The sequence below is a fragment of the Haloferula sp. A504 genome, assembly GCF_044385805.1.
GTDB lineage: Bacteria > Verrucomicrobiota > Verrucomicrobiia > Verrucomicrobiales > Akkermansiaceae > Haloferula.
Window position 1 is genome coordinate 1 of record NZ_JBISBU010000011.1, and the last position, 55,563, is coordinate 55,563.

Annotated in this window: 55 protein-coding genes (1 of these 55 only partly in view); 35 read left to right on the top strand and 20 right to left on the bottom strand. The window is 65.2% G+C overall.

Going from position 1 to position 55,563, the window contains the following annotated elements; translation table 11 throughout:
* The first annotated feature begins 148 nt into the window (after positions 1-148).
* The 4 genes from ACG2LG_RS07550 (at position 149) to ACG2LG_RS07565 (ending at position 7,139) form a co-directional block, all read left to right on the top strand.
* Positions 149-1,630 carry a sulfatase gene (locus tag ACG2LG_RS07550; RefSeq protein WP_396257770.1) on the top strand — a complete coding sequence of 494 codons (1,482 nt, stop codon included), beginning with the start codon at positions 149-151 and terminating at the stop codon, positions 1,628-1,630.
* Between the two features lie 224 nt (positions 1,631-1,854).
* On the top strand, positions 1,855-2,538 hold the full coding sequence (locus ACG2LG_RS07555) for a hypothetical protein (RefSeq protein WP_396257772.1): 684 nt from the start codon (positions 1,855-1,857) through the stop codon (positions 2,536-2,538).
* Between the two features lie 124 nt (positions 2,539-2,662).
* A complete protein-coding gene (locus ACG2LG_RS07560; protein WP_396257774.1) occupies positions 2,663-6,406 on the top strand; it encodes a hypothetical protein in 3,744 nt (1,247 codons plus the stop codon).
* A gap of 13 nt (positions 6,407-6,419) precedes the next feature.
* Complete coding sequence (locus ACG2LG_RS07565; protein ID WP_396257776.1) at positions 6,420-7,139, top strand: hypothetical protein; 720 nt, start codon at positions 6,420-6,422, stop codon at positions 7,137-7,139.
* A 121-nt stretch (positions 7,140-7,260) separates the two neighbouring features.
* On the opposite strand, the gene ACG2LG_RS07570 is transcribed toward ACG2LG_RS07565, so the two are convergent.
* Positions 7,261-9,051, bottom strand: coding sequence for a DUF6288 domain-containing protein (locus ACG2LG_RS07570; protein ID WP_396257777.1), 1,791 nt, complete (start codon positions 9,049-9,051; stop codon positions 7,261-7,263).
* A 424-nt stretch (positions 9,052-9,475) separates the two neighbouring features.
* Between ACG2LG_RS07570 and ACG2LG_RS07575 the strand changes: the two genes are divergently transcribed.
* From ACG2LG_RS07575 to ACG2LG_RS07585, 3 genes are all read left to right on the top strand, one after another.
* Positions 9,476-12,133: a fused MFS/spermidine synthase gene (locus tag ACG2LG_RS07575; RefSeq protein ID WP_396257778.1), complete on the top strand. Its 2,658-nt coding sequence runs from the start codon at positions 9,476-9,478 to the stop codon at positions 12,131-12,133.
* Positions 12,134-12,272: 139 nt separating this feature from the next.
* Entirely contained in the window at positions 12,273-14,375 is a 2,103-nt protein-coding gene (locus ACG2LG_RS07580; RefSeq protein ID WP_396257780.1) for a choice-of-anchor D domain-containing protein, read from the top strand.
* A gap of 283 nt (positions 14,376-14,658) precedes the next feature.
* A complete protein-coding gene (locus tag ACG2LG_RS07585; RefSeq protein WP_396257781.1) occupies positions 14,659-16,455 on the top strand; it encodes an alpha-L-fucosidase in 1,797 nt (598 codons plus the stop codon).
* Positions 16,456-16,570: 115 nt separating this feature from the next.
* Here the strand turns inward: ACG2LG_RS07585 and ACG2LG_RS07590 are convergent, their stop codons facing one another.
* The 5 genes from ACG2LG_RS07590 to ACG2LG_RS07610 form a co-directional block, all read right to left on the bottom strand.
* Positions 16,571-17,440 carry a GDSL-type esterase/lipase family protein gene (locus tag ACG2LG_RS07590; protein ID WP_396257782.1) on the bottom strand — a complete coding sequence of 290 codons (870 nt, stop codon included), beginning with the start codon at positions 17,438-17,440 and terminating at the stop codon, positions 16,571-16,573.
* Between the two features lie 115 nt (positions 17,441-17,555).
* The gene (locus ACG2LG_RS07595) at positions 17,556-18,455 is read right to left on the bottom strand and encodes a dihydrodipicolinate synthase family protein (RefSeq protein ID WP_396257784.1); all 900 of its coding nucleotides are present in this window, start codon (positions 18,453-18,455) and stop codon (positions 17,556-17,558) included.
* 337 nt (positions 18,456-18,792) lie between these two features.
* Positions 18,793-20,583 carry a von Willebrand factor type A domain-containing protein gene (locus ACG2LG_RS07600; RefSeq protein ID WP_396257786.1) on the bottom strand — a complete coding sequence of 597 codons (1,791 nt, stop codon included), beginning with the start codon at positions 20,581-20,583 and terminating at the stop codon, positions 18,793-18,795.
* A gap of 271 nt (positions 20,584-20,854) precedes the next feature.
* Positions 20,855-21,742 carry a hypothetical protein gene (locus ACG2LG_RS07605; protein ID WP_396257788.1) on the bottom strand — a complete coding sequence of 296 codons (888 nt, stop codon included), beginning with the start codon at positions 21,740-21,742 and terminating at the stop codon, positions 20,855-20,857.
* Positions 21,743-21,744: 2 nt separating this feature from the next.
* Complete coding sequence (locus tag ACG2LG_RS07610; protein ID WP_396257790.1) at positions 21,745-22,455, bottom strand: RNA polymerase sigma factor; 711 nt, start codon at positions 22,453-22,455, stop codon at positions 21,745-21,747.
* Here ACG2LG_RS07610 and ACG2LG_RS07615 point away from each other — a divergent pair.
* Positions 22,454-23,149 carry a zf-TFIIB domain-containing protein gene (locus ACG2LG_RS07615; RefSeq protein WP_396257792.1) on the top strand — a complete coding sequence of 232 codons (696 nt, stop codon included), beginning with the start codon at positions 22,454-22,456 and terminating at the stop codon, positions 23,147-23,149. The two genes, ACG2LG_RS07610 and ACG2LG_RS07615, sit on opposite strands and share 2 nt — an antisense overlap.
* A gap of 15 nt (positions 23,150-23,164) precedes the next feature.
* Here ACG2LG_RS07615 and ACG2LG_RS07620 read toward each other — a convergent pair whose 3' ends face one another.
* Positions 23,165-23,725 carry a hypothetical protein gene (locus tag ACG2LG_RS07620; RefSeq protein ID WP_396257794.1) on the bottom strand — a complete coding sequence of 187 codons (561 nt, stop codon included), beginning with the start codon at positions 23,723-23,725 and terminating at the stop codon, positions 23,165-23,167.
* A complete protein-coding gene (locus ACG2LG_RS07625; protein WP_396257796.1) occupies positions 23,722-23,967 on the bottom strand; it encodes a hypothetical protein in 246 nt (81 codons plus the stop codon). The genes ACG2LG_RS07620 and ACG2LG_RS07625 overlap by 4 nt, the downstream gene beginning before the upstream one ends.
* A 66-nt stretch (positions 23,968-24,033) precedes the next feature.
* On the opposite strand from ACG2LG_RS07625, the gene ACG2LG_RS07630 reads away from it, so the two are divergent.
* On the top strand, positions 24,034-25,056 hold the full coding sequence (locus tag ACG2LG_RS07630; RefSeq protein ID WP_396257797.1) for a hypothetical protein: 1,023 nt from the start codon (positions 24,034-24,036) through the stop codon (positions 25,054-25,056).
* 14 nt (positions 25,057-25,070) lie between these two features.
* Here the strand turns inward: ACG2LG_RS07630 and ACG2LG_RS07635 are convergent, their stop codons facing one another.
* The gene (locus tag ACG2LG_RS07635; RefSeq protein ID WP_396257799.1) at positions 25,071-25,463 is read right to left on the bottom strand and encodes a hypothetical protein; all 393 of its coding nucleotides are present in this window, start codon (positions 25,461-25,463) and stop codon (positions 25,071-25,073) included.
* A gap of 101 nt (positions 25,464-25,564) precedes the next feature.
* Positions 25,565-25,942: a hypothetical protein gene (locus ACG2LG_RS07640; protein WP_396257801.1), complete on the bottom strand. Its 378-nt coding sequence runs from the start codon at positions 25,940-25,942 to the stop codon at positions 25,565-25,567.
* A gap of 107 nt (positions 25,943-26,049) precedes the next feature.
* On the opposite strand from ACG2LG_RS07640, the gene ACG2LG_RS07645 reads away from it, so the two are divergent.
* The 7 genes from ACG2LG_RS07645 to ACG2LG_RS07675 all read left to right on the top strand — a co-directional run bounded on the left by ACG2LG_RS07645 (position 26,050) and on the right by ACG2LG_RS07675 (position 30,977).
* Positions 26,050-27,123 carry an HD domain-containing protein gene (locus tag ACG2LG_RS07645; RefSeq protein ID WP_396257803.1) on the top strand — a complete coding sequence of 358 codons (1,074 nt, stop codon included), beginning with the start codon at positions 26,050-26,052 and terminating at the stop codon, positions 27,121-27,123.
* A 12-nt stretch (positions 27,124-27,135) separates the two neighbouring features.
* The gene (gene recO / locus ACG2LG_RS07650; RefSeq protein ID WP_396257804.1) at positions 27,136-27,708 is read left to right on the top strand and encodes a DNA repair protein RecO; all 573 of its coding nucleotides are present in this window, start codon (positions 27,136-27,138) and stop codon (positions 27,706-27,708) included.
* Positions 27,709-27,724: 16 nt separating this feature from the next.
* Positions 27,725-28,612, top strand: coding sequence for a tetratricopeptide repeat protein (locus ACG2LG_RS07655; RefSeq protein ID WP_396257805.1), 888 nt, complete (start codon positions 27,725-27,727; stop codon positions 28,610-28,612).
* Positions 28,613-28,757: 145 nt separating this feature from the next.
* Positions 28,758-29,429 (top strand): 50S ribosomal protein L25, encoded by a 672-nt coding sequence (locus ACG2LG_RS07660; RefSeq protein ID WP_396257806.1) that lies wholly within the window; start codon positions 28,758-28,760, stop codon positions 29,427-29,429.
* A 138-nt stretch (positions 29,430-29,567) separates the two neighbouring features.
* The gene (gene pth / locus ACG2LG_RS07665) at positions 29,568-30,197 is read left to right on the top strand and encodes an aminoacyl-tRNA hydrolase (RefSeq protein ID WP_396257808.1); all 630 of its coding nucleotides are present in this window, start codon (positions 29,568-29,570) and stop codon (positions 30,195-30,197) included.
* Positions 30,148-30,432: a 30S ribosomal protein S6 gene (gene rpsF, locus ACG2LG_RS07670; protein ID WP_396257810.1), complete on the top strand. Its 285-nt coding sequence runs from the start codon at positions 30,148-30,150 to the stop codon at positions 30,430-30,432. Before pth ends, rpsF begins: the two co-directional genes overlap by 50 nt.
* Positions 30,433-30,497: 65 nt before the next feature.
* On the top strand, positions 30,498-30,977 hold the full coding sequence (locus ACG2LG_RS07675) for a single-stranded DNA-binding protein (protein ID WP_396257811.1): 480 nt from the start codon (positions 30,498-30,500) through the stop codon (positions 30,975-30,977).
* A gap of 194 nt (positions 30,978-31,171) precedes the next feature.
* Here ACG2LG_RS07675 and ACG2LG_RS07680 read toward each other — a convergent pair whose 3' ends face one another.
* Complete coding sequence (locus ACG2LG_RS07680; RefSeq protein ID WP_396257813.1) at positions 31,172-31,543, bottom strand: sugar-binding domain-containing protein; 372 nt, start codon at positions 31,541-31,543, stop codon at positions 31,172-31,174.
* A gap of 152 nt (positions 31,544-31,695) precedes the next feature.
* Between ACG2LG_RS07680 and tadA the strand changes: the two genes are divergently transcribed.
* Both tadA and ACG2LG_RS07690 read left to right on the top strand, forming a co-directional pair.
* Positions 31,696-32,220 (top strand): tRNA adenosine(34) deaminase TadA, encoded by a 525-nt coding sequence (gene tadA / locus ACG2LG_RS07685; RefSeq protein ID WP_396257814.1) that lies wholly within the window; start codon positions 31,696-31,698, stop codon positions 32,218-32,220.
* On the top strand, positions 32,207-33,238 hold the full coding sequence (locus tag ACG2LG_RS07690; protein WP_396257816.1) for an aminopeptidase: 1,032 nt from the start codon (positions 32,207-32,209) through the stop codon (positions 33,236-33,238). The genes tadA and ACG2LG_RS07690 overlap by 14 nt, the downstream gene beginning before the upstream one ends.
* Positions 33,239-33,435: 197 nt before the next feature.
* Here ACG2LG_RS07690 and ACG2LG_RS07695 read toward each other — a convergent pair whose 3' ends face one another.
* Together ACG2LG_RS07695 and ACG2LG_RS07700 are read right to left on the bottom strand one after the other, a co-directional pair.
* Complete coding sequence (locus tag ACG2LG_RS07695) at positions 33,436-33,585, bottom strand: hypothetical protein (protein WP_396257817.1); 150 nt, start codon at positions 33,583-33,585, stop codon at positions 33,436-33,438.
* 29 nt (positions 33,586-33,614) lie between these two features.
* On the bottom strand, positions 33,615-33,743 hold the full coding sequence (locus ACG2LG_RS07700; RefSeq protein ID WP_396257818.1) for a hypothetical protein: 129 nt from the start codon (positions 33,741-33,743) through the stop codon (positions 33,615-33,617).
* A gap of 357 nt (positions 33,744-34,100) precedes the next feature.
* On the opposite strand from ACG2LG_RS07700, the gene mbhE reads away from it, so the two are divergent.
* The 7 genes from mbhE (at position 34,101) to ACG2LG_RS07735 (ending at position 40,588) form a co-directional block, all read left to right on the top strand.
* The gene (gene mbhE / locus ACG2LG_RS07705; RefSeq protein ID WP_396257820.1) at positions 34,101-36,800 is read left to right on the top strand and encodes a hydrogen gas-evolving membrane-bound hydrogenase subunit E; all 2,700 of its coding nucleotides are present in this window, start codon (positions 34,101-34,103) and stop codon (positions 36,798-36,800) included.
* Positions 36,801-36,824: 24 nt separating this feature from the next.
* Positions 36,825-37,118: a sodium:proton antiporter gene (locus ACG2LG_RS07710; RefSeq protein WP_396257822.1), complete on the top strand. Its 294-nt coding sequence runs from the start codon at positions 36,825-36,827 to the stop codon at positions 37,116-37,118.
* Complete coding sequence (locus ACG2LG_RS07715) at positions 37,115-38,635, top strand: complex I subunit 5 family protein (protein WP_396257823.1); 1,521 nt, start codon at positions 37,115-37,117, stop codon at positions 38,633-38,635. The genes ACG2LG_RS07710 and ACG2LG_RS07715 overlap by 4 nt, the downstream gene beginning before the upstream one ends.
* Positions 38,632-38,970, top strand: a complete 339-nt coding sequence (locus ACG2LG_RS07720) for a Na+/H+ antiporter subunit E (protein ID WP_396257825.1) — start codon at positions 38,632-38,634, stop codon at positions 38,968-38,970. The genes ACG2LG_RS07715 and ACG2LG_RS07720 overlap by 4 nt, the downstream gene beginning before the upstream one ends.
* Positions 38,963-39,205 (top strand): monovalent cation/H+ antiporter complex subunit F, encoded by a 243-nt coding sequence (locus ACG2LG_RS07725; protein WP_396257827.1) that lies wholly within the window; start codon positions 38,963-38,965, stop codon positions 39,203-39,205. The genes ACG2LG_RS07720 and ACG2LG_RS07725 overlap by 8 nt, the downstream gene beginning before the upstream one ends.
* Positions 39,202-39,477, top strand: a complete 276-nt coding sequence (gene mnhG, locus ACG2LG_RS07730; protein WP_396257829.1) for a monovalent cation/H(+) antiporter subunit G — start codon at positions 39,202-39,204, stop codon at positions 39,475-39,477. The genes ACG2LG_RS07725 and mnhG overlap by 4 nt, the downstream gene beginning before the upstream one ends.
* Positions 39,478-39,541: 64 nt before the next feature.
* On the top strand, positions 39,542-40,588 hold the full coding sequence (locus ACG2LG_RS07735; RefSeq protein WP_396257831.1) for a hypothetical protein: 1,047 nt from the start codon (positions 39,542-39,544) through the stop codon (positions 40,586-40,588).
* A gap of 50 nt (positions 40,589-40,638) precedes the next feature.
* Here the strand turns inward: ACG2LG_RS07735 and ACG2LG_RS07740 are convergent, their stop codons facing one another.
* Both ACG2LG_RS07740 and ACG2LG_RS07745 read right to left on the bottom strand, forming a co-directional pair.
* Positions 40,639-40,944 (bottom strand): P-II family nitrogen regulator, encoded by a 306-nt coding sequence (locus ACG2LG_RS07740; RefSeq protein ID WP_396257833.1) that lies wholly within the window; start codon positions 40,942-40,944, stop codon positions 40,639-40,641.
* Positions 40,945-40,947: 3 nt separating this feature from the next.
* The gene (locus tag ACG2LG_RS07745) at positions 40,948-41,919 is read right to left on the bottom strand and encodes a sodium-dependent bicarbonate transport family permease (RefSeq protein WP_396257835.1); all 972 of its coding nucleotides are present in this window, start codon (positions 41,917-41,919) and stop codon (positions 40,948-40,950) included.
* 95 nt (positions 41,920-42,014) lie between these two features.
* Between ACG2LG_RS07745 and ACG2LG_RS07750 the strand changes: the two genes are divergently transcribed.
* From ACG2LG_RS07750 to ACG2LG_RS07765, 4 genes are all read left to right on the top strand, one after another.
* Entirely contained in the window at positions 42,015-42,329 is a 315-nt protein-coding gene (locus ACG2LG_RS07750; protein ID WP_396257836.1) for a helix-turn-helix transcriptional regulator, read from the top strand.
* A 47-nt stretch (positions 42,330-42,376) separates the two neighbouring features.
* Positions 42,377-43,486 carry a DNA polymerase III subunit delta gene (holA, locus tag ACG2LG_RS07755; protein ID WP_396257839.1) on the top strand — a complete coding sequence of 370 codons (1,110 nt, stop codon included), beginning with the start codon at positions 42,377-42,379 and terminating at the stop codon, positions 43,484-43,486.
* 5 nt (positions 43,487-43,491) lie between these two features.
* Positions 43,492-43,992: a hypothetical protein gene (locus ACG2LG_RS07760; protein WP_396257840.1), complete on the top strand. Its 501-nt coding sequence runs from the start codon at positions 43,492-43,494 to the stop codon at positions 43,990-43,992.
* A 246-nt stretch (positions 43,993-44,238) separates the two neighbouring features.
* Positions 44,239-45,888, top strand: a complete 1,650-nt coding sequence (locus ACG2LG_RS07765) for a DEAD/DEAH box helicase (RefSeq protein WP_396257842.1) — start codon at positions 44,239-44,241, stop codon at positions 45,886-45,888.
* 90 nt (positions 45,889-45,978) lie between these two features.
* Here ACG2LG_RS07765 and ACG2LG_RS07770 read toward each other — a convergent pair whose 3' ends face one another.
* From ACG2LG_RS07770 to rmuC, 3 genes are all read right to left on the bottom strand, one after another.
* Positions 45,979-46,608, bottom strand: coding sequence for an NlpC/P60 family protein (locus ACG2LG_RS07770; protein WP_396257844.1), 630 nt, complete (start codon positions 46,606-46,608; stop codon positions 45,979-45,981).
* 178 nt (positions 46,609-46,786) lie between these two features.
* Entirely contained in the window at positions 46,787-47,431 is a 645-nt protein-coding gene (locus ACG2LG_RS07775) for an REP-associated tyrosine transposase (RefSeq protein ID WP_396257845.1), read from the bottom strand.
* A gap of 121 nt (positions 47,432-47,552) precedes the next feature.
* On the bottom strand, positions 47,553-49,019 hold the full coding sequence (rmuC, locus tag ACG2LG_RS07780) for a DNA recombination protein RmuC (protein ID WP_396257847.1): 1,467 nt from the start codon (positions 49,017-49,019) through the stop codon (positions 47,553-47,555).
* 110 nt (positions 49,020-49,129) lie between these two features.
* Here rmuC and ACG2LG_RS07785 point away from each other — a divergent pair, with 110 nt between their 5' ends.
* Positions 49,130-49,750, top strand: coding sequence for a superoxide dismutase (locus ACG2LG_RS07785; protein ID WP_396257848.1), 621 nt, complete (start codon positions 49,130-49,132; stop codon positions 49,748-49,750).
* A gap of 124 nt (positions 49,751-49,874) precedes the next feature.
* Here ACG2LG_RS07785 and ACG2LG_RS07790 read toward each other — a convergent pair whose 3' ends face one another.
* Entirely contained in the window at positions 49,875-50,693 is an 819-nt protein-coding gene (locus tag ACG2LG_RS07790; protein ID WP_396257850.1) for a hypothetical protein, read from the bottom strand.
* A gap of 125 nt (positions 50,694-50,818) precedes the next feature.
* Between ACG2LG_RS07790 and ACG2LG_RS07795 the strand changes: the two genes are divergently transcribed.
* The 5 genes from ACG2LG_RS07795 (at position 50,819) to ACG2LG_RS07815 (ending at position 54,856) form a co-directional block, all read left to right on the top strand.
* Positions 50,819-51,670 (top strand): ABC transporter ATP-binding protein, encoded by an 852-nt coding sequence (locus ACG2LG_RS07795; RefSeq protein WP_396257851.1) that lies wholly within the window; start codon positions 50,819-50,821, stop codon positions 51,668-51,670.
* On the top strand, positions 51,667-52,569 hold the full coding sequence (locus tag ACG2LG_RS07800) for an ABC transporter permease (protein WP_396257853.1): 903 nt from the start codon (positions 51,667-51,669) through the stop codon (positions 52,567-52,569). Before ACG2LG_RS07795 ends, ACG2LG_RS07800 begins: the two co-directional genes overlap by 4 nt.
* 30 nt (positions 52,570-52,599) lie before the next feature.
* Positions 52,600-53,535 carry a tetratricopeptide repeat protein gene (locus ACG2LG_RS07805; RefSeq protein ID WP_396257854.1) on the top strand — a complete coding sequence of 312 codons (936 nt, stop codon included), beginning with the start codon at positions 52,600-52,602 and terminating at the stop codon, positions 53,533-53,535.
* Between the two features lie 63 nt (positions 53,536-53,598).
* On the top strand, positions 53,599-54,366 hold the full coding sequence (locus ACG2LG_RS07810) for a metallophosphoesterase family protein (RefSeq protein ID WP_396257855.1): 768 nt from the start codon (positions 53,599-53,601) through the stop codon (positions 54,364-54,366).
* A 94-nt stretch (positions 54,367-54,460) separates the two neighbouring features.
* Positions 54,461-54,856 (top strand): (deoxy)nucleoside triphosphate pyrophosphohydrolase, encoded by a 396-nt coding sequence (locus tag ACG2LG_RS07815; RefSeq protein WP_396257856.1) that lies wholly within the window; start codon positions 54,461-54,463, stop codon positions 54,854-54,856.
* Between the two features lie 43 nt (positions 54,857-54,899).
* Here ACG2LG_RS07815 and ACG2LG_RS07820 read toward each other — a convergent pair whose 3' ends face one another.
* Positions 54,900-55,563, bottom strand: partial view of a PQQ-dependent sugar dehydrogenase gene (locus tag ACG2LG_RS07820; RefSeq protein WP_396257858.1) — the 3' portion only. Its footprint extends 611 nt past the window's final position; only the last 664 of its 1,275 coding nucleotides appear in the window; its start codon lies beyond the right edge, outside the window — the gene reads right to left on this strand; it ends in the stop codon at positions 54,900-54,902.

Genomic DNA, 55,563 nt, shown 5'->3' on the forward strand with positions numbered 1-55,563 from the left:
CAGGCCCGGTGTCCCGAATCGATGGGCATCCGGGCCTGGAAGGCCCGGCCACCTCCTGCTGACCGCTGCGTTCAATGAAACCCTTCCGAAAGCCCCGGCGTGACGCGCCGTAGAATCCGGAGTTAGCCTCCCGCAACCCGAACTCCTCATGTTGATCCGAATCCTCGCCCTGCTCTTCGCTCTTCAAGCCTGCCTCATGGCGGAAGAACCGAAGCGCCCGAACATCCTGTGGCTGTTTTCGGACGACCACGCCTTTCAGGCGGTGGGTGCCTACGGTGGGCGCTTCGGCGATCTCGACCTCACGCCGAACATCGACCGTATTGCCGATGGTGGCATGCGCTTCGACCGCTGCTACGTCGGGAATTCGATCTGCGCCCCGGCGCGGGCGACCCTGCTGACGGGCAAGCACAGCCACCTGAACGGCAAGTTCGACAACAAGGACACGTTCAACCACGACCAGCAGCAGTTTCAGAAGATCCTCCGGCAGAACGGCTACCAGACCGCCATGGTCGGGAAGATCCACCTCAGCGGCAAGATGCAGGGCTTCGACTACTGGGAGGTCCTGCCGGGCCAGGGCCGGTACTGGAATCCCGTCTTCATCACCGAGCAGGGTGAGACGACCTACAAGGGCGAGCACTCGACGGATGTGATCACCCGCAACGCCGTCGACTGGCTCGAGAACAAGCGCGACAAGGACAAGCCCTTCATGGCGATGGTCCACTACAAGGCGCCGCACCGCAACTGGCAGCCGACCAAGCGCTGGAAGGAGAAGTTCAAGGACAAGTTCTTCCCCGAGCCGGAGACGCTTTTCGACGATTACGAGGGCCGGGGATTCGCGGCGAAGAATCAGGAAATGAGCATCCTCAAGGACATGACCATGGGTGGCGACGTCAAGGCCGGCCAGCCCGAGCGCAAGGCCGAGCTGGCCGGGATCGACAAGGACGATCCGAAGGCGCTGACCCGTCTCAAGTATCAGTGGTACATGCGCGACTACCTCGCCTGCATCGCGGGAGTGGACGAGAACGTCGGCAAGCTCCTCGACTACCTCGAGGAGTCGGGCCTCGCGGAGAACACCATCGTGATGTATTCCTCCGACCAGGGATTCTACCTCGGTGAGCACGGTTGGTTCGACAAGCGCTTCATGTATGAGGAGTCCTACCGCGCGCCGCTCGTGGTGAAATGGCCGGGGGTGATCGAGCCGGGCTCGGTGAACGACGACCTCGTGCAGAACATCGACTTCGCCGAAACCTTCCTCGACCTCGCCGGGATCGAGGCACCGGACGACATGCAGGGTGAGAGCCTCGTGCCGCTGTTCAAGGGAGAGACCCCCACGGACTGGCGCAAGAGCCTGTATTACCACTACTACGAGTTCCCCGGCTTCTGGCACGCGGTGCGGCGTCACGAGGGCGTCTCGACCGCACGCTACAAGCTGATCCGCTTCTACGGAGCGGACGTGCCGGATGGCGAGGAGTGGGAGTTCTACGACCTCGAGAAGGATCCGCAGGAGATGCGCAGCGTCTACAAGGATCCGCAATACGAGTCCGAAATCGCCGAGCTGAAGCAGGAGTTGATCCGCCTCAAGGACTACTACGGCGTGCCCGACGACTTCGGGGGCAAGCCGCTGAAGTAGATGCCTTGGCTCACCTCGCCTCTCGTAGAACGGGAGGATTTTTTCCTCCGAGTTCAACCTGGGCGGTGGCGCCGGGCTTCACCTCCAGATGGGTGAACCGCCGGGAGGGCGGGCCGAGGCTCCACTCCGGCAGCCGGCAATGGATCGGCATTCCCGATTCAGGAAGTCCTTCCCTCCGAGCGCCAAATCTGGAAGATGCCCGACACCCCCTAATGGTCGGCACCATGAACATTGTCTCCTCCATCGCCCTTCTCGGAGCAGGATGCCTGCTTTTGTCCGGTTTGCTCGAGGCGAAGCCGCGAACCTGCCGCATCGTGTATCCCGAGCGGCCGCGGGGTGCTCCGAAGGTGGCCTGGCTTTTCGATGGCGAACACAGCCGGAGCATCAGCCTCCCGGACAAGACCCTGTCGCCGGTGATGCCGCTGCCGGAGGGCGAACTCGTTCTGGTCATGACGCCCGAGGAGGTCGGCGCTCCGGAAGCACTCCCGCCGCAGGCTCCCCGGCTCAGGATTCCCGGGGAAGTCGCGGATTTCTACATCCTCATCACACCGGATCCGGGAAATCCGGTCCTCCCGGTCCGAATGGACCTGGTCGATTCGCAGGAAGGGGGATTGAAGCCGGGTCAGACCCTGTGGTTCAACCGCACCCAGCACCAGATAGTGGCGAAGTTGGGCGATACCGCGCTCGTGGTGAAGTCCCAGGCGCGCGCGATCTCCACCAAGCCCGCGGCCGAGAGCGGCTACTACACGGCGGAATTCCAATACCGGGTGAATGGCGAAGGGCCCTTGGTCAGGATCACGGAGCAAAGCTGGTGGCATGATGCCGGGAGCCGGCACTTGGGCTTCATTGTCAGTGCCGGGGGCCGGTTGCCGAAGATCTTCTTCTATCGGGATTTTCGTTCTCCGTGAACCGGAGGCCCGATCGGGGCCGGGACTCCGGAACTTTCAGAGGTCTCTGATGGTTTTATGGAAGGACGGGCGGATTTTCGCTTTCGTTCTGGGCCGGCAGGCCTAAAGTTCGTGTATGCACTTTGTGAATCCAAAAGCTGCGGTGCGGCAGCCGGGTTTGTTCGCGGCATCCGGTCGAGTTCGCAAAAGCGGCTTCGCCCTGGTGGTCACCATCAGCCTGATGGTCCTGCTGGCGCTGCTTGCCGTCGGCCTGCTGTCGCTGTCCTCGATCAGCCTGCGGAACTCCGCCAATGCCGTGGCGATGTCCGAGGCCCGGGCCAACGCCAGGCTGGCCCTGGTGATCGCCATCGCGGAACTGCAGCGCCACACGGGGGCCGACACCCGGGTGACCGCCTCGGCGCAACTATTGGACGAAGAAAACCCGCCGGTTCTCGGGGTCTGGAGGAGTTGGGAAGGCACGGATCACGAGGACAACGGGCGCCCGATTCCTCCCGACTACGGGGCAAAGAACCAACCGGAGTCGAGCGGAGGTCGCTTCCTCAGCTGGCTGGTCTCGAGTGTCGACAGCGAAGGCAATCCTTCGATCAGCGACGCCCCCGGACTCGTCGAGGCAGCTGCGGGTGCGAAGACCGTTCCGCTTCTCGCGGACGGATCGTTGATGCCGGGTGATTCGCGTCAGGTTCATGTGCTTCCAACGGGGATTGTGGACGGTGGCAGCATCGCGTGGTGGATTTCGGGCGAGAACCAGAAGGCCCGGCTGGGGCAGCCCTATGAGCCGCGGGCCAATGGCGCTGCCGGCTTGGCAGAAAGGGCGCAATCGCACACGGTGGCAGACCCCGCGGTTTTCGGATTGGTGACGCTGGTCAATGACCCGGAGCCCCACGATCCGGGCGGGGCGGCGGCCAAACCGGCCCGCAAGGCCGTCACTCGTCAGTCCATGGCGTTGATCGAGGACGACAACCCGGTCGAGCCGGATCGCAGGTTTCATGACTTTTCGACCAACGCGGTCGGACTTCTGACCAACACGGCGACGGGCGGCTGGCGCAAGGACCTGTCGATCCTCAGCGAGCGCTGGGATGACATCAATGCCCGGTATCCGGGGAGACGTCTCCCGCTGTTCCGCTTCAGTCCGGAGGATGGCGACACTTCTTCCGTCCAGAAGCCCACCGTGTCGAATCACACACCCGCCCAGTCCCTGTTCTATCCATGGAGCAGCTACTCGCTCACCAGCCCCCAGAAGTGGCCCAACACGTGGCATGCCGCCTCCTCGTCATGGCAGTCCCTGGTGAATTTCGCGACCCTGTACAGGGACTTCACCTACAGCAACGGCGCGGTCGAGAGCCCCTTCATCTGGGCCCCCGTGATGAAATGGAGATGGAGGGGGAGTGAGAAGGATGCGACGGACCAGGAGTTCTACGATTACAACCACACACCCAGGATTCATCCCATCCTCGCCCGATTCCAATTCATCGTCTACGTGCGGGCCACCAATGATCCAAATCGGCCGGGGAGGTACAGGACCGACCTGATCTACTCGCCGGTGGTGACGCTTTGGAATCCCTACAACGTGCGCCTTACGATCGATAATCCGGGAGCCCCCTCCTCGGGAGTGGTCATCGGTGGCAAGCGCTCCTTCCCGGCGGCTTTCACGGCCCAGCCCCTCAACCGTTACAGCAATCCGTTCAACATCCCGCTGAGGGAATACCGCATGCTCAGCAACGGGAACTTCCAGTACATGGACACCAACGGGAACTTCGGCGGGGAGTATGACAACCACCTGCCGGAAAACCGCGACCTCTACAACCCAGATGGAAGTCGGGCCAACACGCTGGTGGATCTGCGAACGTGGGGCATCAACCTCCCGAACGGAGAACTGACCTTCGAGCCCGGGGAAGTGCGGATGTTCACCCCGGATGGCGATGCTGAAAGGCGGTTCGGAGGAACGGCGATAGGCACGAAGGATGGCTACCAGCCTGCCGCCCCGTCAGGTCTTCCGGTCACGATCCGCAACGGGAACCTGGGACCGAACGACTTCTTCTGGTATGTCCTGAAGAACGAGGTCTACACCCAGCCCTTCCGGTTCCGGAGTCCGGGGAGGGGGTTCAATGTCTCGTTCGGCATGAGCACCGGAAATTCCTACACGCAGGGCACCCTCTACAGCGGGGTGTCGGAGGAGATGATGAGCATGACCGCTCTGACCAATGCAAAACGGGCCAAGGTCTACTGGCCCGACCAAGACTTCGAGCCCCACGGGTACACCGTTGCGGAAATCGCGTCGGTTCCGGCAATGCCGCTCTATTCGATCACCATCGGACCGCGTTTCACGATCGGCACGGGGACAGGAACCCCGCAGAGCCGGCCGACCAAGGGTTTTGTCCAGAGCGACCCGCTCGCCGGCATGTCGTTGGTCGATCCCGGGGCCGACAGCCCGAACAGCCACCCGGCGAATGGCAACTTTGAAATCAGTTACGACACGCTGGCGTTTGGTTCCACGCTCACGCCCAACCTCAGCGACCGGGAAGGGTTCATTGTGACCGGCTACCAGAGCGGGGACGGTCTCTCGAGGATCATCACCCACGAACTGCCACTGCGTCCGATCGCCTCGCTCGTGGAGCTTCAGGCCTGGAACCCCAGGGGAAAGAATCCGATGCCTCCCTACCAGACGCATCTCATCGGCAACAGCGATGCCACCCCCATGATCCCCGGCGACGCCATCGTGCCGCCGGTCATGACACCGGACAATCCCGCCGAGAACCTGCAGCATGACGATGCCTACTGCGCGAATCACCTGCTGTTCGATGATTTCTTCTTTTCCTCCATCGCCCCCCGGCCTGTCGACTTCGGCAACAACATCGCCAGGGACATCGAGACGGTCTACAGGGATTTCCTCAACGGCGAGCAGCCTCTCACCAACCGGGCCTACAAGCCGATCAGCATCGATACGAACCTGTCGGATGGAGATGTCACCAGGCTCGTGGGTGACATTGTGAACAGTCCGCGGGGTGACGGCTGGATGAAGGTGGCGTCAAGGCTCGAGGTGGACGGCATGTTCAACGTGAACTCCACCTCCGTGGATGCCTGGCGGGGACTGCTCGGTCATGCCAGGAGCATGGATGAAATCGCCTATCATTCGGAGAACGGCATTGCTCCCCTGGACGGTGACGACGATCGACCACACCCGGTCACCCGGGCGGCGCTGGCCCCGGACATCGAGGCGGGCAGCGATGGTGCCGGGGAAAACTCGGAGGTGACCGGTTTCAGGCGGCTGACGGATGCGCAGATCACCGACCTCGCCGAGAAGATCGTCGAGCAGGTCCGCCTGCGGGGGCCGTTCCTTTCGCTGAGCGAGTTTGTCAACCGGCAGCTCGGCAGCGACGGCGACCTCGCACTCGCCGGCGCGGTGCAAAGTGCGATCAACAGCCTCGAGGACGACCCGATGAGCGTGCTCCGTGACCCGGGAAGTTTTCTTTCGGACGACACGATGGCCTCGAAGGCAGCGGCCGGAAGCCAGGTGGATGGTGCCCGCCTCGCGGGGGTCGATTATGAGTTTGAGGAGGCGGCCGAGGGCAGCAGCCTGTACGGGCTGCCCGGTTGGATCCGGCAGGCCGATGTCCTGAGGCCGATCGCTCCCGTGCTGAGCGCCCGTGACGACACCTTCACGGTTCGTGCGTATGGCGATGCGAGGGATGCGGATGGCAATGTCACCGCAAGAGCCTGGTGCGAAGCGACCGTTCGCAGGCAGCGGGACTTCGTGGACAGCGCCGACCCGGCCGACGCCACGGATGGACCTTCCAGCGAACTCAACAGGATCTTCGGCCGACGATACCAGGTCGTGTCATTCCGGTGGTTGAGTGGGGATGAGGTTTAGTCGATATCGCATCATGTTCAGGACGATTGTCATTCTTGTGTCGACCATTCTTGCGGTCTCGCCGGGTTTCGCCGACGACCTCAGGAAGTCGGAACGGACCTGCCGTCTGGTGTTTCCCGAGATGCCGAGTGGTTTTCCGCGATTCGTTCACCTGTTCGATGGGAAGGACAATCACAGGGTCTACTTGTCGGCGGTGAACTTCTCGGAGGTCGTCAAGCTCAGGCCGGGCGACATCACTCTCGTGATGGCTCCGGAACCCATCAGCGATCCGGAGAACATTCCGAGCGGGTATCCGAGGTTGTCGGTGGGCGAGGGAGTGAGGAACTTCTACCTTTTTCTGTCACCCGACAGGGACAACAAAAGCATGCCCCTTCGGATGAACCTGATCAATCTTGATGAGGGGAAGTTCAAGATCGGGAACACGCTTTGGTACAACTTTACCAACCATCTGGTCCAGGCGAGGCTGGGGAAGAGCAAGTTGTCGGTTGGCGCCAGGAAGTTCGCCATCTCGGAAGCCCCCCTGCCGAAGAGCGGCTACTACCGGGCGGAGTTCATCTTCCAGCCACAGTCCACCGGCAATTTCCGGAGGATCACCGAACAGCAGTGGTGGTTCGATGAGAATTGCCGGTATGTCGGATTCGTGGTCGATCGCGGGGGGAGGCTTCCGAAGATCTATTTCTTCAGGGATTTCAGGAGCAAGATCGAGGCCGAGGACGACGGCGGCGATGAGTGATATCGCCTGCTTGCGGGCGCTCGTGCAAAAAGACTCGTGACCTTGGACTTTGAGGTCTTTGACGATCTTCCGTTCGACTTGGTCCAGCCATCGAACCCGGATCGGGGAAGAGCCACTCCGTCTATTCCTCCGGCACCAGCTGCGCCTTGAGGTATTCCTGGTCCTCCTCGCTGAAGGCCATGAACTCGAGGTCGCGGGTGCCGCCGTGTTTCAGGGAGATCCGCACGATGCCCGACGCGGGATCGAAGCCCACCAACCGGCCATCGAAGGAGCGGCTGCGGTCGGCGTTGCGGAACGTCCGGAGTTCTCCAAGATTTGATTCCGGCAGACGGCTGGTGCTGTCGGCGGTCTCTGCAGCCGATCCGTCCACACCGTGCACCCGGAGTTTCGGGGACGAGTAGCTGTAGAGAAAGGCGACGGCGGCGGTGGTGTGGGCACGGATGTTGCCGCGGTAGTAGGAGCCATCCGCGTAATCGCGTGCCGGCAGGATCACGTAGGAGTCGCTGCCGTGGCAGCGGGCCATGTTGATCCAGGCCTTGTAGTAGTCGGCCACCGTTTCCCGGAGCTTGCGGTCATCCGAGGCGAAGGTGCCGGCCCAGCCCCAGGTCAGGCCCATCATCGCGCAGGCGTGGCCGTCGGGCATGTCCTTGTAGGCCGCCTCGATGTTCTCGAGGTGCAGCTTCTTCATCTTCTTCGACTCCGGGCGCTCCGGCGAGAGCTGGTGAACGAGGTAGCCGAGGCCGGACTTGTGCGAGGCCCCGTGGCGGGTGTTCGCCTTCCAGCTCTTCCAGTCGACCGGGCCGTTGTTCAGGGTGAACTCCCCGCCGTAGGCGATCTTGCCGGCATTCGTCGTGCCGTGATCGAGGAAGGTGAAACTCCGGTCCACGGCTTCCTGGTCGACCTCGAGGCCGCATTGCTTGCTCAACTCCCAGGTCATCAGGGCGAGGCAGGTCGGCCATTGCATCGGCCCGTAGCCACCCCCGCCGCGTTCGACGATCACCGAGTAGGGCGCATGGCCGAAGCCTCCCTCGTAGAGCGCCTGGTGCTTGTCGATGATGGCCTGGTCGATGCCCTTGATCTGCTCCGACTTCCAGTGGTGGATCGGAGTCTTCCACTGGGCGGCTTCGAGAAGTTCCATGGTCGATTCCAGTGTCTTGAGCACTTTGCGGTCGCCGGTGAGCAGGTAGTACTCCGCCAGCGTGATCCCCTGAAATCCGAGGTGCCACGACCAGGTGGTCTCCCCCTGCGGCTCGTTCCATTCCAGCGCCATCCGTTTGCCGGCCCTCGCGGCCTTGGGGTCATCCGAGCTGAGCAGGGCGAGCGTCGCGACGCAGCGCCCCTGTGAGCTGACCCCGCCGAAGTGCTCGATCAGGTATTCCTCCGCGCGCGCCTTGAGCACCCGGGTCTTTTCGCAGTCGACCGGGAAGCTGTCGGCGAAGCGGCCCAGCACCTCGAGCTGGACGTCGACCTCGAGGTTCTCCCCGGCTCGCTTGACCATCAGCTTCAGCACGCCGTCCTCGCCCTCGCTGTCCTCGATCGCCAGGCCGAGGTCCTGGATGGGACCTTCGATGCCGTGATTGCCGCCGCCGAAGGTGTGGGCCGGGAAGCGTTTGCCATTCGCCCCGTAGACCTCGTCGTCGATTTCGAGCACGCCCTTCGCCGGGGATTTGGCGAAGATGTATTTCACGACAAACGCGCGCTCCTTGAGAATCCCCCGGGCACCGGTGGGACCCATGTTGACGAGAAAGCCGGGGACTTCCGCGTCCGGCCCATCCTTGCACGGTTGTTCCCAGCGGCCCTGGTTGTCCGGATCCTTGATGCCGAGGGCGGCGCCGGTCAGGCCGACCAGGGCGGCGAGGCAGAGGACGATTCCATTTCCCAGCGGTTCCAGTTGGCGTCGGCAGGCTCTCATCCTCGGGGTTCCTGGGTTTCGTGGTGGTTTGGGGAGAATACCCCGAAAAGAATTACGAGTCACGGTTGCCAAGCTATCACTCGGGCATGGAATTGGAATGACCGGGTGGTCGGGCTTTTCCCGGCCTGCATTTCTCCCGTCCGTGAGAAATCCGGACTCGGACTCTCGCGACTCCATGGTCACTTCCTCGATCCGTTTCCGCAGATGCGCCTGCAGAACCTGACAATCGGACTTCTGGCATTGACCGCCACCGCTGCCGCGGCTCGACAAGGCGCGGGTTCGGCCGCGGACGAAGCGGCAAAGGATTTCTCGGAGGAGCCGGAATCTCCTGCTACGACTGCCGAAGAGTGAGGCAACGCTTGCGAACCATTGATTCTGGATTCATGGAGAACCGCGAAGACGCGAAAAGGGCATGAAGGGGAAGATGATCGAAGGCTCCGCGGCGGGACGCCACGAGACCCGAGTCGCCCTCGGTCTCGTGTTCGCGTCCGGCTTCGCCGCCCTGATCTATCAGGTGCTGTGGATGAAGCAGATCGGCCTGCTCTTCGGCAACACCTCCCACGCGGCGGGCACGACGCTGGCATCCTTCTTCGCCGGGCTCGCGCTTGGGAGCTGGTTCTTCGGTCGCCGGGTCGCCACCGCGCCCAACCCGATGCGGACCTACGCCTGGCTCGAGGCGGGCATCGCGGTCACGGCCCTGCTCTACTTCGCGGTCATGGCCCTCTACCGGTGGATCTACCCGCCGATCTTCCAAGGCGTCGGTCCCGGGGCCCTGCTCACCTTGATCAAGTTCGGCCTGTCGCTGCTGCTGGTCTTTCCGCCCGCCTTCTGCATGGGCGGCACCATCCCCGTGATCGGCCAGTTCATGGTCCGCGAGCGTCGCCACTTCGGGCGGATCTCCGCCCTGATGTATGGCCTCAACACGCTGGGTGCGGCGCTGGGTGCGGCGCTGGCCGGATTCTACCTGCCCCTGTGGCTCGGCTTCGGCCTGACCTGCGGCCTCGCGATTCTCCTTTCGGCCCTGGTCGCGCTGGTCGCCTTCCGTCTGTCGCGGAGCGCCCGCCCCGTCGCCTTTCAGGCCAATGCCGCCGCGGCGCCTGAGGAGATGCCCGCGCAGGAACCGGAGGTGCGCCTGTCCCGCCAGGAGCGCCGCCAGCTCGAGCGGGAGCACAAGCGCCGCAGAACACCGGCGCTCAAGCCTGCCGATGCGTCCGCAAATTCACCGCCCGCCGGCGGCCGCCGGGCCATCCTCTTCCTCGGATTCGTTTCCGGGTTCGGGGTGCTCGCCCTGGAAGTCCTCTGGACCCGACTGTTTTCCCAGGTGCTGGAAAACTCGGTCTACACCTTCGCCGCCATCCTCGTGATCGTGCTGATCTGCCTGGCGCTCGGCGCCTTGCTCAGCTCCCAGCTGGCCCGCTTGAAGGCGCCGCCCTTCCTGGTGCTCACCGGACTGATCCTCGCGGGCGCCGTGGCCGTGACCTTCACCCCCGCCATCTTCCTGGCCGTGACGGACGGCATGCAGGTCGTCGCCTCCACCGGCAGCTGGTTTTCCTACATCCTCCTGATCTTCCGGACGGGCTTCATCACCATCGGTCCGTCCGCCCTGCTGCTTGGGATGATCTTTCCCTACCTGATGAAGGTGGAGGAGCGTCACGTGAAATCCCCGGGGCTCTCGCTCGGGCAGCTGGCGGCGGCGAACACGGCCGGCGCCATCCTCGGGGCGCTGCTCTGCGGTTTCCTGCTGCTCGACGCCTTGAAGCTCTGGGGCAGCATGCAGGTCATCGCCCTGGTCTACATCGCCGCGGCCCTGCTGCTGCCGCTGAGGTGGGATCGCGCCAGCTTCGCCGCCAAGGCCGCCTGCCTCGGCGTGCTGCTCATCAACGGCCTCGCCCTCAAGCCGGACCGCCTGCCGGTGCTCAGCACCGACCCGCTCGGCGTCGAGGAACGCCTCGTCGAATCCTGGGAAGGCAGCGACTGCACCGTCGCGGTCACCGACAGCCGCTACGGACTCGCGATCAAGATCAACTCGCACTACAGCCTCGGTGCGACCGGCTCCTACATGCAGGAAAAGTTCCAGGCGGACCTCCCGCTGATGGTCTATCCGGAAACCGAGAGCCTGTTCTTCCTCGGCGTCGGCACCGGCACCACCGCGGGCAGCGCGCTCGACCCGCGGCATTCCAAGGTGCAACGCGTGGTCGCCTGTGAACTGGTCCCCGAGGTGATCACCGCGGCGAAGAAGTACATGACGGATGTGCAGGGCTTCGACACCACCGACGGCCTGTTCGAGGACCCGCGCGCCGAGGTGCTGATCGAGGACGGCCGCCACTACCTGATGGCCACCGATCAACGCTTCGACATCATCAATGCCGACCTCTTCGTGCCCTTCCGCTCGGGGGCCGGCAGCCTTTACACCCGCGAGCATTTTGAAAATGCCCGGAAGCGATTGAGCCCGGACGGGGTCTTTGTTCAATGGCTGCCGCTCTATCAGCTCACCGAAAACGAGTTCTCCATCATCGCCCGGACCATGGTCGAGGTCTTCGACCAGGTTTCGTTGTGGCGTCACAACTTCCAGCCTGGCGATGAGATCGTCGCGCTCATCGGGCACCAGCCCGGGTGCCCCCTGCCGGCGAGCGACCTCGACAGCAGCGCCGACAAACTGCTCGCGGTTTCCGGCAAGGACCACCGCGACCTCATGCGCCTCAGCCTGCCCCTCGATCCGCAGACCATCCTGCTTTTCTACGGCGGCAACCTGACCGCCGCCCGCTCGCTGTTCGAGGACCATCCGGTCAACACCGACAACCGCCCCGTGATCGAGTACATGGCCCCGCGCAGCTACCGCCGCGGCACGGTGGATGCGCCACCCTGGTTCACCGGCAAGCCCTTCGCCGACTTCGTTGACAAGCTGCAGCAGATCTGTCCTCCGGACCGCGATCCACTCCTGGTGAATCGCACCAAGGCCAACCATCGCCTGCCCTTGGCCGGCAGCGCCTTCCACCACGCCCGCATCGCCGAAGTCGAAGGGGATGACGAGTCCGCCCGCAAAGGCTGGGAGAAGTTCGTCTCGGAGTGGACGGACCGGTGAGAGGATCGCCGTCCGAGTGATTGTTTCTCTTGTGACCTTCGGCAGCGGCATCCAGAAGATCACCAAAGCAGGCGGATCGACCGGAAATTCTGTGCCTTTTCCTCAGGGATTTTGAGCGAGTGCGTCACGTTCCCGCGGGTTGCTTGACCTCGTGAGCCTGGGTAATAAATGTGTGATCGGTGTGAAAGCGGCTGACAACCGTCCCGATCCGGGCTCCGCGACTGCGGCGGGATTGCCTCTAGGTTCGGCCGCCCTGATGATCGGAGTCACGATGCTGTGCCTGGGCACCGGCGGGATGGGCAACGCAGCGCCGGGTGATCTCGATGTCAGCTTCGGCACCGGAGGCATGGTGACCACGGACTTTGGCGGTGACCCCTACAACCGCGGATTCGCCGTCGCCCTGCAGGCCGACGGCAAGATCGTGGTGGCGGGCATCTCCGGTTTGCCCACCGATGTTGCCGTGGTGCGCTACAATTCGGATGGCAGCCTGGACACGGGCTTTGGCGGCAGCGGGAAGGTCACGACGAACATCAGCGGTTACGACAATTGCTGCGGGGTGGTGGTGCAACCCGACGGCAAGATCGTCGTCGGAGGCGAGACGGGTTCCGCCGACTTTGCCCTGGTCCGATACGAGTCGGATGGCAGCCTGGACACCGGGTTTGGGAACGCCGGAAAAGTTGTGACGGATGTTACCGGCAGCTCCGAGTTTGCACGCGGCATGGCATTGCAGGCCGATGGCAAAATTCTCCTCGTGGGCAACGCCTACAACGCCAGCCAGCATGATTTCGTCGTGGTTCGATACTTGTCGGATGGCAGCCTGGACACGGGCTTTGGCAGCGGCGGCTCGGTTCTGACGGATATCGGCGCCAACGACTATGCCTATTGCGTCACGGTTCAGTCGGATGGCAAGATCCTCGTCGCCGGGTATTCCACGGGTGTGAGCGCTGAAGACGATTTTTCGATGGTGCGCTACCATGCCGACGGGGCCCTGGACACCACCTTCGACAGCGATGGCAAGGTGACCAAGGACATCGGCTATGACGACCGGGCGTATGGGGTCGCCGTGCAACCCGACGGCAAAATCGTCATCGTCGGCGAGTCCTATGTCAGCTCCATCTGGTATCGGGAGTATGCCATGGTTCGCTATGCGGCGAGCGGTGCCCTTGATACCGGGTTTGGCACGAGCGGCAAGGTCACGGTGGGTACTGGGTATCGACAATTGAATGATTCTGCCAGGGGGGTGGCGTTGCAACCGGACGGCAGGATCGTCTTGGCGGGTGAGTCCGTGGTGAGCAACTCGGACTTCTCGGTCGCGCGGTTCGAGCCGGATGGCGGTCTGGACAGTACTTTTGGTGGAGGCTTCGTCACCACCGATATCGGGGGCGGAAACGACTATGGCCAGTGTGCGGCCCTGCAGCCCGACGGGCAGATCGTAGTGGCGGGCTACATTTATGATGGAGGTGACCAGGATTTCGCCGTCGTCCGCTACATCGGCGGCGATCCGGAGATTGGCTTGGAGCAACCCTTGGGGACGGATCTTGTGAGTGGCGTGAGTTCAGTGGATTGCGGGGCGGGCAAGCTTGGCATGAGCTCCACACCGGTGACCTTCACGATTACCAATGCCGGGCTGGCCACGCTGACAATAGCCGGCGTGAGTGTGAGTGGTGGCGAGTCCGGCGACTTCACGGTAAGCACGGCGGGCATGGGTTCCGATGTAGCACCAGGCGGGACGACAAGCTTCACCGTGACGTTCAGCCCGAGTGCAATTGGCAACCGAACGACGACCTTGAACATCGGTAGCAACGACGCGGACGAGAATCCATTCACGCTCACACTTTCCGGAATGGGATTGACTGCTTTGGAGGCGTGGCGCCTCCAGCACTTCGGACAGACGGAGAACACCGGAGACGCCGCGGACACGGCCGATCCCGATCACGACGGTCTGCAGAACCTGCTGGAATGGGCGTGCCACTCGAGTCCGACTCAAGCGGGTGGCTCACCAGTGCAAGCGCACGTCGATTCGCCCCAGCTGAAGCTTCTCTACGATCGCTCCGTGGAGGCCGTCGATGCAGGCGCGGTGTTCACGGTGCAGTGGAGTGAGACGATGGCCGCCGGGGATTGGTACAGCGACGGCATCACGGAAAGCATCCTCTCGGATGACGGCACGGTTCAGGAGGTTGAAGCCACACGCCCGATGGGCTCGGGCAGGCTGTTCATGAGGCTTCAGGTTGCGGCACCCTGAATCACGAGTCGCCCACAAGCTCGCCCACCCCGGCACGGGCTTTGGAGGGTTCGGTGTCTACCTATCAGATGACACGCCTTCCCACCGATAGGATCGATGCCCTCCGAGGCAAGAAGCGAGACCCACTGCGGCAACCGGAAGATGTGATCCTTCTCCGGGTCCTGCGGATCCTTGACAAGGGCGTTGGAGGGAATGCCCCGCACATCCACGATGCCATTGGTGACGATCATTGGTCCCAAGGAGATAGAGTCGGTGCCGCAGGCGGGTATTCGTTGGGTGAACCATGAACGCATCCTTTGACCTGTGGCGCCCGGTCCTCCGGAGCGCCGTCATCGCCGCGGCCGTGCTGGTTTCCGGAAACCACGCGATGGCCGAGTCGCCCGATCCCTACGCCGACGAGACCCCCGCACAACGCGACGCCCGGATGGGCTGGTGGCGCGATGCGAAGTTCGGGATGTTCATCCACTGGGGAGTGTATGCCGTGCCGGCCGGGACCTACGAGGGGAAGCGAATCGGCGGCATCGGCGAGTGGATCATGCGCCGTGCGGAAATCCCGGTCGACACGTATCGCGGCTACGCGCGGGAGTTCAATCCGGTCCACTACGACCCCGCCGCCTGGGCCGACCTGGCGAGGCAGGCGGGCATGAAATACGTGGTCATCACCAGCAAGCACCACGACGGCTTCGCCCTCTACGACTCGAAGGTGACGGACTGGGATGTCGTCGACGCGACACCCTACGGCAGGGACCTGCTCAAGCCGCTGGTCGAGGCGGTCAAGGAGCGGGGCCTGAAAATGGGGTTCTACTACTCCCAGGCCCAGGACTGGACGCACCCGGGGGGCGGCAAGGCCGGGATGAAGGAAGGCGAGGGCTGGGACGAGAAGCACAAGGGCGACTTCGACCGGTATCTCGAGACGATCGCGTATCCCCAGACGAAGGAGATTCTGAGCCGATACGAGCTCGATGTCCTGTGGTGGGACACGCCGACATGGATGAACGAGAAGCGTGCGGCGAAGCTGATTCCGCTGCTGGAGTTGCGGCCCGGGATCATCCACAACAACCGGCTGGGCGGCGGCTTCAAGGGCGACACCGACACCCCGGAGCAACACATTCCCGCCACCGGCATTCCGGGACGAGACTGGGAGGTGTGCATGACGATGAACGACACCTGGGGCTACAAGTCCTACGATGACCACTGGAAGCCGACCGGGGACTTGATCCGCAAGCTCAGCGACATCGTCAGCAAGGGCGGCAACTTCCTGCTCAACATCGGGCCGAAGGCGGATGGGACGATCCCGGCGGAGTCGATCGAGCGGCTGCGCGAGGTCGGCCGCTGGATGGATGTGAACGGCGAGGCGATCTACGCGACCACGGCCAGTCCCTTTGCCAGGCTGGCCTGGGGCCGCTGCACGACGAAGGCGGATGCCGGTGGCGGTGCCCTTTACCTTCACGTGTTCGACTGGCCTGCGGATGGAAAGCTGAAGGTGCCCGGCCTGCGCAGCAAGGTGAGCTCGGCATCGTTGTTGGACGGAGGGGCGGAACTCGAGGTTCAAGCGGTCGACAATGGCGTGGAGATCACCGTGCCGGCGGAGGCTCCGGATGAAAACGTCAGCATCATCAAGCTGAACTATGCGGGGGGGCTGGAAGTGGTCAACGCGCTGCCGCGGCAGGAGAAGGATGGAAGCATCCGCCTTGGCGCCGTCGAGGCCGACATTCACAACCGTGGCTACTCGAAGCAGGCACGGGTGGAGCGGAAGGACGGCCCGCCGAACATCGGTTTCTGGGAAGACCCCGGGGCCTGGCTCCAATGGACATTCCGTGTCGACAAGCCCGGGAAATTCCGCGTGATGGCCGAGACCGCGACGACCGCCGGGGGCGTCCGGTTGCTCGTCGAATCAGGTGGCCGGAAGATCGAGGCGGGGATTTCCCGGACCCAGGGCTATGGCGACTACTCCACCAAGGAATTGGCGGTGGTCGAGCTGACCAGCGCCGGCGAACACAAGCTCGCCCTGAGGCCGGTAGGGAAGGGGTGGCACCCGGTCAACCTGAGGAAAGTGGTCCTCGTGCCGGTCGAGCCGTGATCCTGCGGGGCTGGACGGGCTCTTTGTTGCGGGCCGGAGCGGCGGGGCGGAGCGCGCGAACCCCGGGGAAAGGCGGAGAGACGCTTGTGCCGCGGCGGGCGGACCCGCCGGGGCTTCAGGAAGGATCGATCGGTCCCAGCTTCATCAGGCGCTCGATCTCCGGGGTGATGGCATCGGCCATGACCTCGTATCCCTCGGGCGTGAGGTGCGTGCCGTCGGTGTAGAGGCCCTCTTTCAGTGTGCCATCGGGATTCATGAAGTGCTCCTGCAGATCCATGAAGACCACCTGGTCCTCGGGATAGTGGTAGCCGGCCAGGATGCGGTTGGTTTCCCGACACTTCACCTGTTTCTCCGGGTTCTTGACCGGCAGGATGCTTAGCACGATCACCCGCGTCGCCGGCAACCGTTGCCGGAACGCCTGCGCGATGGCGCGCACGCCATCCGCAACCTCGTCCGGCGGGGTGTCCATGCCCAGGTCCCACTTCACCCTGCCGCCATCGCTTTGCTTGACGACGTAGTTGTTGGTGCCGCACAGCAGGACCGCGACGCGCGGGGCTTCGCCTTCCGGGAAGTCGAGGTTTCCGTGCGTGACCCGGTAAAGCATGACCGGCGTGATGTCGCCGGAGTTGCCCATGTTGATCGGCTTGTATTTTGCGAACCGCTCCTGCCAAACCGCCTCGCCGTTGGCGTCGAGCAGGGTCCAGCCCTTGGTGATCGAGTCGCCGAAGAACACGAGCTGAGTGCCCTCGGCCCGCGCGACCTCGGCGTTGACCCGTTCGAACTGGCCCCGCCAGTACTCGTCGTGGATCTTCCCGGGAGCCGTGGTGCTGGGAGAGGCCGGGATCGGGTCGAGGAAATCCGGCGCTGGTGGCGGGTTCCCCGCGACCTCTTGCAGCGGCTCTTTCTCCGAGTCGCAGCCAAGCAGGGCCAATGATCCCACCACCACGCAGGCAAGCTTCCGGATGCGGGTAAAGGGCGTTTTCATTTCACCGGAAGGATAACACAGGCTTCCCGTCGCCCCGTTGGGGCTCCTTTTGGTTTCCCCGGCAGCAGGCAAGCGATCACGGCGCCGGGCCAGGGTTGATCCGGGCACACCTTGATCACGTCGGCCGGTTTGCGGCGGCCTTGTGGATGATCTTGAGCGCCGCCTCGCGCTCCTCGCCGACCAGCGGCATGCGCGGTGCGCGTACGGTTTCAGTGCCGTAGCCCATCTCGGCGCAGGCCAGCTTCACGTACTGCACCAGCTTCGGCACCGAATCGAAGTGCAGCAGGTCCATGTACCAGCGGTAGATCTCGACGCCCCGCTCCCAGTCCTTGGCCTCGGCGGCATCCCACATCAGGCGGTTCTCCTTCGGGAAGGCATCGACCAGTCCGGAAATCCACCCGGCGCAGCCGAGCATGATGCTCTCGAGCGCGACGTCGTCGAGTCCGGAGAAGATGATGTAGCGGTCGCCGAGCTTGTTGAAGAGGTCGGTGATGCGGCGGGTGTCGCCGGCCGCCTCCTTGATGCAGACGATGTTTTCGACGTCCGCCAGGTCCTCGAACATCTCCGGAGTCAGGTCGACCCGGTAGACCGGCGGGTTGTTGTAGCACATGATCGGCAGGTCGGTGGCGCCGGCCACGGTGCGGAAATGGTTCACCGTCTCGCGGCGGTCGGAGTTGTAGACCATGCCGGGCATGACCATGAAGCCATCGACGCCGGCGGCGGCGGCGGCGCGGGCGGTCTCGCACGCGTTGGCGGTGGTGAACTCGGCGATGCCGTTGAGCAGCGGGACCTGGTCGCCGCAGACCTCCTTGGTTGCCTTGAGCACCTTCACCTTCTCGTCGAGCGAGAGCGAGCAGTTCTCGCCGATCGTGCCGAGCATGATGAGGCCGTGGACGCCTTCCTCGAGCATCGCCTCGACATGCTTCTGCGTGGACGGCAGGTCGAGGGTGAAGTCGTCGTGAAACTGCGTGGGGAGGGCCGGATAGACACCGTGCCAATCGACTTTGTGGGACATGAGGGCGGGAGTCTGCCGGGGGACCGGACTCCTTGTAAATCGCGACTTTTCCAAAGCGCCGGGATGGGAGGCAAAAAGCGCCCTGTGAGACTCGCGGGGTTTCCCGCGAGCCCGGCTTGCGTCGAGTGCTGAGGCACAGAGGTTTCAGAGGACACTGAGGAGGATTGCCAATGTCAGGCCTCCTCGAAGCACAATGACCCGTCCGGGCTCTGCGAACCCCCGTGATCTCTGCACCTCCGTGGCCGAAGAAAGGCCCAAACCACGGAGATCACGGAATCCACCGAAAACCGGAGTCTGCCCCGTGTCTTCCATGGATTCCGCGGTTCTCCACGTGGTATCACTGACCCACGTAAGCGCTGCGGGCCGAGAGCATCTCCAGCAACTGGACAAACTCCGCGCGCCGGCCATCGGGGTCGCTGCCGAGGGCTTCCTGCGCGATCGCCTCAGCATCCCAGTAGCCACGGGTGCCGAGTTCCCCGGAACCCCGCAGGGCCATCGCGGTCATGGCCACGGAGGTGGCGAAGCGGAAATCCGCATCGGCTTCCGCCAGCGACCGGGGCACCCCGATGTAGGGATGTTCCACGAGGGTGGAGCGATCCGAATCCGGTTGCTTGTAGCGCAGCTTGACCGTGAGCCACTCGGGATTGCCCGGGATTCCGGTCGGGACCGGCCCGGCGTAGCGGAGCGGGTCGACCCGTGCATCGCCGCCCGGTCCGGTGGTCTCGATTTCATAGAAGGCGGTGACCGTGTGACCCGAGCCGATCTCACCGGCATCCACGCGGTCGTTGTTGAAGTCCTCCTTGTGGAGCATCCGGTTGGCGTAGCCGAGGAGCCGGTAGCTCCGGACCCGGGCTGGATTGAACTCGACCTGGATCTTCACGTCCCGGGCGATGGTCACGAGCGTGCCCATCATCTTGTCGAGAAAGACCCGCCGGGCCTCGGCCAGCGAATCGATGTAGTGATGGGTGCCGTTGCCATGGTTGGTGATCGCCTCAAGCATCGAGTCGTTGAGGTTTCCGGTGCCGACGCTCATGACGGTCAGGTCCACCTTCGACTTCGCATGGGTGGCGACCAGGTCGACCAGTTCCTGCTGACTGGTGACTCCGACGTTGAAGTCACCGTCGGTGGCAAGGATCACCCGGTTGATCCCCCCGGGCTTGAACTGTTCGCGGGCAAGCTGATAGGCGAGCTTGATGCCGGCTCCGCCGTTCGTGGAGCCGCCGGCGTTCAGGTTGCGGAGCGCATTCGAAACGACCTGTCTTCCCTCGCTGTCGCAATGCGTCGGCGGGAGCGCCACACCCTGGGCACTGGCATAGACGACGATTGCCAGCGTGTCGGACTCGTCGAGTTCCTCGAGCAGCAGGTTCAGGGACTCGACCACCAGCGGAAGCTTGCGCGAGTCCTGCATCGAGCCGGAGACATCGAGCAGGAACACGAGGTTGGCCGGCGCCCGTTCCATGCGGTTGACCTCCCGACCCTTCAGGGCGACGCGCACCAGTTGGTGACCGGGGTTCCACGGGCAGGCGGCATTCCGCACGTGGACCGCGAAGGGATGCCCGTCGGCGGGCTGGGGATAGGCGTAGTCGAAGTAGTTCACGAGTTCCTCCAGCCTCACCGCATCGCGGCGGACCGGACTCCCGTCGAGAATCATGCGGCGGACGTTCGCATACGAGGCAGTGTCCACATCGACGCTGAAGGTCGATAGCGGTGCCTGCTCAGGCGTCTGCCACCGATTGTCCACCAGCAGGTCGTAGCGTTCGTGGTCCACCGCAGAACCGACGGCAGGGTAATGAAGTCCGGGGTCATCCGGCCGCGGAGTCACGAGAGGCTGACGGGCGGAGGCAGGGGCACCGACCTTGGCAGGCTTCGGCCTGACGGCGGCCCGGGGAACATACATCACGCCATCGGTGCCCGGACTTGAGGTCCTGGCGGGTGACACCTGGCCCGGCGAAGCCCCGGGGATGTGGATGGGGCGCGGTGTGCCTTCGATGAGTTCGGGAGGCAATTCCGTGATCAGCAAGTGCCCGGAAGTTTCGGCATCATCCGTGGTCGGGTTGCCGGACTCGTGGTCGCAGGCGACGGTGATCAGGGCGGCGACGCCCAGCAGTGTCAGTTTGGTCTTCATCATGGAATGTGGGTTCGTGGGTTCAGGTTTCATTCCTTGTTGGCGCGCCGGCCCTGCGAGGTGACATGAAAAAGGCCACGGCTCGAAAACCGCGACCTCTTTTGTTAGTATTTACTTGGTGGAGTTGTTTTACAGAAGGACGCGAAGGTAACGAAGGAGGTTTTGTTGGAGCTGGATCAAGATCTCCGCGCGGTCACCCGATGGTCGAAAGCCGGATCCAGGTCGTGCGCTTCACTTCGCGATCTTTGCGAGCTTCTGTAGAAATCTTCTTCGATCAGTTTCCGGCGACTCCGAAGACCTCCACCTCGATGTAGTGGTTCATGTCGTTGGAGGTGTTTCCATTGCTGTAGAGGCGCACGTAGCGGCCCTTCGTTCCCTTCGCGTTCACCAGCAGGCCGAAGCGTGACTCGACGTAGGGGTGGTCCTCGCCCTTCTCCATGCCGGCGGAACCGTCGTAGTCGTTGTTGTAGATCGTCGTGACCCCGCTCTTGAAGCTCGGATCATCGGACACCTGCACGATGACATCGTGATACGCCCGACGCTGCGAGTGGAAGTGCCACAGCCACACGGCCCGGATGTCGGCGCGCTGTTCGAGGTCGATCTGCACCCATTGCAGTCCATCGAGCAGCTCGACGTAGTATCCCTCGCCGGCGTCCTTGTCACCGTCGGTGATCAGCGACACGTCGCCGATGATCGGATAGTCGTCGCTGGAGGTGACCGGCTTGCCCTTCGAGAGCAGGGTCGTCCCCTCGGGGACCCGCAGGGTCGGCGGATCCTTCGGCACGCCGACCAGCTTCGGCACCTTCATCGGCTTGGGAGTTCCCTCGATGAGTTCCGGGGGGAAACTGGTGAGCAACTCGGTGCCCGCATCCAGGGCTCCCGGAGCAGCGGCGACGCCCTGGTTCCCACCATCGCGCTCCCATCCTTTCCAGAAGACGGCGGTCAGCAGGAGGGCCACGCCGGCGGCGATCGCGACCGGCCGGAAGCGGAGGAGGCTCAGGTTCTTGCCGGTCGGCGCATCGGCGTCCAGCGCCCGGTCGAGCCCCTGCAGGAAGGCCTCATCCGCGCGGGTCCCGAGGCGGGCATGTTCGCGCACGATGGCATCGATCCAGCGATCGTCGCCGGCGGGAGATTCGTCATGGTTGGAAAATTGCGTGTTCATGGTCAGGCGTGGTGGGGAAGTTTGCGGTCGAGGCAATCGCGCAGGGCCTCGCGGGCCCGCTGGAGGCGCTTGCGGAAGGTGGTGATTTCGATTTGGAGACCCGCGGCGGCCGCTTCGCAGGTCTCGTCGCGGTAGTAGAAACGTTGCACCGCTTCGGCCGTGGTGGAGGGGAGGCGACCGAGGCAGTCCTCGAGCGCATCGAACAGCTCAGGGTTGCCGCTTTGGCGGTTCTCGTCCCAGCCCGCGAAACGGTCCTCCCAGGCTTCGAGGGTTTCATCATCGACGTCGACCTCGCGCCGGTGCCGGCGCAGATGCTCCCGCCACTTGTTGCGGACGATGCCCCGCAGCCATGCCCCGAAATCCCGGGTCACGTCGAAGCGTTCCAAGTTTTTCCATGCCGACACGAAGGCGTCCTGGACCAGGTCCGCGGCGACCGTCTCGTTGCGGGAAAGCGCGCGGGCATAGGTGAGCATCGCCCGGTGATGTTCCCGGGCGAGGACCGAGAAGGCCTGCCTCTGGCTCGCAGGGCGGGCCTCGGGTCTCGTTTCAGAGGATGGGATGTTTGCTTGCACTGTCTGTTGTAGGCGCGAGCCCCCGTCGAGGTGACATCCATCTGAAAAAACTTTGAGGCACCCGGACGGAAGGGAACGTTCGGGGATCCTCCGAGCTTTCCACTTGTCGCGGCGGCGGCGGGATGGCGAGCTTGACGGCATGAAGTGCGGGCACTGTGGCGGCAGGCTGGAGGGGAACCTCACGGTGTGTCCGTTCTGCAGCGCCCGCCAGGATGTCGACCTGGCCCAGATCCATTTCCGCGACCTCGGCAACGACGGCTCGATGCCCTGCCCCGGCTGCGAATCGACGCTCGGCACGATCGAGTTCGACACCGACCCGGCGATCCGCATCGAGCGCTGCGAAAGTTGCCTGGGGCTGTTCTTCAATCCGGGGGAACTGGTCGCCCTGCTCCAGCAGAAGACCAACCCGCTGGTCTGGCTCGACCGCCAGCGTTTGGCGGAGATCGCCGAGAATTTCGGCTACAACCACGAGGTCGTGTATCTCCAGTGCCCGGTGTGCCGCGAGCGGATGAGCCACCTGAATTTCGGCGGCCAGAGCGGCGTGATCCTCGACCGCTGCGGCTCGCACGGCGTGTGGGTGCAGGGTGGCGAACTGCGGCGACTGCTCGAGTGGTGGCGCGCCGGCGGCAAGCACATCCACCAGGCCAACGAGCAGGAAAAGGCGGCGGAGCTCCGGTCGCTCCACCTTCCCCCCATGGGCTCGGACATGGGCCGCTCGCGCGCCGGCGGCATCGACTGGAGCAAGGTCGACACCACTCCTTCGAACGACTACCTCAGCGGCGGGGAGGCGGTGATCGATGTGATCAAGGGGATGCTCTCGAGCTTCTTCCGCTGATCGTTTCGCGGGCGATCAGGCTTCGGCCATCCGCCGGGCCTCCGCGAGCGCATCGGAAGCCCCCAGCTCGGCGCACCATTTCTCGATGTACAGCCAGTCGAGTTTCTCACCCTGTGTGCGGATCACCCCGACAGCATCATTGAAGTCCTTGTCCCGGTTCACACGCGCCACCCATCTCAGTTTTTGCACGACGACATCCTCCGCCGTCGGAACGAAGGCAGCGACTTCCGGCAGCAATCCAAGGCGACGACGACGGTCGAAACGCGACCGGTCAAACGCGTGGGAATTCAGAAGGAAGAGCTCGATCATGAATGCCGAGCCTTCTACGGAGATGAGCCAGCGCTTTGACGCCGTCACGGTTTCAAACAGCATCTGACCATCCGCTTTCAGGCCAGGGGGTAGCGCATCAAGCAACTCGAAAATCTGTTCCGATTTCGCCTCGACGATCACATCGGCGTCCTTGGTCGAGCGAGGGATGCTGTAGACATTGGTCGCAAAGGACCCCGTCACCATGTAGGGCACGTCCAACTGCTCAAGCGCCGCCAGAACCGCGAGGAGGGCCTCATTTCCCTTCATGGCTCCCTCTTCTCGTCAAGCCGGTCGGCGATTCCGAGCCTGCGGCGCAATTCCTCTTCGACTTCAGTATCGGTGAAACCTGGATTCAGGGCCCGGATCCCTGCCCGACTGACTTCGCAGGCGTCTTCAAACAGCTCCGCACCCGCCAGGAACCGCTCCTGGGGAGTCATCCGCTTCGCCCGCTCCAGCTTTTCCCGGTCAATCGCGGCGGCCAGCTCTGCGATATCGTCCATCGCGGACAAACTAGCGGCTCCACGGTGGTTTGAAAACTCGCAATCGCCCGTTGCGGCGCTCAGGCTGGGCGGGCCATGCCGATGATTTCCCGCCGGAAGGAGCGCTACCAGGGTTCGCCGGCCCTGGTGCAGTACCTGTTCCGCTTCGACCGCCTGCGCGACATCCCGTCCGTTTACGAGGACCTCACCCGCTTCGCCGGGTCGATGCCCTACGAGAACCCGAAGGGCGAAGAGACACTGTGGCTCACGGTCTACTACGACCCCGAGCACATGCGTGAGCTGCGGCCCAAGCTGACCAAGATCTACTCGGAGCTGAAGGCCGGCGGCATGGGGGACCACCACGACCACCTCTCGGTCGACCGCATCGACTTCGGCGAGTTCGGCAACTCGCGACCCTTCCGCGTCCGCATCACCAACGACTACAACGACAACTCCGACTACTTCTACGTCAAGCATGTCGATGCCTCCCGCATCTACGGCCTCGAGCTCGAGCACATCCTTTCGCCCAACCGCATCAACTACCTCATCCAGGGCAACACGCTGATCGAGGAGCACATCGCCGGCGTGCCGGGCGATGTCTTCCTGCGCGACTACCTGCCCGACCCCGAGCTGAACCGCGTCCGCATCGCCAAGGAGTTCACCAAGTTCAACGAGCGCTGCTTCATCCGCCTGCTGGGCGACATGCGCAGCGTGAACTACGTCGTCGACATCACCCCGGACTTCGAGGAGGTGCAGTACCGGGTGCGCCCGATCGACTTCGACCAGCAGAGCTACGAGGGCCGGGGAAAGACCTACCTCGCCTACCGCTTCGACTCGAACCGCCCGGTCACCCGCCTCGCCTTCAAGTCGCTCGACCGCAAGTCCATCGACCAGTACGTCGCCGAGGAGCATGCGCAGATGGCCCAGCGCGCCAAGGTCGAGGCCGCCCGGCTCAAGGCCCTGCTCGGCGTCCTCCGCCGCGACGAGATTGCTCCGGACAAACACGTCCGCCAACTCGCGCGCGACCTCGCGAAGTACCATCACACCGATATCTTCCGCGACTGCGAAACAATGGGCGAACTCACCGCCACCCACATCCTGCACATGCTGGAGATGTAGATGGCGTGGCAGACTCAAGCCCCGCTGGGCGGACTGGCTGACGAGGGCGGCCGGGTGACGACCGAAGCGATGCCCGCGATCACAAGCAATGCGGCGGTGGCTCCCGCTCCGAGATAGCTGGAATACCGGGCCTCCTGCCTGCCGCAGGCCACGACGCCCTGCGGGTGGTCGAGAAACTGAGTCTGACCGGCCTCGACCGCCGCATCGATCACCGCATCGACCTGACGGTAGCCAAGCCAGGTGCCGCACAGCCCGAGCAGGATCGGCAGGAAGGCCAGCAGCGCCAGAACACCGACAACCCGTCTTGACCGGGTGAGTGGTATCAGGATCGCCGCGGTCACCACGAGGATCACGAAGCAGAGGATGATCAGCAGTCCGCAGATGCCGGAGCGAAGGAAGATATCCATGGCGGTGAAACGGGCTTGGATCGCAAGTCATAGCCACTCTCACCACCCCTGACCAGCCCTCACGACCGGATATCCTGAAACCGTGACCCCGCAGCTCATGCTCAATCCTTGGGAAAGCGGGCAGCCCTAAGTCGGCGAACGATTAGCGCAACGAGGAGTGTCATTGCGAGCAATACCCAGTGAAGTGCATACCCAATCAAGCAGACGGCACTCATGTATCGATGCTCACCAGCGATCTGCATCGGGTTGAACTGGCCGGAAGTTTCGAGGAGAGATGCTGTGCCATTCAAACCCGTCACATACGCCGCTCCCGCACCAATCGCGACCTCAATGGCACCAATAATCTGCAGTAGAAGTGCACCCCGCAAATTTCGCCGCCGTAGGCTCCAAACCATCCCCGCCGCCCAGATTGCGCAACCCGGGTAGAGAAACACCATGTAGACGCTTTCCCATGGCTCGATGAAAATGGACGCCAGCATCAGACAGCTCGAGACCCCTCTACCGTGGAAAATCCAGCGATGCGTGTCGATGAAACTATCCTTTTCCCGCCTCGACGTCCCGGACCGGAATTCCCATCCTTACCACCATGGAATTCGTCACGGCCGCGGCCCTGAAACAGCAGGCCAACGAGCAGCCGCAGCGCTTCGCCGTGGATGCCGAGCTGCAGGGCCGCAGCGAGCGCCAGACCAAGACCGGCAAGCCCTATCTGGTGCTGACCTTCGCCGATGCCACCGGCAGCTTCGGACTGAACGCCTGGTCGGACGCGCCGCTTTTCGAGGCGGCCCGGGGGTTCGCCGACGGGACCGTGCTGCGGCTCGATGCGGAGTGGACGCAGAACCAGTTCGGCCTGAACGCCGCCAACCTCTCGTGGGAGAAGCTCGACAGCGATGCGCTCGAGGCCTTTCACGCCGGTGACGCCGAAACCGCCGAAAGGCAGCGCGAGGCGTGGAAGGCCATCACCGCCTTCTGCGGGAGCATCGCCGACCCGCGGCTGTCGGCCCTGGTGGACCGCTTCCTCGACGAGTTCGGCGATCGTTTCCGCCGCGCCGCCGCAGCGAAGAAGAACCACCACGCCCGCCGCGGCGGACTGGCCGAACACGTCGCCCAGATGATGCGGGCGGCCGATGCCATCTGCGGCGTCTATCCGGACCTCAACCGTGACCTGATGCTTGCCGGCGTGCTTTTCCACGACTGCGGCAAGCTGTGGGAGAACCAGTATCCCGAGCGCGGCTTCGCCCAGACCCATTCGGTCTATGGCGAGATGCTCGGTCACATCCCACTCGGCATCGAGTTGGTCAACAAGCTGTGGCACGAGGTCGCCGACTCGCCGGCGGCCACGGGCTGGCTGGCCCTCGATCCGCCGAGCGAAACGGTCCGCCTGCACCTGCTGCACCTCATCGCCGCCCACCACGGGGCGCTTGAGTTCGGCTCGCCCACCCTGCCGCGCACCCCCGAGGCCTTCGCGCTGCACTACATCGACAACCTCGACGCCAAGCTGGAGATGGTGAAGGACGCCTACGCCGAGTCGAACGAGATCGCCGAAGGCATCTTCGAGAAGCGCTTCCCGCTGCCCGCCAACCTGGTGGCACCGCTGCCCGCCTTCGAGGGCGACCCGCCGGCACCGCCCGCACCGCCCGCACCGACGGATACCCTGCTCTAGCAGTCCAAGCCGATGGAACGCTCCGACGGCATCCTCGTCCGGCTGACGAAGCTCACCGACACCAGTTTCATCGTGCACTGGTTCACCGAGGACGCCGGCCTGATCAAGACGGTCGCCAAGGGGGCGCGGCGCCCGAAGAGTCCGTTCGCCGGAAAGCTGGACCTGTTTTTCTCATCGGAAGTCCACTGGACCCGCGCCCGCCGCGGCGAGCTGCACACGTTGCGGGAGGCCGAGCCCCGCCATCTTCGCGAGGGCATCCGCCGCGATTACAAGTCGGCCCTGCTCGCCGGCTACTTCTGCCGCCTGCTCGAAACCGCCGTCGAGCGGGAGCACCCCGAGCCCGCGCTGCACGACCTGCTGCGCCGCGGGCTCGATCATGTCGACACGTCGGGCGCTTCGGCCAAGGCGCTGCGGCACTTCGAAAGCGAACTGGCCCGGCTGCTCGGTCTAGGCCGGGAAAAGAGGCAGGCGGCCCCGGCCCTGAGGGAAGCCCTCGGCGGCCTCCCCGGACTGCGGGATCAGGCCCTCGAGGCGCTCGCGGATTCGTCGAAAAAGCCCTTTGCCGATCGTCCGGATAAATCGTAACTGTATTTACAACGTCATGGACTCTCCCACCGCCACCATCATCCAGATCCTGCGCGAGCGTGTTGACGCACTTCTCGCCAAGGGGGACTACGAAGAAGCCGTCCACGCGGCCACGGCTGCGGTGGAAAAGGCCCAGCATGCCCTGAGTTCCGATCTCGACAGCGTCGATGGATTCGTCTCGACCCTTGAGGTCCGCGGCGAGCTGATGCGCAAGCTCGAGCGCCACGAAGAGGCCATCGACGATTTCAAGCAGGCGATCGACCTTCTGGAGAACCGGCCCGACCGACGCCTCCAACTCGCCCGCATCACGGCTTCCCAAGGAGCGGTGTATGATGCGCTCGGCAAGGAGAAGCGCGCCTTCGACTGCTGGGAGAAGGCGATGCAGCTGTTCGAGGACTGCGATCCTCCCGCCATGATCGACGTGGCCGTGATGGCCAACAACCTCGCCTACCTGAAGAAGGACGAGGGCGACGTCGATGCCGCCGAGACCTTCTACCTGCGCTCGCTCGAAATCCTGCACAACCAGTTCGGTCCCGATCACGAGGAGACCGCCACCCTTTCCGACAACCTCGGCGCCCTCTACCTGGCCGCCGGCTACTTCGAGCAGGCCCGCGAGATGCACATGATGGCGCTGGAGGCCCGGACCAAGCTCTTCGGCGACCATCATCCGGACACGGCCCAGTCGAACAACAACCTCGCCCTGGCCCTGATGGAAACGGGCGACCGGAAGATCGCGCGCGAGCACTTCGAGAAGGCCCTCGCCGGCTTCGAGGCCCTGGGCGAGGACTACCGGGAAGACCTGGAGGCGGTCGCCTCCAATTACTGCGAGCTGCTCCGCGAGGACGGCGACGACGCCGGGGCCGACCTCGTCGAGTCGCGCATCGGTGGCGTGGTCGGCGCCTGATTGGTCCGGATCGCTCCGCGTGGCAGCCCCGCCGCCCCGGCGCGCCCGAAACACCCCTCAACAATTTTTTGACAATCCCGGCCCGGGTGGCTATGACCCGCGGCCCCGCCGGTTCCGGCGGACCGTCCCAACCTTCATTTTTTTCATGGCCAAGAAGCACACCCTCAAAGCCGAGCTCCGCGCCCGCACCGGATCCGGTCTCCTCAAGCAGATGCGCCGCGAAGGCTGGCTGCCCTCCGTGCTCTACGGAAAAGATTCCGAGAACAAGAACCTCAAGGTCGACGCCAAGACCTTCCGCGAGCTTCTGGGCGACAGTGAGTCCGAGAACATCCTCATCAACCTCGCCATCGAGGGCGGGGCGTCGGACCTCGCCTTCCTGCAGGACATCCAGTATGACCCGCTCACCGGTGAGGCGCTTCATGCCGATTTCCTCGCGGTGAACGAGAAGACCGAGCTCAACGCCTCGGTGCCGGTGCACCTGATCGGCAACCCGGTCGGCGTCAAGGCCGGCGGCATTCTTGAACAGGGCCTCCACACCCTGGACGTCACCTGCCTGGCCACCAACCTTCCCGAAAGTCTCGAATTCGACATCTCGGCTCTGGACGAAGGCGACTCCCTGCACATCGGCGACGTCGAGTTTCCGGCAGGCGTGAAGCCGAACTACGACGCCGAGGTGGTCATCGCCCACATCGGCAGGCCTGCCTTGCTGGTCACCGAAGAGGAGGGCGGCGAAGACGGCGCGGTGCCGGTCATCGGCGAGACCCAGGCCGCCGAAGGCGAGGAAGCCGCGGCCGAAGAGCAACCCGCCGAGGCCTGATCGACCCCACGATTTTTCCCACCCCGGTCCGCCCCGCGCGGCCCGGGGCTTTTTGAGTTCAGAGCCTGGAGCCTGGAGCTTGGAGCTGGTTGGCACTTGGCACTTGGCACTTGGCACTTCGAGCCGGAGGCTCGCCCCGTGTCTGAATTCCGCCTCATCGTCGGCCTCGGTAACCCCGGCCGGCAGTACGAACGCACCCGCCACAACGTCGGCTTCATGGTGCTGGACCGTCTGGCGGGGCAGACGCCCTTCGAATCCCGCCCGAGGTGGCAGTCGCACACCGCCCGGCTCCCGGATGGCACCCTGCTGCTCAAGCCCCAGACCTTCATGAACCTCAGCGGCCGCAGCGTCCGCCAGGTGGTGTCCTTCCACAAATGGGAACCGTCCGAGCTGCTGGTGGTTTACGACGATGTCGCCCTGCCGCTCGGGCGGCTGCGCTTCCGGGAAAAAGGCAGCGCCGGCGGGCACAACGGCATCAAGTCGCTGATCGAGCACCTCGGCACCGACGGCTTTCCGCGGCTCAAGATCGGCATCGGCGATGCCGGGCCGGGAAGCATGACCGGCCATGTGCTCGGCACCTTTCGCGAGGAGGAGCAGGAGGCGGTGGAAAACACGCTTGCAAGCGCGGTGGCCGCCGTGCAGCTTGCGCTCTCCCAGGGCTTCGCGGCCGCCGCGAACCGCTACAATTCATCCACTCCAGTCACTGAAAACCAAGATCATGAGCAGGAACTACGAAGGCCTGATCGTCCTCAACACGAAGGGGATTGACGGCTCCATCGACGACCTCGTCAGCGCGGTCGGCAAGGAACTCGAAGCCGAAGGCGCCAAGCTCGAGGAAGTGAAGCAAATGGGCCGCCGCCAGTTCGCCTACCCGTCGAAGAAGCTCGAGGGCGGCCACTACGTGAACTACCACTTCTCCGCCGAGCCCGACGTGATCCAGAAGATCGAGACACGCCTGAAGCTCAACGAGTCGGTGCACCTCCAGCACTACCAGAGCCGGTAACTGTTCTCACGAACAGTTTTTGTGCTTGACCTGCCGGAGTCCGAGCCGCCAATCTGACGCTTGCCATGGCCAATCTGAACAAAGTGATGTTGATCGGGAACCTGACCCGTGATCCCGAACTCCGCTACACTCCCAAGGGAACCGCGGTCGCCGACCTCGGGCTTGCCGTGAACCGCCGCGTCTCCGACGGCAACGGCAACTGGAGCGACGAAACGACCTTCGTCGACGTGACCGTCTGGGGCAACACCGCGGAGAATTCCCAGAAATACCTCTCCAAGGGGCGCGGCGTCTTCATCGAGGGGCGTCTCCAGCTCGACACCTGGGAGGACAAGCAGTCCGGCCAGAAGCGCAGCAAACTCAAGGTCGTTGGCGAGAACGTCCAGTTCCTGCCCGACGGCCGTGCTGGCGGCGGCGGTGGCGGTGGCGGCGGTCGTTCCCAGTCTTCGGACAACGATTCGTCGCAACAGGAAGACAAGCCGCAGGGCGGGTCCGCGGCCGATGTCGGTGACTACGACGGCGACGACGGCGACGACATCCCGTTTTGAGCGCCTTGGGTAAGGCCTTCCGATCGAGGGTTGTGAAGCCCGAAGGTCCCTGAAAAGCCTCCGGCTCTCGACACCTCAGTCTGGGCCGCGTGCCCCTGGTGTAGTCCGCCTTTCTGAGGCACCATAATTGCCCTGTTGCTCGAGGCGGACCCTCAGGATGGCGGTGGTTTCCTCGCCGGAGACGTTGCGGAAGGTCAGCCTCGGGCGGAGTTGACCCCTTCGAAGGCGATCAGGGTCTCGCGGCCCTTCCACTCTTCGGGGATCGTGAAGGTCCGCCGGTAGGACCCGAACTGATTGCGATTGTTCTCGGGAAAGGTCAGGTGGTTTCCCGGCGGCGTGGCCGTGACGCGCGGCGGGTCCTTGTGGAAGGGGTAGGTGATGTTGGTGTAGTGGAGCGTGCCGTAGCCCTTGATCTGCCAGTTCGACGGGACCTCGATGTCGTCCCAGCCCGAGACGTCGAAGCCCGGCTTGAAGAACTCGACGGGGCGGGCGTCCGGGTGGGCGGCGTGGTGGAATTTCCAGGTGCCGTTGAGGACCTGGCACCAGGGCGAGTCAAGGATTGGCACCGGTGGGCCCGATCCCGGGCGGCGGCCATTGGCACTACATGACGCCGCGCCAGGAGTCCTTCCCGCCTCGGGAGCGATGGGGGCTGCCGCGGGGTGGGGGCGGGCAATTTGGAACTTGGCACTGCTCCGCTGGCCCTTCCACGCTGGGCGGCGTGGAGATCGACCTGCTCAGCGACGACTATTTCATGGGCCAGGCGCTGCGCGAGGCGCGCAAGGCCTACGCGGCGACCGAGGTGCCGGTCGGCTGCGTGGTGGTACACGGGCAGCAGGTCATCGGCCGGGCGTGGAACCAGGTCGAGACGCTCAAGGACGCCACCGCTCATGCCGAGATGCTGGCCCTGACGGCGGCGCAGGATGCCATCGGCGACTGGCGGCTGGAAGGGTGCACGCTCTACGTGACCAAGGAACCGTGTCCGATGTGCGCGGGGGCCATCGTCCACTGCCGGCCGGACCGGGTGGTCTTCGGCTGCGCGGATGAGAAAGCCGGCGCCGCCGGAGGGTGGATCAACCTGCTCCAATCCAATCCGCCGCTGAACCATCAGTGCGAGATCGCCCACGGCGTCCTCGGCGACGAATGCCTCGCGCTGCTCCAGAGCTTCTTCCGCGAGGCGAGGGAGAAGAAGAAGGCCCTGCGGGACGCGGCGGGACCGAACGGCCGTGCCGATGAGGGCAGGTAGTGGGAGCGCCGGCATCCTGCCGGCATCTTTCGGCATCCTGCCGAAAGTCTGTTTCTGCGGCTTCATCCTCGCGCTCGCCTCTTGCGGCACGCTCGAGTTCTACTCGCAGGCGACCGTCGGTCAGCTCGAGATGCTGACAAAACGCCAGCCGATCGGGAAGGTCGCCGCGGAGACCCCCGATCCCAGGCTGCGCGAACGACTCGCGCTCACCCGCCGCCTGCTCGATTTCGCCGAACAGGAGATGAAAATGCCCTCGGAAGGGGCCTACGAACTCTACGCCGAACTGGGGCGCGAGCACCTGGTGTGGGTCGTCCACGCCGCGCCCGAGCTGTCGATGGAGCCGAAGCGCTGGTGGTATCCGGTGGTCGGCTGCCAGGCCTACCGCGGTTATTTCCGCGAGGATCTCGCGCGGGCCGAGGCCGCGAGGCTCGGGGAGCAGGGCTACGAGACGTGGATCGGCGGGGTCGACGCCTTCTCGACCCTCGGCTGGTTTCGCGACCCGGTGCTCGACACCTTCGTCCACCGGGCCGAGGTCGACTACGCCGAGCTGATCTTCCACGAGCTGGTCCACATCAAGTACTACATCCCTGGTACGACCGCGGAGAACGAGGCGCTGGCCGAGGCGGTGGCCCGGGAGGGCGTGCGGCGCTGGTTTCGCCACACCGGCCGGCCCGGGCTGGCGCGCCGCTACGACGAGCGCCTCGCCAGGATCGCGCAGGCCCGCGAGGCGATCGTCGAGGCCTCCGGCCGGCTGCGCATGGTGTATGCGGCCGACCGGCCCGACGAGTGGAAGCGGGCGCGGAAGCGGGAGGAGCTCGCCCGCCTCAACCGCGACCTCCGGGCCCTGCGCGCCGAGTGGGGCCGCGGGCTCAAGTCGTGGATCGAGGAACCGGTCAACAACGCGCGCCTCAATTCCTTCACCACCTACGAGGCCGGGATCCCGCGCTTCACCCGCATGCTCGGGGACTGCGACGGCGACTTCGAGCGGTTTTGGGAAGTCGTTGGGGCGGGCTCGTGAGCGCTTCGATTTTTTTGAAACCGCAGAGAGCGCAGAGGAACGCAGAGAATGGGATTTCTATGAACCCGAAAACCACGATTGAAACCACGGCTTGGACTCCGCAACCGGGGATTCCAGGATGAAGAGGTCTCTTCTCCAAGCTCTGTGATCTCTGCGCTCTCTGCGGTTGAATTTTTCCGCCTCACCGGAAACCGGCGCTACTTCGCCCCGATGCAGTAGAGCATGGAAAGCGAACGCGCATAGATCCGTCCCTCGGCCGGGACCAGGGAAGCGCGGAACATTTCGTCCACTTCCGCGCCGAGCGTGTTGTGGCCGACGATCTCGAGTTGGTCGCCCGGCTTGAGCACCAGCGTTTCACCGGCGCAGGCGTTCTGGATCAGGATGTGGTCGCCGACAACCAGCGAGGCTGGCCCTCCAGGTCGAAGGCGTGGATTCCGCCGGGGCCGAAGAACGCGACCACGAGCTTGCCATCGGTCGCGCAGGTCGGCGTGGCGAAGCTGTTCATCCGGTGCGGATTCTCGGGCTTGCCGCACTCGATCGTGCGCTTCCACAGGATGGCACCGTCGTTGCGATCGATGGAGAGCCCGGAAGCCGTCGGTTGGAATCGAAAGCCCGATTTCCAGTCCGGTTCTTATTGAACGACATCGAATTCGTGCAAACCCTTTCGCCAGAGACCCGCCGCGTGCCTCATGAAGCGATTCGAGAAGATTCCCGCCGTTCCGTCCGACGAAGTGCCGTCCGCCTCCGCCCCCGTGCGGCGGGGTCGGCCGGCCATGCAGGGGCGGGCTGATGGCGCGGCCCCGCGGTCCTGCCCGTGTGCCACCGAGGCCGGATATCGCTGAAACGTCCGGCATTTTTGAAGATGAGCGAGGCTTTCCTTTCCGCCCTGCTGCCGGTGGTACCGCTGGCACTGGCCCTGCTGTGGCCGGGTCTCGTGCGCTCGCGGCCCCAATGGATCACCGGCCTGGCGGCGGCCCTGATGGCTGCCGGCTCGGTGGCGATGTTCGCCCGGGTGCCCGGGCTGGAACCCGCCCGGCAGTCGTGGGATTGGGTTCCGCAGCTGGGCGTGGAGTTCGCGTTCCGGCTCGACTCGTTCACCGCCTGGTTCGCGGCGCTGGTCCTCGGGCTCGGGGCCTGCGTGGTGCTGCATGCCGGCGGCTACCTGGCGAAAAGCCGTCACCTCCCCGGGGTGCTGGCGGCGCTGTGCGGCTTCACGCTGGCGATGCTCGGCGTGATCCTTTCCGACAACCTCTACCTGCTGTTCCTCTTCTGGGAGGCGACCTCGCTGCTCTCCTTCCTGCTGGTGGGCTTCCACCATGAAAAGGAGGAGGTGCGGGAAAAGGCGGCGCAGGCGCTGCTGGTCACCCTCGCCGGCGGCGCGTGCATGCTCGCCGGGATCGTGCTGACGCACCTGCATTTTGGCACGGCATCCATCGTGGAGCTGCTGACCATGGCCGGCGACGGCACGGCGGCGACGCTTTCGAGCGGCGCGCTGGTGCTGCTTCTCCTCGGGGCCTTCACCAAGTCGGCGCAGTGGCCGTTCCACTTCTGGCTGCCGAACGCGATGGTCGGTCCGGCCCCGGTGTCGGCGTTCCTGCACTCGGCCACGATGGTCAAGGCCGGCGTGTTCTTCATGGCGACGCTCGCGCCTTTGCTTTCCGGGCACCCGCTGTGGACGCCGCTGGTCACCACCGCGGGTCTGCTCACGGTTGCCACGGCGGTCCTGCGCGGCGCGCGCGAGCAGGACCTCAAGGCGCTGCTCGCCTGCACGACTTTGGCCGCGCTCGGATTCCTGACGGTGCTGGCGGGTCTCGGCACGCCGGCGGCGATGCTCGGGTTCGTGATCTTTCTCACCGCGCACGCGCTCTACAAGGCGCCGCTCTTTCTCGCCGCCGGCAACCTCGAGAAAACCTTCGGCACCCGCCAGCTCGGGGGGCTGGTCGGCGCCGTGAAGGCGGCGCCCTTCACCGGTCTGGCCTTCGCGGTCTCGGCGCTGTCGCTGATCGGTCTCGCCCCCCTGCCGGGATTCCTCGGGAAGGAATACCTGCTCAAGGCCACCTGGGCCTACTCGCCGCTGCTCGCGGTTTCGACGGCACTGGCCGCGGCCGGCGTGCTGGGCCTGGGACTCAAGCTGCTGCTGCCCCTGCTCGACTGGCGCCAGCGCCCCGAGCCGAAGAAGAGGCTCCCGCTTTCGATGACCCTGGCCGCCCTGATCCCGGCTCTCGGCACGCTCGGGCTGGTCATTTCGCTGCCGGCGACGACCCACGAGTTTCTCGGTGCGGCCGCCACCGCGCTCGGGGCACCGGCGGATGCGGCCTTCAAGTTCTGGCATGGCTGGACGCCGGCCTTCGGCCTGGGAATGGGGGCGCTGCTGCTTTCGGTGGCGGTGTGGCGGGTGCTGATCCGGCCGGATCTCGCCCCGCTCCCGGACAGCCTGCAGCCGATCTTCGAGCCGGCCTTCAACAACACGGTGCAGGCGATCCGCACGCTGGGCACCGGCGCGGGTCGATGGCTCGAAGCGGGCCGGCCCGGGGTGCAGATGGGAATCATGATTGCGGCCATCGGCCTGCTGGCCTTCATCGGCCTCGACGCGGCGGAGTGGTCCTTCCCCGAGTCGGATGCCTCGGCGGGCACCTCGGTGTGGCTGCTGCTGGCACCGGTGGCCGCGCTGGCCGCCTTTCTCGCCTGCACTGCCCGGACCACGCTCACGCTGCTGGTTTCGCTCGGCTTCGTGGGCCTGATCGTCGCCCTGCTGTTCCTCTGGTTCAGCGCCCCGGATCTCGCGCTCACCCAGCTGATGGCGGAAACGCTGCTGCTGTTCCTGCTGGCCGGCGTGCTCAAGAAGACCGGCGTCGAGGCCACCACCTCGTCGTTTTCCCTGGGCCGGGCGCTGGTGGCCCTCGCCGGCGGCCTGCTGGTCACCATGCTGGTGCTGAAAGCCATGGCGCTCGAGTGGGACCACCCGATCTCCGATTTCCACCTCACCCACAGCAAGTCCGCGGCCTACGGCGCCAACGTGGTCAACGTGATCCTGGTCGATTTCCGGGCCATCGACACCCTCGGCGAGATCCTGGTGCTGGCGATCGCCGCACTGGGAGCGACGGCGGCCCTCGGCGCGGCGCGGCGGCGGTCCATCCTGCCCTTCGACAGTGAAAGCCCGTGGCTCGGCACCGCGGCGCGGGGGCTCGCGGCCTTCTGCCTGCCGGTCTCGCTGTGGCTCTTCTGGCGCGGGCACAACGCTCCGGGTGGCGGCTTCATTTCCGCCCTCGTCGCGGCCACGGCGCTGGGCCTGCTGCTGCTCGTGCGCCATCCGCGCCTCGATGCCCGGCGGCTGCGCCATGCCTCGCTGCGGCTCATGGTCGGCGGACTCGGTGTGGCGCTCGGCTCGGCGCTTCTGCCGCTGTTTTCCGGCAAGGAATTCTTTACCGGCCTGTGGTGGCACTCCGGCGACTTCCATCTCGGCACGCCCCTGCTTTTCGACCTCGGCGTCTACCTCACCGTGCTCGGCTTCTGCCTCGGCTTCCTCCGCCATTTCCAGCCGAACCGGACATCTGCACTCTGAACTCTTCACCCTGAACTTCCGTCCATGCCCGTTCTCCTCGCCATCACCATCGGACTCCTGGCCACCGCCGGACTGTATCGTCTGCTCGGTCCGAGCCGCATCGACGCGCTGGTGGGCCTGATCCTGCTCGGCCAGGCGGCCAATCTCGTGCTCTTCGCCTCGGGCGGCCTGCGCCACAATGCGCCCGCCCTGATCGAGAAGGGCATGGCGGTGCCGACGGATCCGCTGCCGCAGGCGCTGGTCCTCACCGCCATCGTCATCGGCTTCGGCATCATCGCCTTCCTGCTCACCCTCGTCCTTCGCTCGTCCGACAAATGACTCCCGACCTCCAGCTCCTGCTGTGCCTGCTCGCGCCCTTCGTCGGCGCGGTGGTGTGCCTGGCGGTCGGCCCCCGCCCGCGGGTGACCGCCGGCATTGCGATCCTGGCCGTCGCGGTCAGCCTCGCGGCGGCCCTCGGGCTGGTTGCGGCAACGGCCGACGGCGAGGTTTTCGCCGTGCATGCCGGCGGCTGGAGCGCGCCCTTCGGTATCGTGCTGGTGGCCGACACCTTTTCGGCGCTGATGCTCGCCGTGTGCCAGCTGGTCACGCTTGCCGCACTTGTCACGGGTGCCGCCGTGCTGCCGGCGCACTGGCACCGCCGGCATTTCTTCCCGCTGGTGCTCACGCTCAGCACCGCGACCTGCGGCGCCTTCCTCACCGGCGACCTGTTCAACCTCTACGTCTGGTTTGAAGTACTGCTTCTCTCGTCGTTCGCGCTCATGGCCATCATGCGTGGCAGGGAGGCGCGGGCCGGCGCGTGGCGCTACGTTCTGCTCAACCTCGTCTCCTCGCTGCTTTTCCTCGCCGCGGCGGGACTCATCTACGGCAAGACCGGCACGCTCAACTTCGCCGACCTGCACCTGCGCTTCGCGGGCGCCGACGACGCCTTCCTGGTGAAAAGCTCGACGGCGCTCCTGTTCGGCTCGTTCGCGATCAAGTCGGCGCTGCTGCCCTTCGCCTTCTGGCTGCCCTCGTCCTATCCCCAGCTGCCGCCGGCGGTCTCCGCGCTCTTCGCCGGGCTGCTGACCAAGATCGGCCTCTACGCGATGTTCCGGGTCTTCGGGATGGTCTTCGGCACCGACACCTTTCCGCACCGCGACCTGCTGGAGCTGCTGGCGGTGCTGACCATGCTCGGCGGGGTGCTGGGGGCCGTCGCGCAGGGAGGGATGCGGCGCATCCTTTCGTTCCACATCATCAGCCAGGTCGGCTACATGGCGCTGGCGCTGGCGCTCTACACCCCGCTGGCGCTGGCGGCCGGGATCTTCTACCTGGTCCACCACATCGTGGTGAAGGCAAACCTGTTTCTCGTTGCCGGTCTGGTCGAGCGGCGGGCGGGCTCCTCCGAACTCGACCAGACCCGCGGGCTGCTGCGCGCGGCCCCGTGGCTGGCGCTTCTGTTCGCCATCCCCGCGCTCTCGCTGGCGGGCATTCCGCCGCTCTCCGGCTTCTTCGCCAAGTTCGCGCTGCTCCGCTCGTCGCTGGAAACGGGCGACACCCTGGCGACGACGGCGATCGTCGGCGTCGGCCTGCTGACCGTCTTTTCCATGCTCAAGATCTGGCGCGCCGCCTTCTGGGGCGAGGCACCGGAGGCCGGCCCCGCCAAGCCGGCGGCCCCGCCGGCCATCGCCAGCTCGCTGGCGCTCGGAGTGGTCACGGTGATCATCGGCTTCGCCGCCGGACCGCTCTTCGGCCTCGCCGAGACGGCGGCCGAAGGCCTGCGCGAGCCGACCGCCTACATCGACGCCGTGCTCGGCACGGGGAACGCGCCTGAACCCGCCAACACCGCTGCCAAATGAAGGCCCTGCTCTTGTTTCCCTTCTTCTACGTTTTCGAGATCGCGCTCGGAGCCCTGCGGATCGCCCGGGATGTCCTGGCACCCCGGCCCAGGCTCCAGCCGGTCCTGCTGCGCGTGCCCGTCGATCTGCCGAGCAACGTCCACCGGCTCGCACTCGCGGCGCTGGTCAGCATGACGCCCGGCACCCTGTCGGTCGACGAGGCCGACGAGGGCCGCACCCTGCTCGTCCACAGCCTCTACGGCGGGGCCGATCCCGAGGCCGAGATCCGCCACATCCAGGAAAAGTATGCCGCCCTGGTCGGCTCCATCCGCCTGCCCTTCAGCCGCCATGCTTGAGATCTCCACCTTCCTGCTGGCGCTGGCGATCGCGCTCACGCTCGGCCGGTTGATCACCTGCCGGGACGACGCCGATCGCGTGATCTGCGTCGACCTGCTCACCTTCCAGCTGCTTGGTCTGGCCGTGATGCTGGCCTTCCACGACCAGCGTCCGCTGGCGCTGCAGTTCGCCTTCGTGCTGTCGCTGCTCGGCTTCGTCTCCACGCTCATCCTCTCCCGCCTGATCCGGACATGATCTCCGAAATACTCCTCCTGCTCGGCAGCCTCTTCTTCCTGATCGCCTCGATCGGCCTGATCCGGCTGCCCGATCCCTTCGCGCGTCTCCACGCCGGCACCAAGGCGGCCTCGCTGGGGGTGCTGCTGCTGCTGGTCGCCGCGGCCCTGCGCTTCCACGATCCGGGATCGCTGATCCTGATCGGCGCGACCCTGCTGCTCGTCTTCATCACCGCCCCGCTCGGCGGCCACGCCATCGCGCGACGCCTCGCCGAGCGCGAATGGAAAAGCTGACAGGCGATTCCAATTGCATGAAACAGAATGCGTATGATCTTCTCGGGACAACCCTATCCCGAACATGAACTACGCCAAGCTTCGCAAGCATCTCATCGCCCTCGCCAGTCTTCCCAAGGGGGACTCTCCGGTCATCAGCGCCTACTTCGACTTGTCGGGTTCGCGCCACGAGACCCGCTCGCATTTCCGCTCGTGGGTCGAGCTGACCCGCCAGACCTTCCGGAATCCGGCGGTCCGGCAGGACTTCGACGACGCGGCGGAGGAAATCGAGGGCTGGCTCGGGGAGGCGAGGGGCCGCGGTGGCGCCGTTTTCTGCCGCTGGGGCGAGCATCCGCTTTTCCTGCCGATGACCTTCGAGGTGCCGCTGGAAACCCGGCTGCATGTCGATGACTTCGCGGTGATCTACCCGCTGGTCGAACTCAAGGACCGCTTCAACCGCTTCGTCGTGGTGCTCACGACCAAGGAAAGCGCCCGGATCATCGAAATGAACCTCGGTGCCCAGTCGGTCGAGTTGCTCACCCGCCGTCCGGCGCTGCGCGAGCGGATCGGTCGCGAGTGGACCCGCGAGCACTACAAGAACCACACCCGCGAGCGGGAGAAGCGCTTCGTGAAGGAGAAGATCGCCATCATCGAGAGCCTGATGGCCAAGCGCGGGCACAATGCGCTGATCCTGGCCGGCGACGCGCGCTACGTCTCGCGCATGTCGGAGGCGCTGCCACCGCATCTCAAGTCGAAGGTGATCGACGAGCTGAAGACCGGGGTCAGCGACGAGCGCCTCGGCGAGGTGCTCTCGCAGGCCGTCGGGTCCTTCCTCAGGGCGGAGGCGGAGGATGCGCACGATGCCGTCGACACCCTCGTCCAGGCGGTGCGTGCGGGTGGCTTGGCGACGGTCGGGACCGAATCGGTGGCTCTGGCCCTGCGCGAAGGCCGGGCCGACCGGCTGATCGTTTCCAACACGCTGCCCCAGGAGGATCAGGAGGAACTCGTGAGGCTCGCCAGCCGGCACAACCTGCCCATCGAGACCGTGCAGGACTGCGAACTGCTCGACCGCAACGGCGGGGCCGGCTGCCTGCTGCGCTACAAGGCGGAGCATTTGCCGGTCGAGGTGTAGGCCGGGCACGGGCGTCGCCCCGTGGGGTCTGACGCGTGGCATCCGGCCGGCTACCGCTTCACGAATTTCTCGCCGCGGAGGACGTTCACCTCGGTGGTCCAGGCGATGATCGAGTGGTTCTCGAAGTAGTCTCCGGAGACGGCTTCGAGGACCGCGTCGGCGACCTCCGGCGAGACGATGCTCTCGATCTTGATGTTCGGCCCCTCCCAGTCGGCGGCCCGGCTTCCCCGCGAGCCCTCGCCCTGGGCGTTGGTGAGGGTGTGTCCGGTGGCGCCCTTCTTGCGCAGGATGTCGATGATCTTGTCCTTGAAAAGGGACTCGGTGATGACGGTGACGAGGACCAGGGGCGTCTTCATGGATCACATCTTGGCGAGGTATTTCGCGAAAGCGAGGAAGAGCGGAATCCCGATGCTGAGATTGAAGGGGAAGGTCACTCCGAGGGCGAGCGTGAGGTAGATGCCCGGACTGGCCTGTGGCAGTGCGATCCGCACCGCGGCGGGCGCGGCGATGTAGGAGGCGCTGCCGACCATGGCCCCGAGCACGGCGGCTCCGCCCGGGGTCATGCCGGCGAAGTGACCGCCCAGCGTGCCGAGCAGGCCGTGCACCAGCGGCAGCACGATCCCGCAGACGATCAACCGCCAGCCGGCCTCGCGCAGATCGCCCAGGCGTTTTGCCGCCACCATCCCCAGCTCCAGCAGGAACAGGCACAGTGCGCCCTTGAACGGCGCGGCGAAGAAAGGCGCGACGCTCTCGAATTTCGCGGGACCACTGAGTGCGCCGATGACCGTGCCACCGATCAGCAGGAAGATGCTCTTGCCGGCGACGACCTCGTGGACCGCCTCCCTGAGGGTCGCGCCGCCCGCGTTTCCACCGCTGCTTCGCGGCCGGGCCAGCAGCAGGCCGACGATGATGCCGGGCACTTCGAGCACCGCGACCAGCGCGGGCAGGAATCCGTCGGCCTCGAGGTTGGCGATCTTCACCGCCTCAAGCGCGGCGAGGAAGGTCACCGCCGAGACCGATCCGTAGTGCGCCGCGGTGGCGCCGGCGTCGATCCGGTCGAGCCGACCGAAGGTCGAAAGGAGCATGAAGGCGGAAAAGGGCGTGACCACGCCGAGCAGCAGCGTCATCCCCAGCGGTCCGAGAAGGTTCGCGATGGGCGTCTGCGAAAGCGCGACGCCGCCCTTCAGGCCGATGGCGAAAAGCAGGTAGATCGACAGCGCCTGATAGATCGCCGCCGGGATCTCGAGGTCGCTCTTCACCCAACGGGCCACCATTCCCAGCAGGAAGGCGAGGACGACCGGTGAGATGAGGTTCTGAAGCAGCAGATCCACGACGAGGTTCCGGTTCGGTTGCGGGCAGGGAGGCCTGGAGAATTTCCTTGCCCCGAAGCGGTGATGGGCGAACTTGTTGTCGTGTTTTAGGCTTCATGCAATCACGAACCTCGAAAACTTCGGTCGAGTCGGCGCCGGAAAGCCATGCTTGGACCTTCCTCACCAACCACATGCACGTGCTGGTGGTGCTTTCCCGGGATCCGGAACTGCGGATCCGCGACATGGCCGCGCAGATCGGCATCACGCAGCGGGCGGTGCAGCGGATCCTTGCCGAGTTGATCGACGAGGGCGTGCTCAAGGTGACCAAGACCGGCCGCCGCAACCGCTACACGATCCAGCGCCGCACCCGCCTGCGCCATCCGCTGGAGAGCCGGCACACGGTGGGCGAGATGATCGACCTGCTCGACTGAGGCGCTTCGGTCTTGGCAGCGGACGGGGGCCGATTCAGATTCGACCCGTGGCCGACAAGGGGAACATCCACGCCGTGATCGGGACCGACGAGGGCCGGGTGAAGGAGGAGGCGCTGCGCCTCCACCGGGAGTTGACCGGGGGCAATGACGACGGTTTCACCCATGAGACCATCGACGGCACCGCCGACAATTCCGACGGTGCCTTCGCGATCTGCCAAAGCGTGGTCGAGGCGCTCAACACGCTGCCCTTCTTCGGCGGGGAAAAAGTGGTGTGGCTCAAATCGGCGACCTTTCTCATCGATGACGTGACCGGCCGCTCCGACCGCACGCTGAGCGGTGTCGAGGCGCTGAAGGACTGCCTCGACGCCGGACTCGGAAACGGCGTGACCTTTCTCCTGAGCGCCACCGGCATCGACAAGCGCCGGGCCTTCTGGAAGTGGCTGCAGAAGCACGCCGAGGTGAAGAGCTACGACAAGATCGACACCTCCCGCGAGGGCTGGGAGGAGGAGGTCGCGGCGCTGGTCGAGGGCCGGGCGAAGGACCTCGGGCTTTCCTTCGACGATGATGCGCTGGAACTCTTCGTCATGCTCGCCGGTGAGGCGACCCGCCAGATCAACAGCGAGCTGGAGAAGATCGACCTCTACCTCGGTGAGGACCGGAGGACGGTGACGATCGACGACGTCCGCGCGCTGGTGCCGATGAGCCGGGCGGGCGTGGTCTTCGAGATTGGCAAGGCCCTGCAGGGCGGCAATGCGGCGCGGGCGCTGGAGCTGATCGACCAGCAGCTCGAGCGCGGCGAGAGCGCGATCGGCGTGATGCGCGCCTCGATCATCCCGACGGTGCGGAATCTTTTCATGGCCAAGGTCGTCTCGGAGACCGGCGTGCCGACCAATCACTACAAGTCTTTCGCCGGAGCGATCGACCGCCTGCCGGAAGTCCAGCGCGCCTGGCTGCCGCAGAAGAAGTCCGGCGGCGTGAATGCCTACCCGCTGTTCCTTTCGATCGGCGCGGTCCGGAATTTCAAGCTCGGGACCCTGAGAAAGGTCATGGAGTCGGCGCTCAAGGCCGACCGCGAGCTGGTGACCACGGGCCTCGATCACCGCCTGGTGCTGCATCGGCTGGTGGCCGAAATCAGCACGGCGGCGGGCAAGAGGTAGGGTCCATGAAAGCGGACGACGCCCCCGCTTCGGTTACGCTCAAGCCCTGGTGGAAGTCGGTGGCGTTTTGGATGGGGGCGCTGGTGGCGGGGTTTTTGGGGTGGGTGTGGTGGGATTCGATGCACATGCGGTCCACTTTGATGGTTGTGTGTGGTTCGCGTGTGGATTCGATCTCAACAGACAGTGGATGTGTCGCGATTGAGTTGCATGACTTCAGAAAATCTCCCCCAGGCATGACGATGCGGCGGGTTTCCTATGAGAGGGGCACGATCTTGAGGGCTGATCCGAGGACTGGTGTGATCGAGCACGGCACGCCTGAGAGCTGGTACTGGTCTCGTTCAACAGGAGATATCATCAACACCATGGTGATGGTCTTTCCTCTCTGGTTTGTATTCGTGGCGTGGGGATTCTCATGGTTCGGGTGCTGGGAGCTGAGGCGTCGCCGGATCCGGAGAAAAATGGCCGGGCTCGCAGGCGCTGTTGCCGAGACGGACCGCGAGCTTTAGCTCGCCCCGGAGCCCGGGCAGAGATGCGAGCTGTCTCCTTCGCCAAGGCTACGGCGCACCAAGGAAGCTCGCGGTCCGTCGGTGGACGTTTTTGCCGGATGGGCGCAAGTCTCCATTGGTGGCCTGCCCCCGCCTTCCCGCGGCAGCAGGTCCCGCCCGACGCGGAAAATCGCTTCTTGTCAGACTGCGGGCGGAGCCCAAGGCTGCGCACCCGCCGCCGCGGACTGACGCGGCGCGCTCCGTCTCATGGACACGCCTCCCTTTTCCGAGCTCGGATTGCCCGAGCCGCTTCTCGCCGCGATCGAATCCCTCGGTTTCGAGCGCCCTTCGCCCATCCAGGCGCTGGCCATCCCGCCGGCGCTGCATGGCGAGGACCTGATCGGCCTTTCCCAGACAGGATCGGGAAAGACCGCCGCCTTCTCGCTGCCGCTGCTCGCCGGCATCGATCTCGAGGACCGCTTCCCGCAGGCGATCGTGCTCTGCCCCACCCGCGAGCTGGCCAACCAGGTCTGCGAGGACGTCCACCGCTACGCTTCCCACATGAAGGGCCTGCGGGCGGTGCCGGTATACGGCGGCGCGCCCATCGATCGACAGTTCCGCGCCCTGCGACAGGGGGCCCACGTCGTGGTCGGCACCCCGGGTCGCGTGCTCGACCACCTCAAGCGCCGGTCGCTCGACCCCTCCGGCATCCGGATGGTCGTGCTCGACGAGGCCGACCGCATGCTCGACATGGGCTTCCGCGAGGAAATGGAGGACCTCCTCGGCCAACTGCCGGAGGACCGTCAGACCTTGTTCTTCTCCGCCACGATGAACCGGGCGGTGTCGACCCTGATCGAGCGCTTCGGCCGCGAGCCCAGGACCATCCAGGTCGAGCAGAAGTCGAAGACCGTCAGCTCGATCGACCAATGCTGCTACGAAGTCCGCCAGCGCTCGAAGGTGGAAGTCCTGTCGCGGCTGCTCGACATGGACGAGGCCCGTCTTTCCATCGTCTTCTGCAACACCAAGCGCTCCGTCGACGAGGCCACCGAGGCCCTGCTCGCCCGCGGCTACGCCGTCGACCGGCTGCACGGCGACATCACCCAGCAGATGCGCGAACGCGTGCTCAAGCGTTTCCGCGAAGGCACCGTGGAGGTGCTCGTCGCGACCGATGTCGCGGCCCGCGGGCTGGACGTCGACGAGATCGACCTGGTCATCAACTACGACCTTCCGCAGGACCCCGAGGACTACGTTCACCGGGTCGGACGCACCGGCCGGGCCGGACGCAGCGGTCGGGCGGTGAGCTTCGTCTTCGGCCGCGAGCTGCACCGGCTGGAAATGATCGAGCGCTACACCAAGCAGAGCATCCGCCGCGAGCGGGTGCCGTCGCAGGAGCTCGTCGAGGGTCGGGTGGCCGACCGCCTGTTCGAGGAAATCAAGGAGCGCCTCGACGAGAAGCGCTTCGACTCCTACGAGGAGCAGTTCGACCGTTTGCTGGAGCAGGGCTACACGCCGACCGATGTCGTCGGCGCGCTGCTCACGATGCTGCGCGACGAGAGCGGACGCGAGTTCAGGGAGGTCCCGGAGGACAACGAGGAACCCGGGCAGCGGCGCCCGCGCCGCGAACGTCCGCCACGCGAACCCAGGGAGCGCCGGGAGCGCAGCGGCCCGCACGACAACGCCGACATGACCCCGCTGTTCCTTTCCCTCGGCAAGCAGTCGGGCGTGAAGGTCGGCGAGATCATCGGCATGCTCTACAACGAGTCGGGCGTCCCCCAGGGTGCGATCGGCCACGTGAAGATCCTCTTCAAGCACAGCCGCGTGGACGTGAAGAAGGAGTTCGCCGAGCAGGTCATTTCGGCGATGAAGGGCGTCAAGTTCCGCGGCAAGCCCTTCATCCTCGACCACGACCGCGGGTGAGGAGTGGCGCTTTCCAAGCGCCATGGCAGGGCCGGGCGGCCTCCCGGCCGCGTCGTGCGGCGGTCTTCAAGGGATCGCGTGAATGGACATTCACTGTCCGCCCACCAGCCCCGGCGGTGTCCCGTAGCCGACGAAGCGCGCCTTCGACCCCTTCCGCGGCAACCTGAAGTCGAACACGCCGAAACCACAACGGGCCTGACCCCGATAGCTGCGGCCATCGCTGGAGCCGACCATCACCGGGCCGCTGTTCTTTTCGCGACCGAGATACATCTGCACGTGGGTGATCTTGTTTTTCCTGCCATCCTTCGCCTGGTAGGTCCCGGCCCAGAACAGCAGGTCGCCCGGCTTCAGTTCCGCGAAGGCGTCATCGTCCAGCGAAGCAGTGCCTTGCGGCACTTCATGCATCTCTCCCTTCTTCTTGATCCATTCGTACTGCGCGGCCGAACTCCGGGCCGGCTCCAGCCCGATCTTCTTCAGGAGATAGAACATCGACCCCGAACAATCGAATCCACCCTCCCCGGGATCCGCACTGCGGGCGACATACTTCGACAACTTCAGGCGCTCGGTCTCCTCCAGGGCCACAAGCACCAGTCGCTGGCGCGCCGGATCCAGATCCCCAAACCCTTCGAGATCCGACGGCCCGATCACGCCCGGAGCCGGTCGCTCCTTCGCGAGGCAGGTGCTTCCAAGAATGGTGAGAACGGCAAGGAGGCGAATCATGGCGCGAACCCTAGCACATTCCTGGGAACCGCGCGACGCCGTCGCGCAGCGTTTCACCACCGAACCACTCCAACCCCATACCCAAAGCCACATCATCAACTCTGCATCCATCTCCTCAGCCCATTCATCCCGGGCGGACACACCGGTGCGCGACAGCGTCGCGCGGTCCTTTCCTCCCTCACCCACCAAACGCACTTCCAAACCGCCAATCCTCCGGCCTCTTGCAGAGCCCGGCCCTGACGGGGTTCATCCGGATGTAGCGTCGGGCACGGAGCAGATGATCTTCATCACGGATCAGGCGGTCGTGGTAATCATGATTCCACAATCGACCCTCTCGCCCAACTCGACGATTGATCAGGCGAGCCGTGTAGTTCTTCCATGACCGCACGATCTGATCCAGTCGTTCGGCTTCGTGGCAGAAAATCAGAACGTGCACGTGATTGGGCATCACACACCATGCATCGAGACGGTAGCGCTCTCCATCGAAGTGCTTCAGGTTCTCCTCCACGATCGCTGCATTCTCCGGATCCCTGAGCCAACAATCCCCATGCCCTCGATCCTCATACTCGGCGATCAGGCGATGCAATTGCTCCTGCCGGTCGGATTCCGTGACGGTGCCCAATTCTCCCAGCCATCGCTCGATGACCTTCTTTGGCACGGAATCGGCAAGCCGATAGGTAATCGCCTGAAGGCGATGGGTTGCATCGATGTGCGGCAGATATCCCCGCCTGCGCCAACCATCGGCGTTCTGCATGGCGAGAGAGTCTGATGCAGCCAGGTGCCGGATCCAACGCCGAAAGGAACGCGCGACGCTGTCGCGCATCGCAGCACCATCGAGGCCCGGAGATCGATGGCGGCATGGTGCATCACCCCCATGGCATCCATCCGCCGGAGCAATTCACACCGAACAGGCGTATCGATGCGCGACAGCGTCGCGCGGTCCTCTACCCCTCCAGCGCCGATCTCAGGTCATCCGCCGCCGAGCTGGCCTTTTCCTTGGCGGGGTCGGGGCTCTCTTCCTCCGCCACCATCGGCAACCGGGCCGCCTTTTCGATCCGTGGAGGGGTTTCCAGCGTCTGGCCCTCCGGCGCCGCCTGCAGTTCCTCGAACTTGCGCGCCGTGGTGAGCACCCGCGTCTCGTACGATCCGACCGCCGAGTTGAAATGCCCGACCGCCGAGTCGAGGGACTTGCCGAGCTTGGCAAAGTGACCGGCGAGGACGGCAAGGCGCTCGTGCAGCGTCCTTCCCAGCACCGAAATCTCGCGCGCGTTCTCGGCCAGTGCCTCCTGACGCCAGCCGTAGGCGACCGCCCGCAGCAGCGCGATCAGGGTGGTGGGCGTGGCCAGGATCACGCCGTGATCCACGCCGCGCTCGATCAGCCCGGGGTCGCTCTGCAGGGCCGCCGAGAAGAACGACTCGCTCGGCAGGAACAGCACCGTGAACTCCGGCGCGTGCTCGAACTGAGAGGTGTAGTTCTTCGAGGACAACTGCGTGATGTGCGTGCGCACCTGCCGCGCATGGCGATTGAGGGCCTCGTCGCGCGCCGCATCGTCGGGCGCCTCGACCGCATCGAGGTAGGCATCCATCGGCGTCTTCGAGTCGACCACGATCGTCTTGCCGCCGGGCAGGCGCACGATCAGGTCGGGACGCAGGCGCCTGCCCTCGTCGTCGGTGGTGCTCGTCTGGGTCTGGAAATCGCAGTGCTCCTGCATGCCGGCCATCTCGACCACACGGCGGAGCTGGATCTCGCCCCACTGGCCGCGGCCCGTCGGCTGGCGCAGTGCCTTGACCAGTTGCGCCGTCTCACGCTGCAGGCCGAGCTGGCTTTCGGCCATGGCCTTCACCTGCTCCTTCAGCTCGCCGTAGGCACCCACCCGGGCCTTCTCGATCTCACCGATCCGTCCCTCGAATTTCCCGAGCGTCTCGCTCACCGGCTTGACCAGTTGCTCGATGGCCACACGGCGCTTCTCCAGCTCGCCCTTGGCCTCGTCCTGCTGCGCCTGGAGCGACTGCCTCGCCATCTTGTAGAACTGGTCGGTCGAGGCCTTGAGCGCATCGGCCGACAGCGCCTTGAAGGTGTTGGAAAGGCGTTCCTCCGCCCGGTCGAGCAGGGCCTGCTTTTCCTTCGCCGCCTTGGCTTCCTCTTCGAGCCGGGTTTTGAGCTCGGTGACCTGGGTGCGGAAGGTCTCGACCTGCCGCTCCTCGTCGTCCACCGCGGCCTGCGTCTGGGCCAGCCGCGCCTCGAGGTCCGTCGTCCGCCGTTCGCTTGCGCCGAGTCGCTCCTCCAGCCGGCCGCGGCGGGCCGAGCCGACGAGGTAGGTGATCAGCCAGCCGAGGAAAAGACCGGCCAGCGCTCCGAGAACCCAGGGCCAGGGGCCTGCGGTGAAATCAGTGGTGGTGAGAAAGGCCATGTGGGGATTGTTTCTTGCAGTGCGGCGGACTCGCGCCATCGTCGGGACGAAGGCCGCCTAGCGGGACTACCCGCGTGGCCCCCCGAACGCAAACCAAACCAACCCCAACCATGGCACATACCCTACCCGATCTCGGATACGCAAACGACGCGCTCGAACCCCACATCGACGCGCGCACGATGGAAATCCACCACGACAAGCACCACAACGCCTACGTGACCAACCTCAACGCCGCGCTCGAAGGCACCGGCCTCGAGGACAAGCCGATCTGCGAACTCGTCGCCGACCTCTCGGTCGTGCCGGAAGACAAGCGCACCGCCGTCCGCAACAACGGCGGCGGTCACGCCAACCACAGCCTGTTCTGGCAGGTCATCGCTCCCGGCGGTGCCACGGCCCCGTCCGGCGATCTCGCCGCGGCGATCGATGCCGCCTTCGGCTCCTTCGACAGCTTCAAGGAAGCCTTCGCCAAGGCCGCCGCAACCCGATTTGGTTCCGGCTGGGCGTGGCTGGTGAAAAAGGAAGACGGCTCGCTGGCCGTCTGCTCGACCGCCAACCAGGACACGCCCTGCATGGGCGAGGCGGTCGCCGGCTGCTCCGGCAAGCCGCTCCTCGGCCTCGACGTCTGGGAGCACGCCTACTACCTCAACTACCAGAACCGCCGGCCCGACTACATCGCCGCCTTCTGGAACGTGGTGAACTGGGACGTCGTCGCCGAGCGTTTCGCCGGCTGATCCGCCCTCTCCGACTCAAAGCAAAACGGCCGCCCCGCAACCGGGACGGCCGTTTCGTTTTGGAGAATCGACATTCTCCTGCCCCGCCGGAGTCTCCGGCGAAGGGAGGTGTCGATCCTCAAGCTTATTTCAGCTTCACCCGGAGCTCCTCGTTGGTCTCGACCTTCATGCCCTTGACGCCCTTGAGCACCTCGGCCATTTCGGCGGGCGACTCCGGCTCCTCCTGCTGCAGCTTGGCAAAGGCTTCGGGGTCCTCGAGAAGCGCACCCATGTCCATTTCCATCATGGTCACGGTGTTGTCCTTGCGGTGGGTGGCATTGGTCTCCTCGATGCCACCGGGGAATTCGAGACGGATGCTCATCTTCATGCCGCCGAGCATCTGCTTGGCCTGGGCCAGTTCGGCCGGATCCACCGCCTCGGGCTTCGCGCCTTCCTCTTCATCGGCGGCATCCGCGGCATCCATGCCCTTGTTCTTCAGGGTCAGCACGCTGTCCTTGTAAACGAATTTCATCGGCTCCTCGGCTTCCTCCTCTTCCGCTTCACCGCCGGGGCCCATGTCATCGCCCATGCCGTCGAGGCCGCTGCCGAAGCCATACTTCACCGCATTGATGTCCTTGAAGGCGTAAACGGTCCGGGCACCCTTGCGTCCGGCCTCATCGATCTTCTCCACCTTGGAGACGGTCACGCCCTCGCCCATTTCCTTGGCGGTGGCCTCGGCCTTCTCCTTGTCGACCATGTCGGCCAGCGGGTCCGCGGCTTCCGCCCCTTCGCCACCGAGCGCCGACATCTGCTGGATCATCGCCAGCATCTGGGCACCCAGCACGGTCTCCTCGGTGATCGTGCCGCTTCCATCCTTGTTCAGGCTGATGGTCACGTGGTGCTCCATACAGCTCGTCGCCAGCAGCGCGAACGCCGCCGAAATCATCGTCATCAGTTTCTTCATGGCTGGCGATCCTAGGCATGCCGGCAGGTCCGCCGCCATTCCAAAAGAGTCGAGCTTGCCGAATGACGGGAAACGCGTTGTCAGCCCGGTGATCCCGGCGCTAACCTCGCCGCCGCGCGCCACCCATGGAACCCGCCGTCGAAATCGAGAACCTGACCAAGGTCTTCCCCGCCCACTTCGGCGGACGGCCGGTGCGCGCCGTCGACCGGGTGAGCATCCGCATCGAGCCCGGCGAGGTCTATGGCCTGATCGGCCCGAACGGCTCGGGCAAGTCGACCACCATGAAGGCGCTGCTCGGTCTCGTTGCCCCAACCTCGGGCACCTGCCGCATTTTCGGGGCCGACTCACTCGCCGTCGATTCGCGCGAACAGGTCGGTTTCCTCCCGGAGAACCCGTATTTCTACAAGCACCTCAGCGGGGCCGAAACGCTGCGTTTCTACGGCAAGCTCTGCGGCCTCCGGGGGAAAAGCCTGGAAGCCCGCGTCGATGAGCTGCTCGAACTCGTCGACCTCGTCGAGGCCCGCGACCGCCGCCTCGGCGGCTACTCGAAGGGCATGCTCCAACGCATCGGGCTCGCCCAGGCACTGGTCCAGGAACCGCGGCTGGTCATCCTCGACGAGCCCACCGCCGGGGTCGACCCGATCGGCTCCCGGCAGATCCGCGACCTGGTCTTGGCGTTGCGCGAGCGGGGCATCACGGTCTTCCTCTGCTCTCACCTGCTCGAGCAGGTCCAGGAGGTCTGCGACCGCGTCGGCATCATCTTCCGCGGGCGGATGATCCGCGAGGGCCGGCTCGAGGAAATGCTCTCCATCGAGGACCAGACCGAGCTCGTCCTGCGCGATGCCCGGCCGGAACTGGTCGAGGAAATCCGCCGTCTGATCGAAGCCGCCGACGGCGCCGAGTTGGTCCGCGCCGGCCGGCCCCGCACCACCCTCGAGCGCCTCTTCCTCCGCGAAACCGTCGACCGGAACGAATGACCGCCCGCCACCGCCCGCTCAACCCCCGCCGCATCACCGTGCTGGCGTACCACACCTTCACCCAGTTGGTGCGGATGAAGGTGTTCTATTTCCTCGGCGCCTTCGCCGTCATCCTCATCGCCGCGAATTTCCTGCGCCTGCCCACCCACGCCGCTCCCGAGGCCGTCGGCGTGCAGCTGCTCTACTCGATCAAGAGCTCCTGCGCGGGAGCGATGACGCTGTTCAGCATCGTGATGGCCATCGTCGCCACCGGCCTGCTGCTGCCCAAGGACGTCGAGGACCGCACCCTCTACACCATCCTCGCCAAGCCGGTGCCGCGGCTCGACTACCTGCTCGGCAAGTTCTTCGGCGTCGCCGCGCTGATCTTCGTCTCGCTGCTGGTGATGGACCTGCTCATGACCGGGGCGCTCCAACTGCGGATGGGCGGCGTGCTCGAGCAGCAGCGGGCCGCCGGGGAAGCCTTCGGCCATCCTCCGGAAATGATCGAGGCCCAGCTCGCCGAAACCCGCGCCCTCGGCCCGACCTGGGCCCTCCAGGGTGCCGTGTTTGTCATCTTCCTCCAATCCGTCGTCATCATCAGCGTCGCCCTGCTGCTCTCGACCTTCTCGACCAGCACCCTGTTCACCGCCATCGTCGGCTTCCTCGTCGTCTTCATCGGCTTCTTCCAGGCCGATGCCCGCGAGGCCTACTTCCACGGCACCGGAGTGCTCGGAAAGATCGGCTCGGCGATCATGACCACCGCCCTGCCCGACCTGCAGCTCTACAAGCTCATCGACGCCGTCATCGAGGGCAGGCCGCTCGAGGCCTTCGACCTGCTCAAGGTCACCGGCGTCACCCTGTTCTACTTCGTCGTCTACACCTTCGTCTCGTGGCTGGTCATCGCCCGGAAGGAGTTTTAGGCGCCTGTTTCAGCCTTTCAGCGTTTACCCATGCACCGCCGATACCAGCTTGCCGCCATCGCGACCCTCGTGGTCGCGGGGATCGTGCGGGCACCCATCGAGCAGGCCCTCACCGAAGACCTCCGCGAGAAGCAACTGCTGCAGCGACCCCTCGATCTGGACGTGCGCAAGAAGGTCGGCCAGGGATTCTGGGCCGTCTCGCTGGGCGGGCTGCGGACGCTCGTCGCGACGATCCTGAACCTCCGGGCCTTCGGTTATTTCGAAAACCAGCAGTGGATTCAGGTCGCCGACAGCTACGAGACGATCGTCCAGCTCGCGCCGCACACGGCCTACTACTGGGAAACGGGTTCGTGGCACATGGCCTACAACGCCGCCTCCTACTACGACCGGAACGACATCGGCCTGCCGCCACTCCGGGCCCGGGCCGAGTGGGAGAACTGGATCCGGAAGGGCGGCGCCTTTCTCGAGGAGGGAGTGAAACAGAACCCCGACAACTCGCTGCTCTGGAGCCGGCTCGGATGGCTCTACGTCGATCCCAACAAGATCCGCGACTACGACAAGGCGGCCGAGGCCTTCGGCAAGGCGGTCGAGACCGGCAATGCCCTCCCTTACGTCCGGCGTTTTCAGGCCATGGCCATGGCGCGTTCGGAGAAATACGCCGACGATGCCCTGCCGCTGGTCCGCCGCATCATGGAGGAGGACGGCGGCGCGCCCCCGACCCTGCTCGCGCTGCGCTTCACCCTCGAGCACCGGGAAAATCCGGGCATCGATTCGGACTCCCTCGCGCTGGAGCTCTTCGGCTCCCACGAAAATGCCTATCAGATTTTGGGCAACCACTACCTCGACATCCGGGGCGAGTATCCGATGAACGGGGTAGGGACCTATCTACGTAAGCTTGAACGTCTTCTGGAGATCCCCCAAGAAGAGAGCGTCTTCCGGGCCCGTGAAGCCCTCGAACAACGCTGAACTCCCCGACCCACCCCGATGCAAGCCAGCGGCCCGCCTCCCCACCCGACCATCGGTACGCCCGTGCAGCCGGCCGCCGATCCGGGCGCACAGGGTTCCGGCGACCCGCGGCGCATTGCCCTTTTCGGCGACATCCACGCGAATCTCGAGGCCCTCGAGGCCGTGCTCGCCGACTCCGCCGAGCAGGGCTGCAACGACTACATCTGCATGGGCGACATCGTCGGCTACAATGCCAACCCCGCCGACTGCCTCGAAAAGGTCCGCGAAATGGGGTGCCCGGTGATCAAGGGCAACCACGACGAGGACACCGCCGGCAATCATTCGCTGGAATCGATGAACCCCGTCGCCGCCACGGCGCTCGAGTGGACCCGCGGGCAGCTCGACGACGAGCAGCGCACCTGGCTGCGGCGCCTGCGGATGGTCCGCCAGATCGAGGACTTCACCGTCGTCCACAGCACCCTCGACCAGCCGTCGAACTGGAACTACGTGACCAATCGCTTCGACGCGATGTCGAACTTCTCCTACCAGTTCACCCAGGTCTGCTTTCACGGGCACACCCACGTGCCGCGGGTCTACATCAAGGACGGCAAGGTCCGCGAGGTCCCGGCCGAATCGATCGTGATCGAGCCGGGCTCCAAGTACTTCATCAACGTCGGTTCGGTCGGCCAGCCGCGCGACGGCGACTGGCGGGCCTGCTACGCGATCTACGACCTCGCCCACAAGCTCGTCGTCTTCCGCCGGATCGAGTACGACATCGAGACGACGCAGCGAAAGATCCGCGAGGCCGACCTGCCGCCGATGCTCGCCGAACGCCTCGCCGACGGCAGGTAGGGGCGGGCGTCCCGGCCCGACCATTCCCTTTCCCCCGGCGCGCAGCGCCGCATCCCGTTTGGCACTTGGAACTTCTCCCTTGGAACTTCGGCCCATGATCGACGTCGTCGCCGGCCTCATCGAGGACGGCACGGGCCGCCTGCTCGCCTGCCGGCGGCCGGAGGGGAAGCACCTCGGTGGCAAGTGGGAGTTTCCCGGGGGAAAGGTCGAGGCCGGCGAAACCCCGGACCACGCCCTCGTCCGCGAGCTCCGCGAGGAACTGGAGATCACCGTCGAGGTCGGCGAGGCGCTCACACCCGTCGTCCACGACTACGGCCGCGGCCCGATCCGGCTCATCCCGCTGCGGTGCACCATCGCGGAGGGCCGTCCCCAACCGCACGAACACAGCGAGATCCGCTGGTGCCCCACCGAAGAGCTGCATCAACTCGACCTCGCCGCCGCCGACCTCCCCATCCTCGCCGAATGGACCGCCCGCGCCCGCCGTCCGTAGGCGGAATCCCGAGGATCCGGCGACGGCGTTCTCGCTGGCCCGGTCACTCCCCCGGCACGATCTTCCAGATCCGACCATCCTTGCCGCGCGGGGTGTTGGAGTCGTTGGAGAGGACGTAGATCTCGCCGTCGCGGTCCTTGGCGAAGCCGGTGATCCAGGCGTCCTTTTCCCCGGGTGCACCACCACCCGGCAAGAGCTTGCTGGCCCATTCGCCCTCGTCGCTGGTCTCGGCGACGAAAAGTCCGTATTTCGGCCCCGCCCAGCTCATCGCCCAGTCGGCGTAAAGGTAGCGCCCTTGCAGGCCCTTGATGGCGGAGCCGCGGTAGACGTGGCCACCGGTGATGCTGATCCCCATCGCGGGAAATTCGCCGAAGCCCACGTTGTGGGGGTAGGCGATCACCGGATGGACGGTGTCGCCCGGGGAGGTCGCGCGCGAGGCATCGAGCGTGATCGATTCCCCCGGGCTCTGCTGGTCGAAGGGGGCGAAGCCCTCGAAACGGGGCCAGCCGTAGTTGGCGCCGGAGCGGATGACGTTGACCTCCTCGAACCGGTTCTGCCCGACATCGGCGAAGATCATGCGGTCCCCGTCGACCGTGAGGCCCCACGGATTGCGCACGCCCCAGGCGAAAATCTCGTCCTTCCCGGGTTTCCCGACCAGCGGGTTGTCAGCGGGGATGGCGTAGCCTTCGTCGGCATCGACATCGATG

Excerpts from the sequence above, each read along its gene's own strand:
- ACG2LG_RS07725 (WP_396257827.1), top strand. The coding sequence starts at position 38,963 with ATGCTTGAGATCTCCACCTTCCTGCTGGCGCTGGCGATCGCGCTCACG.
- ACG2LG_RS07575 (WP_396257778.1), top strand. The coding sequence starts at position 9,476 with ATGATCGAAGGCTCCGCGGCGGGACGCCACGAGACCCGAGTCGCCCTC.
- ACG2LG_RS07765 (WP_396257842.1), top strand. The coding sequence starts at position 44,239 with ATGGACACGCCTCCCTTTTCCGAGCTCGGATTGCCCGAGCCGCTTCTC.
- ACG2LG_RS07635 (WP_396257799.1), bottom strand. The coding sequence starts at position 25,463 with ATGGATATCTTCCTTCGCTCCGGCATCTGCGGACTGCTGATCATCCTC.
- rmuC (WP_396257847.1), bottom strand. The coding sequence starts at position 49,019 with ATGGCCTTTCTCACCACCACTGATTTCACCGCAGGCCCCTGGCCCTGG.
- ACG2LG_RS07760 (WP_396257840.1), top strand. The coding sequence starts at position 43,492 with ATGAAAGCGGACGACGCCCCCGCTTCGGTTACGCTCAAGCCCTGGTGG.
- ACG2LG_RS07600 (WP_396257786.1), bottom strand. The coding sequence starts at position 20,583 with ATGATGAAGACCAAACTGACACTGCTGGGCGTCGCCGCCCTGATCACC.
- ACG2LG_RS07595 (WP_396257784.1), bottom strand. The coding sequence starts at position 18,455 with ATGTCCCACAAAGTCGATTGGCACGGTGTCTATCCGGCCCTCCCCACG.
- ACG2LG_RS07565 (WP_396257776.1), top strand. The coding sequence starts at position 6,420 with ATGTTCAGGACGATTGTCATTCTTGTGTCGACCATTCTTGCGGTCTCG.
- ACG2LG_RS07660 (WP_396257806.1), top strand. The coding sequence starts at position 28,758 with ATGGCCAAGAAGCACACCCTCAAAGCCGAGCTCCGCGCCCGCACCGGA.
- ACG2LG_RS07585 (WP_396257781.1), top strand. The coding sequence starts at position 14,659 with ATGAACGCATCCTTTGACCTGTGGCGCCCGGTCCTCCGGAGCGCCGTC.
- ACG2LG_RS07675 (WP_396257811.1), top strand. The coding sequence starts at position 30,498 with ATGGCCAATCTGAACAAAGTGATGTTGATCGGGAACCTGACCCGTGAT.
- ACG2LG_RS07770 (WP_396257844.1), bottom strand. The coding sequence starts at position 46,608 with ATGATTCGCCTCCTTGCCGTTCTCACCATTCTTGGAAGCACCTGCCTC.
- ACG2LG_RS07605 (WP_396257788.1), bottom strand. The coding sequence starts at position 21,742 with ATGAACACGCAATTTTCCAACCATGACGAATCTCCCGCCGGCGACGAT.
- ACG2LG_RS07640 (WP_396257801.1), bottom strand. The coding sequence starts at position 25,942 with ATGCTGGCGTCCATTTTCATCGAGCCATGGGAAAGCGTCTACATGGTG.
- ACG2LG_RS07700 (WP_396257818.1), bottom strand. The coding sequence starts at position 33,743 with ATGAACAGCTTCGCCACGCCGACCTGCGCGACCGATGGCAAGCTCGTG.
- ACG2LG_RS07805 (WP_396257854.1), top strand. The coding sequence starts at position 52,600 with ATGCACCGCCGATACCAGCTTGCCGCCATCGCGACCCTCGTGGTCGCG.
- ACG2LG_RS07570 (WP_396257777.1), bottom strand. The coding sequence starts at position 9,051 with ATGAGAGCCTGCCGACGCCAACTGGAACCGCTGGGAAATGGAATCGTC.
- ACG2LG_RS07785 (WP_396257848.1), top strand. The coding sequence starts at position 49,130 with ATGGCACATACCCTACCCGATCTCGGATACGCAAACGACGCGCTCGAA.
- rpsF (WP_396257810.1), top strand. The coding sequence starts at position 30,148 with ATGAGCAGGAACTACGAAGGCCTGATCGTCCTCAACACGAAGGGGATT.
- ACG2LG_RS07555 (WP_396257772.1), top strand. The coding sequence starts at position 1,855 with ATGAACATTGTCTCCTCCATCGCCCTTCTCGGAGCAGGATGCCTGCTT.
- ACG2LG_RS07715 (WP_396257823.1), top strand. The coding sequence starts at position 37,115 with ATGACTCCCGACCTCCAGCTCCTGCTGTGCCTGCTCGCGCCCTTCGTC.
- ACG2LG_RS07720 (WP_396257825.1), top strand. The coding sequence starts at position 38,632 with ATGAAGGCCCTGCTCTTGTTTCCCTTCTTCTACGTTTTCGAGATCGCG.
- ACG2LG_RS07815 (WP_396257856.1), top strand. The coding sequence starts at position 54,461 with ATGATCGACGTCGTCGCCGGCCTCATCGAGGACGGCACGGGCCGCCTG.
- ACG2LG_RS07750 (WP_396257836.1), top strand. The coding sequence starts at position 42,015 with ATGCAATCACGAACCTCGAAAACTTCGGTCGAGTCGGCGCCGGAAAGC.
- ACG2LG_RS07630 (WP_396257797.1), top strand. The coding sequence starts at position 24,034 with ATGCCGATGATTTCCCGCCGGAAGGAGCGCTACCAGGGTTCGCCGGCC.
- ACG2LG_RS07590 (WP_396257782.1), bottom strand. The coding sequence starts at position 17,440 with ATGAAAACGCCCTTTACCCGCATCCGGAAGCTTGCCTGCGTGGTGGTG.
- ACG2LG_RS07710 (WP_396257822.1), top strand. The coding sequence starts at position 36,825 with ATGCCCGTTCTCCTCGCCATCACCATCGGACTCCTGGCCACCGCCGGA.
- ACG2LG_RS07690 (WP_396257816.1), top strand. The coding sequence starts at position 32,207 with ATGAGGGCAGGTAGTGGGAGCGCCGGCATCCTGCCGGCATCTTTCGGC.
- ACG2LG_RS07610 (WP_396257790.1), bottom strand. The coding sequence starts at position 22,455 with ATGCCGTCAAGCTCGCCATCCCGCCGCCGCCGCGACAAGTGGAAAGCT.
- ACG2LG_RS07645 (WP_396257803.1), top strand. The coding sequence starts at position 26,050 with ATGGAATTCGTCACGGCCGCGGCCCTGAAACAGCAGGCCAACGAGCAG.
- mbhE (WP_396257820.1), top strand. The coding sequence starts at position 34,101 with ATGAGCGAGGCTTTCCTTTCCGCCCTGCTGCCGGTGGTACCGCTGGCA.
- ACG2LG_RS07620 (WP_396257794.1), bottom strand. The coding sequence starts at position 23,725 with ATGAAGGGAAATGAGGCCCTCCTCGCGGTTCTGGCGGCGCTTGAGCAG.
- ACG2LG_RS07800 (WP_396257853.1), top strand. The coding sequence starts at position 51,667 with ATGACCGCCCGCCACCGCCCGCTCAACCCCCGCCGCATCACCGTGCTG.
- recO (WP_396257804.1), top strand. The coding sequence starts at position 27,136 with ATGGAACGCTCCGACGGCATCCTCGTCCGGCTGACGAAGCTCACCGAC.
- ACG2LG_RS07740 (WP_396257833.1), bottom strand. The coding sequence starts at position 40,944 with ATGAAGACGCCCCTGGTCCTCGTCACCGTCATCACCGAGTCCCTTTTC.
- ACG2LG_RS07550 (WP_396257770.1), top strand. The coding sequence starts at position 149 with ATGTTGATCCGAATCCTCGCCCTGCTCTTCGCTCTTCAAGCCTGCCTC.
- ACG2LG_RS07790 (WP_396257850.1), bottom strand. The coding sequence starts at position 50,693 with ATGAAGAAACTGATGACGATGATTTCGGCGGCGTTCGCGCTGCTGGCG.
- ACG2LG_RS07775 (WP_396257845.1), bottom strand. The coding sequence starts at position 47,431 with ATGCGCGACAGCGTCGCGCGTTCCTTTCGGCGTTGGATCCGGCACCTG.
- ACG2LG_RS07615 (WP_396257792.1), top strand. The coding sequence starts at position 22,454 with ATGAAGTGCGGGCACTGTGGCGGCAGGCTGGAGGGGAACCTCACGGTG.
- mnhG (WP_396257829.1), top strand. The coding sequence starts at position 39,202 with ATGATCTCCGAAATACTCCTCCTGCTCGGCAGCCTCTTCTTCCTGATC.
- ACG2LG_RS07735 (WP_396257831.1), top strand. The coding sequence starts at position 39,542 with ATGAACTACGCCAAGCTTCGCAAGCATCTCATCGCCCTCGCCAGTCTT.
- ACG2LG_RS07795 (WP_396257851.1), top strand. The coding sequence starts at position 50,819 with ATGGAACCCGCCGTCGAAATCGAGAACCTGACCAAGGTCTTCCCCGCC.
- ACG2LG_RS07655 (WP_396257805.1), top strand. The coding sequence starts at position 27,725 with ATGGACTCTCCCACCGCCACCATCATCCAGATCCTGCGCGAGCGTGTT.